We start from the raw sequence: 50,907 nt of genomic DNA, 5'->3' as shown, positions 1-50,907 counted from the left end.
CACCGCTCTCCCTTAGTGTGATCACACTAAAAAAGAGCGGTGTTGGAATTGCAACGTTTTAGGCAGGTTACGATTTAGTGTGAGCTCACACTAACGCAGGCCCTCACACTAACGAATGCGGCGACCGGCGCACCAGACCGAGTCGACCTGCCAGTCGGCGGGATTGAGCAGCAGCACGTCGGCCGCATAGCCGGTGGCGAGCAGGCCGATCGGCGCGCCGGTCACCGGATTGGCGTGATCGAAACCGAGTGCCCTGGCCGGCGTGAGCGTGGCCGCCTCCACCGCCGACACCGGGTCGATGCCCAGTTCGAGTACGGCACGACTGACCGCGCGTTCCAGCACGAGCGTGGATCCCGCGATCGCGCCGTTCGAGACCAGCCGCGCATGACCATGCTCCACGTTCACGTCGAGCGCGCCGAGCAGATAATGTCCGTCAGGACAGTCGGTGGCGGCCATCGCGTCGGTGACGAACGCAGTACGATGCGGCGCAAATCCGAACGACAGCGCGACCATCGGATCCTGCACATGGAAACCGTCGTTGATCAGCTCGATCGTGATGCGCGGGTCCTCCACGGCTGCGGGGATCGGGCCCGGCTTGCGGTGATGCATGCCGTTCATCGCGTTGAACATGTGCGTCATGATCGTCGCGCCTTCGTTGAACGCGCGCTTGGCGGTCTGGTAGTCGGCGGAGCAGTGACCGACCGCGGGCTTGACCCCGGCGGCCGCGAACCGCTTGATTGCGTCGATGCCGTGGGGCAGTTCGGGGGCGATCGTGATCTGGCGCAAGCACCCGTCGGACGCATCGAGCAGCTGGTCGACGAGCTCGGGCACCGGATCTCGCAGGCATTCGGGGTCGTGCGCGCCCTTGCGTTCGAGGGCAAGGAACGGCCCTTCCAGATGCGCGCCGAGGATGTCAGGGCGGCTCGGCATCAGCGATCGGACCGTGCGCAGGTTTTCGCAGATCGTGTCGATGGGGTTGGTGATGAGGCTGAGTACCTGTCGCGTGGTGCCGTGGACCATGTGTCCGGCGCGGGCAGTGACGATGCCGTCCGCCCCGTCGTCGAAGGAGGTCCCCCAAGCCCCGTGCGCGTGGATGTCAACATATCCGGGGGTCATGATCGCGCCGCGCGCATCGATGATGGGCAGATCGTCGGGTGCCGCCGTAGATTGTGATTGCGACGATGTTTGCGACCGTACCCGTTCCACCGCTTTGGCGAACGCGTCGGCCATATCGTCGGTGCCGCCGGCCTCAACGTCGATTTCGGCACCTTCCGCGACGATCACACCGTCGCGCACCACCAGCCAGCAATGATCCTGCACACCGCGCGCATCGATGCGTCGAGCATTGCGGATCGCGAACGATCCAGCCGGCCGCGCGAGCACCTCGCCGATGTGTGCGACCGCCGTCGTGAATAATTCCGTATCTTTCGTAGCGGCTTCCTTTGATTCCATGTCCCGTTTCTTTCCGCCCGATCGTGGATCATCCGTCAGGTTTACGCGCTTGTCCGCCGTCGGCGACGCCGACAACGAGCGCAGACAATGACGACATCCAATCCACATCGGTCCACTGTATTGGGTTTGTATCGGTTCGGCGACACGAACGACGGCTTCCCTGCCGCCAATCAGTCACCAATTTGTCTGACGTCTGACATTATAAAACGCCAACCGAACAACCGCGCGCGGCAGGTGTTCGGCCGCGCAATCGCTCAGATACCTTGCCAAGCCGGCTTGTGCGCATATGCCCAGCGGTAATAGTCCTTATTCCGCAACCGCGATGCCGCCGCCTCATCCACGATCACCGTGGCATGCGGATGCAACTGCAGTGCTGACGCCGGGCACAGTGAGCTGACACCGCCTTCCACGGTCTCTGCCACGGCTTCTGCCTTGCCATCGCCAAACGCCATCAGCACCAGATGCCGCGCCTTCATGATCGTGCCGATGCCCTGCGTAATGCAGTGCGTGGGCACCTTGTCCACATCACCATCGAAGAACCGCGCGTTATCGATTCGGGTCTGCTCGGTGAGTGTCTTGATACGGGTTCCTGAGGCGAGAGAGCTTCCCGGCTCGTTGAATCCGATATGCCCGTCCGTGCCGATACCCAGAATCTGCAGATCTACTCCGCCAGCGGCCTCAATGGCGGCATCATATTCATGCCCTGCCTCGCGGATCGTATCAAGATTACCGTTGGGCACGTGCACAAGATCCGGAGTGAGACCGATCGGCTCCACCACGGTTCGCGTGATCACACTACGGTACGATTCAGGATGCTCCGGGTCCAACCCGGCGTACTCGTCGAGAGCAAATCCGCGGACCGAGGAGACGTCGATGTTCTCGTCATGCACGATCTTGGCAAGATGTCGATATCCAGCCAGCGGGCTGGATCCAGTGGCAAGGCCCAATACGCAATCGGGCTTGTCCTTGATGAGATCAGCCACGCAACGCGCATAGATCTCACCCGCCTCATCCTGATTCTTCACAATGATGACTTCCGCCATGATGCACTTTCCTTTCTAATTGGTGGTTGGATTGTGATTGTTTGACGATTTCGGCTACGCCGACAGCGCCGACAACGCGGCTCCGATCGCGCCGACCGGCTCGGTACCCGGCACCAGAAATAACCTGTCGCACAGGTGCAGCGATTCGATGAAACGGCTGTTTTTTTCACGATGGCGCAGTTCCTCTTGGATCGCAGCCATCAGCGGTTCACCAGTCCGGGCCGTGCCACCGCCGATCATGATCACCCGAGGATCCACGGTCACGGCAAGAATGTCGATGGCGTCGGCAATAGCACCGATCACCGTTCGCTTCACGTCCATGGCCAACTCGTAGTCAGGGGACGAAGGATCGGACGCCTTGGCGAGCACATCGGGCATGGGAGGATTTGCCTGCGGCCACTGGCGGATGATCGCTCCGCCTCCGGCAGCGGTTTCCAGACATCCACACTGTCCGCAGGGACACTGCCATCGGTGTCGCTCCACCGGAATATGGCCGATCTCACCGACCACACCGCTTGAGCCATGGTCGAGCCGACCGTTGCGCAGAATCCCCGCCGCCAAGCCAGTACCCAAATTCAGGAATGCAACCGTGTCGTCGGAAATGTCGACATCATGACCGACATGATCGTCCCCGCCGATCAATGCATAGGCGCCCAAAGCCGCCGCATTGACGTCATTTTCCACACGCACCGGAAGACCGCATGCGGCACCGATTTCGTTCGATAGGTCAAGTCGAGACACATCAAGATTCGCAATATTCTCCACCACGCCGGCGGCACTATCCACACGGCCCGGTGTGCCAATACCGACACCGATGAAACGAGACATCCCACTGTCGTTGTCGTCAGAGACATGCAGCGCCGCCTCAGAATGCATCATCGCATTCACCACCGTGGCAACATCCTCCACCACTTGGCGTTCACCACGTCGCGCCGGCACTCGCACACTGTCAAGCACACGCACACCAACGCCCCCACGCAGAGCGTGCTCGTCTGCATCGACAAGCACGCCTTCTATCTTGGTACCGCCCACATCCACGCCGATGCGCAGTCGGGCAGTTTTGGCGAAAGCGTCAGTCGCCGGACTTACCACTATGTTCGTCTGGGTCATGATGTGATTGTTCTCCTTCCGAGGTGAAGTGCACAACGTCCTCCACCAGGCCACGGCTGTGGATGCTGTCAAGCAGACCACGAATCACGGCTACCGCTTGCCCCCGCAACACCAGATCGTCGCCCTGTTGGCAACGGTGCAACGATGGGGCATTGCGATAGTCCGCAGAAATGCAGGATTCCAGTTCTTCGCGCATGGATCCGATGAACGCCTCACCGACGATCTCGGGAGGGCCGAACACCGAAACGTCGCTCAAATCCAGCAGGCTTACCGTCATGGCTAATGCACGGCCAAGGCGTTGTCCGGCTTCAGAGAGTATGGCAGTACGATCCTCGGGTTCGGCGTCGATCCGCTCACGCAGATACGATACCGACAGCAACGCTTCGAGACAGCCGCGCTTGCCGCACACGCATCGAGGACCCTTGGGGTCCACGACCACGTGTCCGATCTCGCCAGCCGCGTATCCGCATCCTTCCACGATCTCGCCGTTTACGCAGACCGCAGCGCCGACGCCCTGTCCGATTTTGATGAATACGGAGTCCGCGGAGCAGTCGCCAAAGTAGCACTCGCCCAGCAACGCCATATTGGTGTCGTTGGACACTACCGCGGGAACATGGAACCGAGTCTCAATACGCTGCCTGAGAGGCACATTCGTCCATCCAAGATTGACGGAGCGAATTACGGTACCGTCCTGTCCCACCACGCCAGGCACGGACACTCCCATGCCGAGTAGAGGACGGTCAGTCATGGATAGCAGTTTTTCGCAGAGTTCTCCTACGATTTCGAGCGGCACATCGCCCATGTTCTCACAGGGAATCTCCACACGGTCGACAATTCGACCACATAGATCCACCAGCGCCCCGCGAATCACGAACTGCTGGGTGAGGTCGATGGATACGATACGCCAGCCATCCGGGTCAACCGCCAACATAACGGATCGCTTGCCACGGCCAGAGCGGCTGTCCACACCGGTCTCACGTAGCAGCCGATTCTCCGTCATCTCGCCCACCACTTCGCTGATCGCCATACGGGACAACCCCACACGACGGCCAAGTTCGGCGCGGGACATCTGTTCCGCAGGGAACAGCAACTGGAAGACAGCCCTGATGTTACGGGCTCGGACATCGGACGGGTCTGACTTCAACGTTTTGGGCATGGTCTCTCCTTGGAGCTCTCTGTGAACACCGGCTTCAAGATCGCCGGACCATCCCATTGTCCGTTGAGGCGCGCCCAAATCCGCCATCGCTGTCACATTATTCGACCATGAATAGTCATGCGACAACGATATGCGAGGTTCGGAAGCGCATTCGTCACACATCGTCGTCCTTTCCACATGAAAACCATCAGGCGACATCGCCCAACTTCATCTTTTATGTCAACTACATTTACTTTATATCACATAATTGTACATTTTGCCATCCAGTACACATAGATACCGAAGCCAAAAATCCTCAAACGGCCTCACATAGCAAGGATCTTCTGCGAGGGAATTTTTTGTAAAGAAACAATACAATAAGGCAATCGAGCGAGCAGCACCCCAACTCACATGGCCTATACTGATGCTCATGAACGACTGCTTTATCTCGCGCGACTTCGTCAACGATGACGCCAACGCAACCATCTCAGATTACGGCGCACATGTATTGGAATGGGCTCCGAACGGTCAGCCCAGCGTGCTGTGGCACCCCAAGGCCGTGCATCTCTCCGCAGGAACCGCCATCCGTGGCGGCATCCCCGTGATCTTCCCCTGGTTCAACTCCGGCTTCGTCGACGGCCACATCGCCAGCAAGAACCCCAAGCACGGCTTCGGACGCATCTCCTTCTGGCATTACGACAAGGACACAAGCACCGACGCATTCGCCCGATACACACTCGACTCCGCCGACGGGCACCCGGACTGGCTCGCTACGCTCAGCGGATCCGCGGAGCTCCCGGCCGCGTTCAACGCCACGTACGAAGTGCACTGCGGCGCGGAATTCCAAGCTTCACTGACCGTGACGAATACCGGTGACATGCCGTTCATCTACGAATCAGCTCTTCACACGTACTTCGCCATCGGCGACATCGAGCACGTACAGGTAAGCGGACTGGAAGGCACCGAATTTCTCGACACCACACTTGACGACGACCCGAAACGAGTACAGGCCGACGAGCCGATCACCTTCGACGGCAATATGGTCGACCGCATCTACTTCGCCGGCGGCGAGAACAGGCATGATGTGGTTCGCATCCTCGACGAGCGTCTGGGGCGCATGATCACGGTCGGCAAGAGCGGCTCGAAGAACACCGTGGTCTGGAATCCGGGAGAGGACGCCGGCAATGCGATCGGCGACATGGCAGCCGGCGAATGGCGTAGCTTCGTCTGCGTGGAGGCCGCCAACTGTCGGGACAACGCGACGACACTCAACCCCGGTGAGTCCGCCACGTTGAGCCAGACCATCCACGTGGAGTAGGACTGCCGAGACCGATCAACGAAAACATCACAGTCATAACGCCTGCTGGCGGACCTCCCACTCGGTTCGCCAGCAGGCGTTATGCATTCCCACGAAACCATACCAGGACGAAGACTTCACCAAGACTTGCGTACGACGATTGAACCCGCACGCGGCCCCGAGTAAGAGACGACCAAACAGGCATGCGGTGAACGAATCCACCGAATCGCCACCCCCTCATCGCTTCACAACGGAACAAAAACATCAATATCGGTTACAAATAAGAGCCATAGAAGATACCACCCTCCACAATCCCTCGATTACGCATCGGCAATAATGGTGTAATTTCAAAGAAACACAGGCTTTTCTACAGTGAGACTCGTTGACATTTTTCAAATGTCATCTTTCTTTACATTTTCGTGTATACTGGGTTCAACGTTGGGACCGGGAAACCTAACGCACAGCTCAAAGGAGAGATCATGACATCACAGGAAGCCCTACCCGCCAAGGTGCGCAGCGCGGAACGCTACGCCACCACCTTGGCCCTCATCGTCACACTCGGTCCGTTGTTCTACGGTTTCGAAGGCATGGTGCTCAATGGTGCCATCAGCGCCGTCGGCACAGAATTCCAGCTCGGATCATTCGCCAAAGGCGTCGCCGGAGCCGCCGGCATCATCGGCGGTCTGATCGGATCCGTCATCGCCGGCCGTCTGTCTGATCACATCGGACGCAAAACCGTACTCATGTGTGCCGGACCATTGTTGCTGTTCGAAGCCATCTTCGGCGCATTCTCCCCGTGGCTTGGCGGCTACTTCTTCCTGCTGTTTTGCCGCGTGTTAGGCGGTATGGGATTCGGCGCGGCAACCACCGTGGCCCCCGGATATGTAGCCGAGATCTCCCCCGCTCGCATTCGCGGCCGATTGATTTCGTTCCGTCAGCTTGCCATCATTCTCGGCCTGCTGTTCGCCGCTATCGTGAATCTGGTCGTTACCAATATCGCCGGTTCTTCCACCGCTGAAATGGCATTCGGCCTCAAGGCATGGCAGTTCATGTTCCTGTTCCTGCTCATCCCCGCGATTTTCTACATCGTGCTCACTGCGATCATCCCCGAATCTCCGCGATATCTGGTCGCCAAGGGACGCACCGAGGAAGCCGCCAAGGTACTTGCCAAGGTCACCGGCCGCGATGATGTACCGGCACAGGTCGCCGCCATTCACGCCTCGCTGGGCGAGGAAGGCACTGAGCGCATGGGCATGATCGCCGTACTGAAGTCGCAGTGGAAGGGACTCGTGTTCGTGGGCATGGCGCTCGCCGCCTTCCAGCAGCTCACCGGCACCAACGGCATTTTCTTCTATTCCAACACGCTGTTCGAATCCGTGGGCATCCCTGAGTCTGCAGCATTCCAGCAGACTCTTATTCTCAGTGTGTTCAAGATCATCGGCGTAACCACCGGCATCCTGCTTGTGGACAAGGTAGGACGCAAGCGCATGCTGATCTACGGCGGCACGTTGATCTTCATCTCGCTCGCCGTGGTGGCTACCGTATTCACCATCGCCCCCAAGGGGCCCAATGGCCCGGACATCAGCGGCAGCCCGATCCTCGGTTTCGCCGCAGTGGCGGCACTGTGCTGCTTCCTGCTTGGATTCACCTCCTCGTGGGGACCGATCTTCTCCGTGATGATGGGAGAGATGTTCCCCAACCAGATCCGCGGTAGCGCCATGTCGCTCGCCTCGGGAGCAGACTTCTTCGTGAACCTCGTGGTCGTGCTGATGTTCCCGTACCTGGTGGCCTGGTCCCCGTCGTTCACCTACTGGATGTACTGCTTCTTCGGCGTGATGGCCGTGATCTTCGCCAAGAAGTACCTGCACGAGACCAGCGGCAAGTCACTGGAGGATATGGGATGATCCCAGCTGGCTCCCCCCTCTGAAAGTTCTTTCCACCGGATGGAGCCACTATACGACGTGCGTGATGGGGCAAACCCGTGCGGCGTCCCATCACGCACTTCCCTCCCATCAGCCACCAACGCAACTACTGTCAATCACAAGCCAATCATTCCGCCACACCAAGGAGCACCAACCATGTCCGAACCCATAACCGCCACCCAGCGCATCATCCCCACCAACGTACGCAACGTCATCACGTTCATGACGGACCAGCACCGTATCGACACGCTCGGATGCCTCGGCAACGAACACGCGCATACGCCCAACATCGACAGTCTCGCCGCCGACGGATGCCGTTTCACCAAGGGGTTTACCCCGTCCGCCATCTGCACTCCCGCACGCGCATCGATGCTGACCGGGCAACTGCCGTTCAAGCACCAGACACTCGCCAACCCCGAATGGAATATCGCCTACTCCACCGCCATTCCCGAAACCGACTGGACATACACCCAGGAACTCCACGACCACGGCTACAACGTGGGCATGGTAGGCAAATACCATTGCGGTACCAATCTTCCTGATAAGTTCGGCATGGATGACGACACATTCTGGGGCGCTGAAAATCCTGTAGCCAACGAGGAGTATGTCGCTTGGCTTGAGGAGAACGGATTGCCTCCGGTCAAGGCGCATGACATCTGGCGCGGCAAGCTGCCCGGCAACCGCGACGGTCATATCATCGCGGCCCGACTCGATCAGCCCGAAGAGGCCACATTCGAACGCTTCATCGCGGACCGATCGATCGCACGACTGCGCCAGTACGCCAAGGATTACAAGGACAACGGCAAACCATTCAGCCTTGATGTGCATTTCTTCGGCCCGCACCTGCCGTACTTCCTGCCTGACGAATGGTTCGACCTGATCGACCCGAATGACGTGACGTTGCCACAAAGCTTCGGTGATTCATTGATCGGCAAGCCGCCCGTGCAGCAGAACTACGCCACTTATTGGTCCACATCGTCATTCGACAACGACCAGTGGAAAAAGCTCATCGCCGTGTACTGGGGATATGTTGCCATGATCGACTTCGAGATCGGACGCATCCTCGACGTCGCACGAGAACTCGGACTCATGGATGACACCGCCATGTTCTTCTGCGCCGACCACGGCGAATTCACCGGAGCCCACCGCCTCAACGACAAGGGCCCGGCCATGTATGACGATATCTACCGCATTCCGTTCATCGCGCGCATTCCTGGTGTGACGCATGGCAACGTGTGCGATGAATACGTATCACTGATCGACATCCCCGCCACGATCATGGATATCGCTGGCATTGATCCTGCGCTTGTGGAGGATGGCCGTCCGCTCACCGCGCTCGCTCACGGTGATGACGTGCCCGATTGGCGCAAGAACATCGTCTGCGAATTCCATGGTCTGCACTTCCCCATCCAGCAGCGTATGATTCGCACCGATGATTTCAAACTCGTCATCAACCACGAATCGATGGATGAACTCTACGATCTGCGTTGCGATCCGTATGAATTGAACAACGTGTACACCGTGCCCGCGTACGACGAGATCCGCCGGAATCTGGCCGCCGAACTGTACAGGCAGCTACGCGAGCGCGGCGACAGTTCGTTCGCCAAGTGGATGGCAGCGATGACCGATTTCGACATCCCCCTGGAGAACACCGCACGATCCGATTGGGATTCCGTGGCGAAGTAGCGGACTTCGCAAACACCCTGAAACACAGTCCCGCATCATGAACGGAGGACGGCAATGACCACGGCGACGCTTGCTTCCATCAGCAACAGCGAGGTACAAGCGGCAACTGAGGAATTAACGACGAACCAGACGTCAGCGACTCTTCAGCGCACGCCGCTCACCCGCCGACGTCTGCCGTTCTCCGTAGTTGCCAAACCCACCGGTGCCGCTTGCAATCTCGACTGCCAGTATTGCTTCTTCCTGTCAAAGGAGCTGCTGTATAACGCTCAACGACAGCAGATGAGCGAAGCCACTCTGGAACGGTACGTTGCCGAATATCTGGCCGCCAGCCCTGATGGTGAAGTCACCATGCTGTGGCAGGGCGGCGAGCCCACACTGCGTGGACTACCGTTCTACCGTCGTCTGATAGAACTGTGCGAACAATATCGACGCCCCAACCAGCACGTGGTACACGCCATGCAGACCAACGGAACACTCATCGATGAAGAGTGGGCCGAATTCCTGCACAAGCACGACGTGCTGGTCGGAGTGTCGATCGACGGCCCGGCTGAATGCCACGACGCCTACCGACTCAACCGGGCCGGACGCGGGACACACAGCATGGTGATCCGGGGATGGCGGCGACTGCAAGACGCCGGCGTACGCTGCAATATTCTCTGCACCGTACATCATGCGAACGAACGGCACCCTCTGGAGGTGTACCGATACTTCCGCGATGAACTCGGAGCGGACTATCTACAGTTCATTCCGATTGTGGAGCGCGTGGATCCAGAGCAACTCAACCGGGTAGAACATGGCGGATGGCGAGCCACCGGCACACGACGTAATACGAACAACAGCGGCCAAGGCGGCTCCTGCCATCAGGTCGGACTGCTCTATCGCCAGCACGGTGACGCAGTTACATCACGATCTGTGAAACCTGAGGCATACGGCGATTTTCTTAACACGATCTTTGACGAATGGATCACCCACGATGTGGGACGTGTATTCGTGCAGGATTTCGACGCAGCACTTGGCGCACTGTTCGGGCAATATTCGGTCTGCGTGCATGCCCCCGAATGCGGCACCAACATGGCGCTGGAATTCAATGGAGACGTATATGCCTGCGATCACTGGGTCGAACCTGATTGGCTTGTCGGCAACATCAATGACAGCGATTTCGCTTCACTTGCCGGAACACCGCTCATGCAGCAATTCTCGCTGAAGAAGCACGCACAATTACCCGATCGATGCTGCACCTGCCCATTCCTACGCATGTGCAACGGAGGATGTCCAAAAGACCGGTTTGTGAGTCCCGACGCCATGGCAGGTAACGACACTGTTGCGGCAAAGACAGCGGAGACAACAAATGGCGCATCACAGAACTTGCAGAATTACCTCTGCCCCGGATTCGCAAAATTCTACGGTCATATCCGCCCGGACATGATCGGCATGGCCAGACTGCTGCGTGCCGGGCGCGCTCCCTACGAAATCATGAATCCAGACGTACGAGCCAAGGTCCGCGCAAAGACAACACGATAATCCTCATAATGACGCTCACCGTGCTCGCGATGACATTCCAGCCCCACTCCTCAACATCGCAATCAGATCGCAACCCGGAAGGATGACACATGGTTGATTTGGCGCTCGCATTGGTGATCGGTCTTGGCGTAGGCGTGGTGGTCGGCGCATTGGGAGCTGGCGGCGGCATCCTATCGGTTCCTGTGCTTGTATACCTGCTCGGGCAGGAGCCACACGCTGCATCCGCCGGATCTTTGGTGATCGTTGGCCTAACAGCGTTGACCTCATTGGTGCCACACGCCCGTACCGGTCATGTGCGTTGGAGGGACGGATTGATTTTCGGGGTGCTCTCATCTGTAGGCACCGTTCTTGGCTCTCGTCTTTCAGTGATGGTGGATTCACAGGTACTCATGCTGCTGTTCGGCGTGCTTTTGATCGTCGTGGGAATCATGATGATCCGCAAAGCTCGACGTCTCGCTGCGGCCGCGAAGGACCGGATGACAGAGGTTCACGTCGGTGATGGCAGCAACGATGAAAGCAGTGGCAGCGAAACTGGCAGCAATTCGACCAAGGCAACCGCTGTTCCATCCGGGACTCGGCGGAGAGGCGGATCACCTATGCTGATCCTGTGCTCCACTGCCACAGGATTCCTTACAGGATTCTTTGGAGTGGGAGGCGGATTCGCCGTGGTACCGATGTTGGTACTTGCCCTTGGCTTTGGAATGCGAGAGGCGTCCTCCACATCACTGTTGGTCATGACGATCGCATCAGCCACAGGACTGCTCTCCCGTATCGGCACAGATATTCACATCGATTGGCCGATCGTATTGTTGTTTGCTATAGCTTCGATGATCGGTGGTCAGATCGGCGCACCGGCCTCACGCAAGGTCAAGGAATCCACGCTCACGATGCTGTTCGGCATCCTTTTGTTGCTCGTATCCATCGGCACCTTGACCTCCACCATTCTGGAAATGGTGTGAGTGCAGACACACCGCGTTGGACTTCTTTATCTATCTATCTTCAAGTTCTGAAGTAGTTTTGGGCTTTCGCAACCGTCATCTCCAGGTTCTGAAGTCTCCACGCAGGAAGCCCAGAGTATAGAGGCTGGAATTCCAACGTTTATACTCCGGGCTTTGCTATTTCATACTTCAGAACTTGGAGATTGATGGTCGCGGAGTCGCGAAAAAACTTCAGAACTTGGAGATTGCTTTCCTCCAAAGCCAGCCGGAACGTAAGACCATCCGCCGAAGAACTGTCAACCGGACCGCAAGATCAAGGAAGGCATCAAGGCATAGGGTGGACCGAGAACCACTCTCCCGCTCCACGCATACGCAAAGTGGGCGTAACCGTTCAGGAACAGGACCGGGATCGGTCTTGTGTGAACGGGTACGCCCACTTCTAGGTTTCTAGATTGATCTAGATTGATTTTCTAGGTTGATCGCTTACTAGTCGCGCTTGGCGGAGAGACGGACGACTCCGAATCCGGCGCCGGCCAGCAGGACCACCACGGCCGCCACGATCGCCACATCCGCGCCGGTCTTGGCCAGACCGTTACGGGAGGTCTTGGCGGCGGGCTTCGTCGTGTTGTTCGGCGAAGCCGCATTCGGCGAAGCCTGGTTCGGAGCGGCAACCGCCGCATCCTCGCCAACCGTCACCGGCAGCTCGGCCTTCAGTTCCGTGCCATCGATGGTGGAGGTCACGGTGATCGTCACGGTGCCGTCCTTGTGAGCGAGCAGGGTCTGCTCGTTGAAGGCCACGGTGGCGGTGTTGTTCTGCGCCTCGTTCGAGTCGGTCTTCTCGGCGAAGCTCACGATCTGCGGGTCGGAGGACTTCCAGTAGACCGGAGTGCCTTCGAGGTTCTTGCCCTCGCCCACGGCCCACACCTTCTGGGAGGCACCCTTCTTGAGCTTGAGCGACGTGATCTTCTTGCCGTTGGTGTCGGTGAAGTAGAGGGCGGGCTTGACCACCTGGCCGTCGCGCACGGCGACCGGCAGCTCGGCCTTCAGTTCCTTGCCGTTGACGGTGGCGGTCACGGTGATGACCACGTTGCCGTCCTTGTGAGCGAGCAGGGTCTGCTCGTCGTAACCGACGACGGCACGGGCACCGCTCTTGCCAGCCTGGGCATCCTTCGGCTTGAAGCTCACGATGGTGGGGTCGGAGGACTTCCAGTAGACCGGAGTGCCTTCGACGTTCTCGCCCTTGACGTAGGCGCGCACGATCTTTTCGTCGTTCGGCTTCAGCGTCAGGGACTCAAGGGCGTTGCCGTTCTCGTCACCGAGTGCGATGGCAGGCTCGGTCGGCTGCGGCTGCTCGCCAGCGGCAACCACCTTCAGCGGCACGGTCACCGTGGTGCCATCGGTCGCACCGGTCACGGTCAGCGTCGCGTCGCCAGCGGCCAGATCAGCCGGCACGGTCACCTTGAGCGTGGCGGAGTCGCCATCCTTCACGGCAGCCGTTCCGACCGTCGCGTCGCCGATCTTCGCGGTCAGCGCGGTCTCGGCGGGCACACCCAGCGAGGTGAGCGTGAGCTTGGAGAACTTCAGCTCGAACGAATCGCCGGCCTTCACTTCACCGGTCGGCAGTCCGGTCACGGCCACGGCACGACGGTCGTAGCGCGGGGCGAGTGGCGAGTTCTTGCCGATGTACTCGATCCATGCGTCACGATCCACCAGACCGGTGTCCTTGGTGTTCTTGCCCTGGGCGAAGGCACGGAAGTTGTCGCCGCCCTGCAGCAGGAAGCTGAACGAGCCGATGCGGTATTCCTTCGCCGGGTCGAGCGGCTGGCCGTTCACGGTCACCGAGGTGATGTGCTCGCCCTGCTTGGCGTCAGGATCGTAGGTGTAGGACACGTTGTGAGACAGGCCCAGCTGCAGGTACGGGCGAGACGGCGTGGAACCGTCGGTCGTGGTCTGCCACTGCTGCTCCAGGGCCTCCTTGAACTGCGCGCCGGTGAGCGTGGTGGTCCACAGGTTGTTGAGGAACGGCAGCACGGCGTTGGCCTGCGAGTAGGTGATCGAACCGTCGGCCGCCAGCGTGCAGGAGGCGTTGTCGCCGGTCTTGCAGAACTCGGCGCGCAGACCGCCGGGGTTCACCACGCCGATCTCAGCGCCACCACGGTCCGGGGAGGACAGGGAGTCGAGCAAGGAATCGGCCACGAGGTTGCCCATCGTGGATTCGCTGCCACGGTCGTCACGCTTGCCGTCCTTGAACGCGGTGGTGATGTCGGCGGACACCGAACCCACCTTCTTGTTGCCTTCCTCGGCACCCTTGGCCACGGCGGCGTCCACGATCTTCTTGACGTTCGCGGTCACGCCGGACTTGTCGGCGGCGGCGAGCTGGGCATCGAAGTCGGCCTTGCTCACGCCTTCCGGTGCGGTCGGGGCGGCCACATTATCGGACTTCTCGTAGCTCACGGTGTGGTTGGTCTTGTTGTAGTTGAGCACGACCTGACCGACGTTCGCGGCGTAGCTTCCGGTCTGGATGACCGGACGATTGTTGTGTGCGGCGTCAGTGTAGGAGTACTTCATGTGCGTGTGCGCGGTGAAGATGGCGTTGACGGACGGATCGGTGTCGTCGACGATGTGCTTGAACACCGGGCTGGAGGCCTTCTGCTCGTCGATCGTGGGCTTGGCGGTCTTGTCGTCCTCGTTGGCGGGCGCGCCCTCGTGGTATTCGGCCACGAGCACGTCGGCCTCGCCGTTGTCTTCGTTGCCGTCGGTGAGCTGCTTGGCCACGCGGTTCACGGCCTCGACCGGATCACCGAAAGTGATGTTCGCGATGCCGCCGGGCGAGACCAGCGTCGACGTCTCCTCGGTGACGGCACCGATCACGCCGACCTTGACGCCGTTGACGTTCTGGATGCTGTATTCCTTGAGGGCCGGAGTGGTGGTGCCCTTCTTGTAGACGTTGGCGCCGAGGTAGTCCCACTTGGCGTTACGAGCGTTCTCGACACCGATCACACGGTCGGTGAGGTCGGCGTATCCCTGATCGAACTCGTGGTTGCCGACGGACGAAGCCTTGAGATCCAAGGCGTTGAGCACGTCGATGGTCGGCTGGTCCTTCTGGATGGACGAGTTGAACAGCGAGGCGCCGATGAGGTCGCCCGCGCCGAGGAACAGCGACGAATCCGGGTATTCAGCCTTGAGCTGCTGCACGGTCGATGCGAACGGCACGGTCAGACCGGTATCGATGCGGCCGTGGAAGTCGTTGACGTTGAGCAGGTTGATGGTGGCGGTGTCGCCCGCGACCGGTTTGGTCTCGGCGGCCGACGCGGCCTGAGCGGGGACGACCACCGCGGCGAGCAACATCGCGGTCGCCAGCAGTCCTCCCTGCATACGTTTGATGATTCCCATGTGTTCTTCCTCTCTGTAGGTTCGCCACGCATCCGATGATCCGCGCGAAAGTACAAATAGACATACTCACGGTATGTCCATATCGACAACGAGATACGGCAGGAAAATAAAGACCAGAACAATACCTGATGAACAACAGAAGCCGACTACGTAGTCGCAGTCGGCTTCCATCGCGTATCCCGCCAATTCTCATTGGCAAGGTACGTTGTTGATTATTGAGTTATCAGTTGCGACGACGGTGCGCCATGCGCACGGCGGCGAATCCGACGCCGAGGACCACAGCCACCGCGAGCGCGATGCCGCCGATGGCGACGCCGGTCTTGGAGAGGCTGCCCTTCTTCGCGGACTGTGTGGACTGTCCCTTGGCGTTGATGTTCGCGTTGCCGGCGTGGTTGCCGGTGTTCGCGTTGCCGTTGGTGGAACCGTTGCCGTTCTGGTGAGTACCGTTGCCGTTGTTCTGGTTACCGCCAGGCTGGTTGCCCGGCTGCTGACCGGGCTGATCAGGCTGATCGGGGTTCGTCGGACCGGGCTGCTGCTGGGCCGTGGCCTCGATGTAGCCCATGCGCAGGGAGTGACCGTCGGTCACGGAGTCGTCGGCCCAGAACACCGGCTTGTAGGTCTTGCCGTCCTTGCCACCGTCGACCTTGGCCGCTTCGGCGTCGGGTGTGATGGCGAAGCCTTCGGTGTTGCCCGAGGCCACGGCGGCCGGCTCCTCATTCAGCTTGGTGAGCTGGAGCGTGCCGTCCGTGCCGAACTCGTAGGTGGCGAGCATGGCCTTGGTGGGCTTCTCCTCGGCACCGATGGTGTTGTCGCCCTGGGCGAGCAGCTGTCCGTGCTCGGCGTCCCAGGTCAGATCACGGGGTCCGGAGTAGCCGGCGTTGGCGGCGGTCTCCGGCAACGCGATCTGTGCGACCGGGAAGGCGTTGTCCTGACCATCCTTGGTGGTCTGGAGGGCGAACGCGTAGATGGCGTTGGTCTTCTCCAGGGCCACGAAGAACAGGCCGCCGTAGCTGTTGCCGAAACCGTTCGGATCGTAGTCGTGCACGTTCTTCGGGTCCACGTTCACCTTGAACTTCTTGGCGGTGAGCACGGAGTCCGGAATGAACGCCACGCCTTCGACGCCGAGGTTGGCGTCGTCGCCGTCGGCGAGCTGCACGCCGAACTGGCTGAGGCCACCAGTGAGGTTCCACTCGTGCGCGGCGGTGAGATCCTGCGCGCCGTCACCATTGGTGTCGGCGGTCTTGGCGTTCACGTCGTAGCTGAGGATGGACGGGCGAGGCTTGTTCTTGTCGGTGTTGTCGCGTTCGGCACCGATGAACACGCCCTTGTTCGGGTCGCCTTCGATGAGGGTGATGCCCTCGGAGTCGACTCCGCCCTTGCCGTCCTTGAAGTGCAGCTGCTTGCCGCCCTTGGCGGTGCCGTCCTTCGTGAAGCTCCAGCCGTCGTTCGGGTCCTGCTTCCAAGAGCCGGACGCGGCATCGTAGACGAACTTGTTGATGGAACCGGCGCCCTTCGGTCCGGTGATGCCGAGCGTGGGGTTGAGGTCGTTGTCGGCGGCCCACAGCGTGCCGGGCTTGCCGTTGGCACCGGGCTGGTAGGCCAGTCCGGAGAGGTTGCCGTCGGTGTGCTCGCCGGTGGCCTTGCCGGCACCGAACTCGTCGACGCCGTCGATGGTCTTCACCGTGTCGAGACCGGGCCATGCGGCCACGGCCATTTTGTCGCCGGACGGCTGGTCGGTGCCGCCGCCCTGACCCTGCTTGACCATGGCGTCGGCGTCAGTGTTGGCCACGTAGACGACCTTGCCGTCATCGCCCTTCCAGGTGAACTGGAGGATCTGCTTGCCGGACTTGTCGAACACACGCACCTGATCGGACTTGCCGAGACCGATGCCGGCGAGCTTGTCGAGGTTGAACTCGGCCTCGCCGCCCGCCTTGATCACGGTGCCGTCGGGCACGGTGTAGATGTGGTCGGCGGAGTCCTTGTCGTCGCGGAACGACCATCCGGAGATGTCAACGTCCTTGGTGTTCTTGGATCCGAGCGTGACGGTGTCGGTGCCAACGTCGATCTTCTTGAGGTAGACGGCGGTGCCTTCATCCTTGATGGTGTCCTTGAACGTGGGCGGAACCGGGGTTTCGCCGGCCGTGGTCTTGATGCCGACGACCACCGGATCGTGGTCGGAGGCGCGGAACTGGTCGGGCTGGTAGAGGTTCTTCGCGTTGTAGTTGTAGCGCGAGTATTCCAGGGCCACGGATTCCACGGAGTTGATGTTCCAGATGTCGGCGCCGGTGACGTCCTTGAGGGCCGCCTCGTTGGCGAAGATGTGGTCGAGCGAGCCGACGCCGCCGTTCGTGTTGCCCTGGTCGTCGGTCACGGTGTACGAGTACGTGTACTTGCCGGTCTTCTCGCTCACCTGTTCGCTCAGGTCGGTGTACTTGGCGTCTACGATCTTCTGGATGGGCTTCTCGGCGTAGTAGGCGTTGAAGTCGCCGACGAGGAACACCTTCTCAAGACCGAGGTCCTGCTTCACGGAGTCCGTGAACTTCAGGAGCGCGTCGGCCTGGGCCTGGCGCGTGTAGTCGGCGTTGCCGGAACCGTCGCCCGGGTCCTTGTTCAGGTCGTTGCTGGCCGAGCCCTTCGACTTGAAGTGGTTGGCCACCACGAGGAACGCATCCTTGTCGGCGGCGTCCTTGGCCTTGAATGCCTGGGCGTCGGGCTGGCGTCCGTGCTCGTAGCCGTTCTTGCCGTTGAAGGCGTCGGAATCGGTGAGGATGTGTGTCTCGCCCACGGTCGCGATCTTGGCGGGCTTGTAGATGAACGCCGTGCGGATCACGTCCTCGGTGTCGAGGTCGGGCAGCGTCTTCGGGCTGGGCACGTACGCCCAGGTTCCGTCACCGGCTTCGGCGTTCAGCGCGTCCACGAGCGTGGAGAGCGCGTAGTCGCGGCGGTTGCCCTTGAACGAGTCCGGCACCACGCTGGCGGCCTTGGCGGAGTTCTCGATCTCCTCGAGCGACACGACGTCAGCGCCAAGGTTGTTGATGGCCTTGACGATCTTCGTGCGCTGTCGTTCCATGTTCGTCTTGTCCCAGGCGCCGCGCACGTCGCAGTTCTTCGCGGTCACGGGGTTGCCGCCGCGGTCGACGTAGGCGTTGCTTGCGGCGCATCCGGTCTCATCGGCCGTGGTGGAGAAGTAGTTGAGCACGTTGAACGTGCCGAGCTTCACATCGCCGCCGACCGTCTTCAGATCCGGGGTGTCGGTGCGGGTGTTGGAGAACGTCACCGGCTGGGCGTCGGCGTTGTCGCCGGTCAGACGAGTCGTCGGCTGGAACTTCCACGCATTGTTGCGGTAGTCGAACACGACCGGCTTGGTGAACGTCACCTTCTCGCCCACGCGCACGGGCTGCTCGTTGCTCAGGTACGGCAGCGGCGTATCAGCGTTCTCCGGGTACTTCGTGTCGAGGAAGTTGCGGCTGGAGCCGTCGTCAAGCGTTACGCTTTCGGCTTCCAGACGGTCGACTTCAGCCTGGTATGCGGCACCGGTCTTGGCGTCGCCCTTGAGTCCCTTGACCGTCGGGTTGAGGAACGGCTTGTCCGAAGCGGCGAGACCAACCTCACCGTACTTGTTGGTGTTGTATACGTTCGAGACGGTGTAGTCGCCCTGCGGGGCCACCAGCATGCTTTCGAGGCTTTCGCGCTGGGCGTCGGCCTTCGGGAAGGCGACCTTCGCCGGAACGGGGGCGTCGACCTTGTCCGTCAGCTTGGTGGCGGTGGTGGCGTTGAGTTCGGTCAGACCGTTGTATTCGCTGACCTTGCCGCTCACCTGGACGTAGTCGCCGGCCTTGAGGTTCTTGACGTTCTTCGAGTCGTAGACGAAGAGGCCGTCAGATGCCGTGTGCTTGGCGAGGTCGATATCGCCGCCGGTAGCCGGAGTCTGGATGGTGTAGCCGTTGAAGCCGCCGTCCGGGTACGTGGCGGTGACCACGCCCTTGGTGGTGACGGTCTTGTCGACCAGCGGGCTGGCGTCGCCGGTTCCCTGGATCTCGGCGATGGTCTTCTCACCGGCCGGCTGGGTGCCCGGGTCGGGAGTCGGCTGAGAACCGCCGTCCGTCGTGTTGGCCTTGCCCGGTGTGATCGTGGCGCTGAGCGTGAAGTCCTTGCTGTTGTCGTTCGTGTCGACGCCGTTCGTGCGGTCAAGCGACTTGACGTCGCTGTTGGACGTCGGCGCGGTGGCGGCCGCCTTCTCGAACGTGTTCGTGGCACCGTAGCCGAGTGCATCGACGACCTTCGCATCGGCCGTGGTGTCGCCGGCGGCAGGGCTGAGCTTGTCGGCCGTGGCGGCAAGGAACAGCGTGCCCTTGGTGCCGCTGGCGTTCAGTCCAGTCGCCTCGATGTCGGCAGCCGGCAGATCGGCGCCGTTGTCGCCGTTCGATCCGGCCTTGACGAGGTAGTAGCCCTTGGCCTTGATGGTTCCCGTCAGGTCCGCGACGGCGTTCGACGCGCCGGTTCCGGCCGCCGAACGGTACTGCAGCGACGAACCGGCGAGATCGATGTCCTTGTCGGTTGTGTTGTACAGTTCGACGAACTTGTTCTTGTATGCGGCACCCTTGCTGCCGCCCGAAAGATACGCCTCGTTGATGACGACGCCGGCGTACTGCGATGCCGCGGACGGCTGTGCGCCGCCCTCATCGGCGACCGCCGTCTGCATGGGGATGACCGCCGCGGCGAACAGCATCGATGCCGCGAGCACTCCTCCCTGAATACGTTTGGCAAATGTCATGTCTTCCCCTTTCATTGGCATGACGCCGGTCATCCACAGCCATAACAGATGCAACGTCATACTGTTTCCACAGTAGGAAATCGATAACAACGCAGCGCGGATGAAACATGAACCGGCGGCGAACAGCAGGGGAAGTCCACAAATCGGTTACGTAGTCCACCATACGGACTACATCCGTCGACCACGACCGGTTTGACCCAGAATCATGGTCGGTTTGACCCAGAGACCACGTCCGGTTTGACCCAGAAACCACGACTCTGGGTATACCCGGTTCATGAAGAGACCAATATCAGCCTCCTCATGACATGGTTATACCCAGAGCCAGTTGAAAATGGTCCGATATACCCAGAACCGTGTCCGGATATACCCAGACCAGAACCGACCGCAGGAACCGACCGTGAGGATCGGTAGAGATCGGCAGGAACCGATAGTGGTCGGCTAGCGGATGATGTGGAGGGCGGTCCAGGAGACCGGCGGCAGGGTCACGCGAACCGAGGCCGCGGCCCCTGCGGAATCGGACTCCACGCGAACGGTCGGATTCGGTTGCAGCGTCACACGATTCTGATCGTCCAGCACGTTACGGGCGTTGATATCGTCGTCGTGCAGAGTCCGCGCCTCGGCCGTCACTCCGGCGACGCTTCCGGCCGTGTCCTCCCGCAGCCACGACTCGGGAATCGGCACCGACAGTTCCGTCGCCATCTCCAGCGAACGATTCGTCACGAACACGGCGAGCGATCCGTCGGCGCAGCGCACGGTCACGGAGTCGATCGTCGGCACATCACCGTATGCGGCGGTGGCGTACGTGCCGCAATCCGTCCGCGATTCGAGCACCGTACCGCCCTTGGCGAGCGCAGCCACGGCGGCAAACGGGTAGAAGATGGTCTGCCTCCATGCCGGGCCTCCCGGTTCGGTCATGATCGGAGCGATCACGTTGACCAGCTGCGCGAGCGATGCCGCATGCACACGGTCGGCGTTCTTCAGCAGCGTGATGAGCAGATCACCTACCACCACGGCGTCGAGCGCGCTGTACTGGTCCTCAAGCAGACGCGGCGCGACCGGCCAGTTGTCGATGCCCTCCGGCGTGCGGCTTGCATCCCCGCCCGCATACCAGACGTTCCATTCGTCGAACGAGATCGCCACGTCGTGCGTGCTCTTGCGCCGCGCCTTGACCGCGTCGATCGTGGACGCCACGTCGCGGATGAATCCATCCATATCCACGCCGGACGCGAGGAAGCTTGCAATGTCGCCGTTCTCCGGCTTGTAGTAGGCGTGGCAGGACACGAAATCGACCAGATCGTAGGCGTGTTCGAGTACCGTGCGCTCCCACTCGCCGAACGTGGCCATGCCGTGCGAACTCGATCCGCACACCACGAGTTCCACATCCGGGTCGATCTGCCGCATGCCGCGGGCCACTTCGGTGGCGAGCACGCCGTAGTCGTGCGCCGACTTGTGACCGAGCTGCCACGGCCCGTCCATCTCGTTGCCCAGGCACCACATGCGGATGTTGAACGGCTGCTCGTGGCCGTTCGCACGACGGGCGTCGGACAGCGCAGTGCCGCCGGGGATGTTCGCGTATTCGAGCAGGTCGAGGGCCTCCTGCAGTCCGCGCGTACCCAGATTCACGGCCTCCATGAGTTCGTTGCCGCCGGTCTTCTCCAGCCATTCGGCCATCTCGTGCAGGCCGAACGCGTTGGTTTCGGTGGAGTGCCAGGCCAGGTCGAGTCGGCGCGGGCGCAGATCGCGCGGACCGACGCCGTCCTCCCAACGGTATCCGGACACGAAGTTGCCGCCCGGATAGCGCACGGTGGTCACGCCGAGTTCACGGACCAGATCGATCACGTCCTGACGGAATCCGTGCTCGTCGGCCGTGGGATGACCGGGTTCGTAGATACCCGTGTATACGCAACGGCCCAGATGCTCGACGAACGAACCGAACAGTCGGTTGTTGACTGGCGCGACGGCGAACGCCGGATTGATCGCGATCGCGGCCGGAACGGCTGACGTCTGATTTGACTGCTGATCCTGCTGATCTGCTGACGACTGTATTGACGACTGTGTCATGGTGTCCTCGTTCCCCTAACGTACGTAAGTGACCCCCTTACGTATGACAATACGGGCCGAAAAAGACGTTCCCGGTAATTCGTAGTGGCGTACGGACGTTTTTTGTACGCCAAACGTCCTTAAAGCACTACGAATAGCGGATTTCGTCTTGTTCAGCCCGTATTTGCGTCTGTCAGCCCGTATTCGCGCCTGACGACACCGCGCAGGCGGCGGATCAGTACACGCGACGCGGCTGGAATCCGGCGGCACGCAGCGCGGCGAGGATCTTGTCGATATGATCCGGACCGTTCGTCTCCACCGTCACGCCCAGCGACACGGCGTTCGTGTAGTGGCCGGACGCCTTGAACTGATCGTGGTCCAGCGCGATCACGTTCGCGCGCTGTTCGGCCAGCAGCGTGGCCACCTTCACCAGCTGACCCGGCGTATCCGGCAGCTCCACCTCGAAGTTCATGATGCGGCCGCGGGCGATCATACCCTTCTGGATCACCGCGCCCATCGTCACCGTATCGATGTTGCCGCCGGACAGGATCGGCACCACCACATGCGGGCCGGGGGCCGCGGCGAACTTGCGGGAACGCAGATTCAGATGCTCAAGCGCGGCCAGGGACACCGCACCCGCGGCCTCCACCACCAGCTTGTGACGCTCCAGCATCAGCAGGATCATCTCGTTGATGTCACGCTCGGTGACCGTCACCAGATCGTCAAGGAACTCGTTGAGCAGGGCGAACGTCAGATCGCCCGGATGCTTCACCGCCACGCCCTCGGCCGACGTGACCACCTGCTCGGCCTCCACCACACGGCCGGCACGGAACGAATTCAGGAACGCCGGGCTGCCCTCCGGGATCGCGCCAATCACGCGCACCTCGGGCTTGAACGTCTTGATCGCGAGCGCCACGCCGGCACCCAGGCCGCCGCCACCCAGCGGCACCACCACGTCGGTCACGTCCGGCACGTCCTCGAGGATCTCCAGACCGATCGTGCCCTGACCGCAGATCACCTCGTAGTCGTCGAACGGCGGCACGAAGATCATGCCCTGCTCGTCACTCAGACGCTGCGCGTAGGCGGCGGCCTCGTCGAACACGTCACCGTGCAGCACCACGTCGGCACCGTACGCCTTGGTGGCGTCCACCTTGAGCGGCGGGGTGATCTGCGGCATGCAGATCGTGGCCTTGGCGCCGCGCTCGCGAGCCGCATACGCCACACCCTGCGCGTGGTTGCCGGCCGATGCGGTCACGATGCCGCGCGCCAGTTCCTCGTCGCTGAGCGATGCGATCTTGTTGTAGGCGCCACGGATCTTGAACGATCCGGTGACCTGCAGGTTCTCCGGCTTGAGGAGGACCTTGTGTCCGGTCATTTCGGAAAGAATGGGGGATTCGATGATACGGGTGTGGTGAGCGGTGCCTTTGAGTCGCTTCGCCGCGAGCTTCAATTCCTCGGCATGGTCACGCTGCAGATTTTTGATGACGTCTTTCTGATCCATGAGTGTCAATCTTAAGAGACTGTCTCAACAAGTGAGTCTTCTGCCCCCATGCCATTTCGACATGCGGGCAGAAGACTCGGGGGATCGCATGAATCATGTGATCACGCGATCGAACATGCGGTTACGACTGCGCTCAGTCGCGACGCATGGCACGCATGATCAGGCACAGGCCCACGGCCATCATCACCACGAGAGCGCCCGCCATAACGGCCACGTTGACGCCGGTCTTCGACAGCGCCGACGGCGTACCCGCGTTCTTGGTCGTGGTCACGTCGGCGGTGGTCTTCTGCGCACCGGTGGTGCCGTTGTCCTTGCCAGCGCCACCGGCGTTCGGCGAGAACTCGTACGTCCACGAGAACGAACCGTCGGGGCTGGTCACGGTGAACTTCTGCGCACCGTTGGATTCGTCGGTCTTCGCGGCGGTCCACTTGTCCGGCACGCCCTGCAGCTTCACGCTACGGCCGGATTCGATGGCGAACGGACCGTGCTGGCGGTAGTCGAAGCCCTTCACCTGCGCGCCGTTGTCGGCGTAGTTGGCGGTCACGGCGCTGAGGTTGTCCACGCCGTACTGGGAGGGCTTGTTGGCGTCCGGGTTGTTCGGCGTCGGCACGTCGTTCGGGTCGATCTGCGGATCCTCGCCAGTGCTCACGTATCCGGTGGCCTTGAGGCAGCGCTTGAGCTCGCTGAGCTTGTACCAGGTGGAGTTCTTGGCCACCGGCACGCACTGGGCGCCGTCAAGCGCGGTCTCCTTCTCGTTGTAGAGCACGCGGACGAGCAGCGTGTATGCCTTGCCGGTCTTCGGGTCCGTGCCCTTGCGCGCGACGACGTCCCACTGCACGTTCACGGTCATCGGGCCGACGGTGTCGGAACGGTAGATATTGTCGGTGTAGTTGAACACGTCGTGGATGCTCTTGGGCTGGGCCACATCGGGCGCCTGCTGGGTGGAGCCGGGCAGCTTGAGCAGCGCGGCGAACGGCACCACGGTCTCGGCGTGGCCGAAGCGGAAGGTGGCGGCGGTGCTGCCACCGTCCACACGCTGGTCGATCACCTTGAAGAAGTCGTCGAGCAGCACCTGGGCGTTCTTGTAGCTGTCGTCGTGTCCTTCGAAGCCCGGCCCCTTCTCGTAGAAGTCGTCCTTGTCGAGCAGGTAGACGAACCATTCGGCGTCCTGCTCGTGACCTGCGAAGTACTTGGTGAAGTCGAACGTGCCGTTGTTCTCCTCGATCATATCGGCCTGGGTGATGTACAGCTCGTAGACGTATTCGGCGGCGTCGATCTGGGTCTTGATCTTCTTCGACGCCTCACCGCAGGCGTCCGCGTCCTTGGCGGGGTCGGCGCCGGGAGCGCAGTTCTGCTCGCCCTTCTTGGTGCCGTCCTTGGTGTTGTACCAGATGTGGGCGTCGTCGGTGCCGATCTTGCTGATGAAATCATCGGTGAAGATGGTCTTGAGCAGATCGTTGGCCACGGTCTTGCTTTCCGGCAGGCTTTCGATGAAGTCCATGTGCGCGGTGATCTGTCCGTTGTCGGACTCCTGCGCATCAAGCCAGTCCTCGTAGGCCTTCGCCTCGGCGTATCCCTCGTCGCCCGGCTACTTCACGGTACCGTCGGGGTTCTCCAGCTTGTGGAAGTAGAGGGTGCCGGGACGCTTCTCATTGGCCTGCACGTTGTCGGCGAGCGCGTTGCCGGATTCGTTCACCAGACCGTCCTTGAAACGGTCGCCGGATTCGGTGGCGCGGGATTCTCTGGATGATTCGAAGGCGATCTGCTCGCCGTTCGCGTTGGCCTGGTCGAACAGCGTCTTGTTGCGGTCGTACGCGCGCTGGCCGATGCCGCGCAGTTCGCCGCGACCCAGATTGGTGAGCTGTCCGTAGCCGTTCTTCACGTTGGCGGCGGTGATGCCGTCGAGGCTGGCGAGGAACTCGTTCTTGATCTGCTCGCTCTTGAAGCCGTTCTCCTTGACCGCCGTGGTGGCCATGAGCTTCAGCAGGGCGTCGTACTTGTAGCTGGACAGACCGCGCGAACCGTGGCGGTCCACGCTTTCCGTGTAGATCGGCTCATAGCCGGCGGGTGCGGCGGAGTATGAGCTCGTGGTCTCCTGCGAGGGGACGGGATAGGGCTGCTTGCTGCTGTAGTAGTTGGTCTGCGCGTCCGCGGCGAACGTGATGCCGGGGGTCAGTGCCATCGCCGTGGCCAACACTCCGGCACCGGCGGCGACGAGCGCCTTGTGGATCTGCTTCGAGAAGGTCGATGTCCTTCTGCTCCTTGATTTCCTAGCTCTGTGAGGGTTGATCACGGTCGGCGATTGCACCCCGTGGGTTTTCGCCGTGCCAGTCTCTTTCACGCTAGAGGAGCGTTGTGTGCGGAAGTTCGCAATTGGTTGAACGCTTGGTGACGGATGTGGGAATTCTTATCGGATTCGCGTACGCAAAGCGTTAAAGCATAAGCGGAGCCGGGATTATCCGGATTGTTCAGACCAGCGGGTGGCCGCTGCCGGAGGCGTGACCGCGGTGGACGATCACGCAGGCGCCGACGATGACCATGACCACGATCAGTCCGATCACGCTGAGCATGTCCATCGCGGTGAGCGGCGTACGATCGGGGGTGTTGATGCTGGTGGCTTCGGCCGCGAGCGCCAGCGCGGGCGTGAGCAGCGTCATCAGCGCGGCCGCCGCACCGCACAGTACCGCGGCGATCCTGACGCGCATGGCGAGGAACGGGCGCGACGTACGACGACGGGACGGCTTGGCGCCCGGCTTCACGCCGGCGTTCCTGCGATGCTTTGAATAATCGGGGGTGTGATCGTTGTTGTCGTGTTCCACTGCCTGCATTGTCGTTTCCATACCAGCCTCGCTTGATCGATGATGTCGCGTTCGCGCTCGGTTTCGGTCACTGTCCGCCCGCCGATTGCCGCGTTTCCGAATCAGTGTCGGATGGCGTCGACTGGCGTCGATCAATCGTCATATATCTGTTCGTTTATCGTCGGAACACCACATACGTGGTTCCGCACGTGCCGAATATAGGGCAGGAATGTGGATGCTTCCTCTCATGAATCTGAATACCACGTTACGGCCTATCGAATATTGACTGATATCGGCTGATGAGAACGGTCCGACGGCGGATTCTCGAGTGGGGAGGCCGGAAATAACGATGCCGCCCCGCCAACGAACTCGTGCAGCGAACGTTGACGGGACAGCAAGCTTTGTGCATTACTCGTAATTACTCATTAATGAATGGGATCGATCGACGTTGATGAATCCTCGTCGCCGCTGCTGTCCAACGGCATGGTGACGGTCACGCGAACGGTATGATCCGAGGACCCCGCGCCGAAGAACTCATCGGAGATGAATCGCAGAATATCGATCCTGCTCATGGCGAATTCCATCGTGCGCCTCCTTCCGATTTCCGCGGCACCGGTGTTTCCGATTCCGGCCGATGATCAATCGATCATCGTGACGCTAACGCTAGGCGACACGGACACGGTTTCGATTGCCGCATGATTTCGCGGGCGTTACCCATGTAACGCGGTCATGACGAGGTATAGCGAAGGGCAATGGCGCGTCGATTGGGCGTTGGATGTCATCGACGCCGAGTGAAGAAATCGGTGAGCAGCGCACGGCATTCGGGTTCGCGCACATCACCCACCACCTCGGGGGTTGAACCCACGTGAGGATCGCGGGGAATGTCCCACACCGACCCGCATGCGCCGAGCTTCGCATCCCAGGCGCCGAACACGATACGACCGATATGCGTGGTGAGGCATGCGCCCGCGCACATCGGACACGGTTCGAGCGTAACCACGAGCGTGCAATCCTCCAGATTCCAACGGCCGCAACGTTCGGCGGCCTCGCGCATGGCCTGCACTTCGGCGTGGGCGAGCGGATCGCCGTCCTCCTCGCGACGATTGCGGCCACGACCGATGATCACACCGTTCGCGTCGACCACCACCGCTCCCACGGGCACATCGCCATGCGAGGCCGCCTGTCGTGCAAGGGACAGGGCCTCATCCATCATTCGCAGATCCACGTCACTCATACGGACACTCTACCGACTTCCCGCATCACACTCTCCGCACGCTCGTCCGCCAGACTCCTGTCCCCCCTTGCAGACACTTGAACCATACAGCCTCCAGCCCATCTTTCTTAGTGTGATCACACTACCGTGTAGGGGTGCAGTGGCCTCCCGGCAATGGCCCATTCCCCCGAGGCGAACAAGACGAACCGAGGAATGAGCGAACGACCATCAGCAGACGGTCGCGGCACGGAAACGTCGGGGGCATACGCCCGATTAGACTTGGAAACCATGAGTATGGAATTGCATGTCGTATCCCACCCTCTGGTGGAACATAAGCTCACCGTTCTGCGCGACAAGAACACCCCATCCAACACCTTCCGCGAGCTCATCAGCGAAATCGTGATGCTCGAAGCCTACGAGGCCACGCGCGACCTGCTGCTGGAAGACAAGCCGATCGAGACGCCGGTCGCACCGATGGTCGGCAAGCAGATCGCCCCGCCCCGCCCGATGATCGTGCCGATCCTGCGCGCCGGACTCGGCATGCTCGACGGCATGATGAAGCTGCTGCCCACCGCCGAAGTCGGCTTCCTCGGCATGAAGCGCGACGAGCGGACCCTTGACATCATCACCTACGCCAACCGTCTGCCCGACGATCTGACCGGCCGTCACGTGTTCCTCGTGGACCCGATGCTCGCCACCGGCGGCACGCTGGTGGCCGCGATCCACTACCTGGCCGAACGTGGCGCGCGCGAAATCACCTGCATCGACGTGCTTGCAGCCCCGGAGGGACTCAAGCGCCTTGAGCAGGAGGTCAACCCGGACGTCAACTTCAAGGTCGTGGTGGCCGCCGTGGACGATCACCTCAACGAGCAGGCGTACATCGTGCCGGGCCTCGGAGATGCGGGAGACCGCCTGTACGGCGTCGTCGACTGATCGGCAATCACGCTTTTCGTAGGTGCTTTGGCATGGGGAGGCGTGTATGTTTCGCGATACACTCAAGGCCGTTTGGCCTCGCTCCGGGGTTTGCTGGGCAAGCCTAGCAAACCCCTGCGCTGCTTACAATCGCGAAACATACACGCCTCCCCTCACTCGTGTCTGGCCTAATGGGCGGGTACTTTCCCAAGGGTCAAGGCTTTCAGGGGAGACGCCGTGGAGGGAGGGGCATGTGTTTCCCGATCGTAAGCAGCGGAGGGATTTGTTATGCTATGCAAACAAATCCCGGAGCGAGGCCGAACGGCCTTGAGTGTATCGGGAAATGCATGCCCCTCCCTCCACCCACACCTATATCTGCCAACAGAACCAAAAGCACAAAGCAGAGCGGCTAGAGTGTAGGGCATGAGGATTACGGTTATTGGGGTTGGCAAGATCAAGGAACGGTATCTGCGGGATGGCATCGAGGAATATGCCAAGCGTCTTGGACGCTACTGCAAGCTCGACATCGTTGAGGTGGCCGACGAGAAGACGCCGGAGCATGCGAGCGATGGCGTGGAGCGGCTGATCAAGGCCAAGGAGGGCGAGCGCATCGCCAAGCATCTCCGGGACGACGCCTATGTGATCGCGCTGGCGATCAATGGCAAGCAGTCGACGTCGGAGCAGTTCGCGCAGCAGATCAACGATCTCGGACTGCACGGCACCAGTCATATCCAGTTCGTGATCGGTGGGTCGATCGGTCTGGACGATGCGATCCTCAAGCGTGCGGACTATCATCTGAGTTTTTCCAAGATGACGTTCCCGCATCAGCTCATGCGCATGGTTCTGCTCGAGCAGATCTACCGCGCCTACAAGATCAACGCGGGCGAGCCGTATCACAAATAGCTATCACAAATAGCAGGAACAAGAATCACCGCGCACTCTTCGTGACATTCGCAACGCTCACAATGTTCAGCGAAGAGTGCGCGGCAACGGCTATCGGGCCGGGGAATCGGGCACGAACGCCTCGAAGATCATGTGGTCGAAGTAGGGCGCGGACCGCTGGAACTCCACGGAACTGCGAACCGTCCACGACACCATGGTCGCGCCGAGCTTGCGGGCGAATCGAGCCTGGGCGCTGTCGCCGCCATGCCAGTCATAGGCGACGAAATCCGGGCGGCCAAGCCAGTTGAACACCAGCAGACCGCACAGCCAGTCCTTCCAGTTCTTGGTGGGATCGCCCTCTTCGGCCAGCTGGCCGCGGTTCACCTCGGGGCAGTTCTCCCGATACCAGCGCACGGCGCTCGGATGGAACGACTCGATCACATACGGGCCGTCATACGCGGCCAGCAGCTCGGAGCCCTTCTTCATGAGCTCCTCGCAGGAGTCATCCCAGCCGTAGTCGTTGAACTTGTACTCCACGATGATCGGCACACGCCCACCGACCACAGCAAGCACGTCGGAGAACAGCGGCACATGCTGGTAGTAGCCGGCCGGCTTCTCATCCCACTTGCCGTCGGCGCGCGTGGCGGCCACGGCGTCACCCGGCTTGGCGGGATCGGGGAACAGCGGAATGCGGGTCAGTTCCTCATAGGTGAGATCCTTGATGCGACGCGGATCGCCGGCGACACGCTTGAGATCGGCATCATGCACGACCACCACCTGACCGTCGCGCGTCAGCTGCAGATCAAGCTCAATGCCATATCCGGCCTCGCGCGCAGCGGCGAACGAGGCGAGCGAGTTCTCCGGCGCGATCGGACCATCAAAATCGGCGCTGCCGTAGCCGGCCTTCAGCGCACTGCGTCGAGCAAGATCCACATATGCGCAGCGCTCGCTCACCGTGCCGACGGACAGGCCCGATCCTGCGTCGTGCAATCCGCGATGCGCGTAGTGCACATACGGAACGGACGGCACGCGGTAGCGACGCGCATCGATACGCGAACGCGGGGCAAGCGCCCACGCCCCCAGACCGGCGGCCACGCCTCCGGTGATCACCGCGTTGCGAATCATCGCACCGAAACCGAATCCGCCCAACCCTTTACCATGCTTGGCGATATTTGCACGTCGTCCCGCAACCGCCTTCGTCTTACGCGACATCAGTACCTCCTGACTGGCCGACTCCATCATGATCGATCGCCATATCCTGCGGCGTTGGCGACAAATGACAGACGGTTCGACGCCGTTCGACGCCGCGGCCGCCACGCGAGGGTCTGACGATGCTCTTCCCCGTCATTATCACCCAAACCACGGGCAATCCGGCAACACCAACGACAATTCCGCAACACAGCAACCGAAACGGATGTAACGGTCAGCGCCGCGGAGATCATTTATGCTGGTGCTGGCAATGGCCGATCACAGTGACCGGCCATCACAACGACCATCACAATCGTTCCAGTTACCAGAAACAAGGAGTCATGATGCTGAGCGTGACGGATATGTTTTCGATTGGCATCGGGCCATCGTCGTCCCATACCGTGGGACCGATGCGTGCCGCGTGCGCATTCGTCACGTCACTGCGCGATCGCGGATTGCTGGACACCACGGCCCGCGTGCGCGTGGTGCTGCTGGGATCGTTGGCGCAGACCGGATTGGGGCATGGCACCGATCGCGCGGTGCTGGCCGGGCTTGAGGGCAAGCATCCGGAAAGCGTCGACCCCTACGATGTGCTGCACGATCTCGACGACTGCGACCGGCGGGGAACGGTGACGCTTGCCGGTGTGCACGACGTGCCGTTCACGAAAGACGATATCGAATTCAACACCTGGCATACGCCGCGACTGCACCCGAACTGCATGGAGTTTCACGCGCTGGACCAGCATGATCATACGGTGGATTCGGCGGTGATCTATTCGATCGGCGGCGGATTCATCGCCTACGAGGACGAGCTGCTGCGATCGCGAGACGCCGATGATAGCGGACATGGCAACGGCCGAGGAACCGACGACGACGTTCCATTCCCATTCGCGTCGGCCGCGCAGATGCTGGAGATGTGCGACCGGGAACAGTGCACGATCGCCGATCTGGTGCGCCATAACGAATTGTCGTTCCGCCCGGCCGACGACACCCGCGCGATGATGACGACGATCTGGCGAACGATGCGCGACTGCGTACGCAACGGATGCACCAGCGACGAGGCGACGCTGCCGGGTGGCCTGAATGTTCCACGCCGCGCCCCCGCACTGTATCGGCGGCTCGGCAATGGCGACGTCGATATGTTCCACGGCAGCGTTTCACGTGAAACATCGCGTGAAACATTCCATGCGCACGCATCCGACAGCGAATGGGTGGATCTGTTCGCTCTTGCCGTCAGCGAGGAGAACGCCGGCGGCGGGCGGATCGTCACCGCGCCGACGAACGGATCGGCCGGCATCATTCCCGCGGTACTGCACTACTACTGGTGGCTCACCGCCGACGCGACCATGGATGGTGTATACGACTTTCTGCTCACCGCCACGGCGATCGGCTATCTGTTCAAACGTAACGCGTCGATCTCCGGAGCGGAGGTCGGATGTCAGGGCGAGGTCGGATCGGCCTGTTCCATGGCGGCGGCGGGACTGTGCGCCGCACTCGGCGGCACACCGCATCAGATCGAGAACGCGGCGGAGATCGGCATCGAACACAATCTTGGACTCACCTGCGACCCGATCGGCGGACTGGTGCAGATCCCCTGCATCGAACGCAACGCCATGGCTGCGAACACCGCCATCAACGCGGCACGCATGGCACTGCTCGGAGACGGATCGCACATCGTCTCACTCGACTCGGCCATACGCACCATGAAGGAGACCGGCCGCGACATGATGAGCAAATACAAGGAGACCTCCAAGGGCGGCCTCGCCGTCAACGTCACCGAATGCTGACGCACGCCGCCCGTCACACCACTCACCACTCAAACACCCGACCAAGCTCGACCAAACGCAACAAGGCACCCCGCGTGCGTGCGCGGGGCGCCAGGTGAAACAACGATCATACGGTGTAGTCTCGTACAGGCGGCTCCTTACTGGACCGGCTGGCACCGATCCTTGATTTCGGTTTTTCAGCGGTCGGATTTGTCGGGCACCTGACCTCATGACACTCAACGAATCCGACGATATTCACGATGGTCAGTCAGTCTGGCCCAGGGCCGGAGACCAGGACCAGACGACCGGAATCAGGCCTCGGTCTCAGCGGAGACGGCGGCGGCGAAGCGGGCGACGAGCAGAATCGTACCCGCGCCGAGCGCGCCTGCCGGCGGAATGTGGAACACGTCGGTGTAGAAGTACATGATGTATGACGAGATCGTCACGTAGAGCAGATTGCCTGCCATATCAGTGCAGGAGTAGGCGATCTTCTCCTTGAGCGACAGCTTCACCGCGGAAGCGTCCTTGGTTACGGCACTCATGATGTTTCCTTCTTCGTTGAATGAGTTGGCATAACAGCAGTGATGGTGATTGCGGATCGGTTACGAACCAGATCGTGAAATACACAAGCAACAGCATGTTTCACGTGGAACATTGGATGAGCGCATGAGCGACATCGCGATGTCTCATCGCAACCGATCCGGCAATCCTAGAAATCGGAATCGAACCACACCTGCATCTGGCCGATCTCACGATTGGCCCAGGCGTAGTACGGAATGAGCTTCAGCGTGGCCGGGCGAGGAGCGGCCAGACCGTCGGCGACGTCGGCGTACAGCGGAGCGTCCGCGGGGTCGTCCACACGCTTGGCAGCGGGAACGGTCAGCACGGTCACGCCGTCGAGCTCGTCCGAATGGTATTCGGCGCTGGCTCCGGACACGGCGGCTGCCGACAGTCGGTAGTTCCACAGCGGTCCTTCGTTATCCGCCTCTTCGGCGCAATACACGACCGGTCCGCGCATCACGGCCACCTTGCCGGCGTCCTGACGCACGGCGTTCTTGGAACGCATGAACTTCACCCGCATGTCGAGACCCAGCGCGATCACAGTGTCACCAGCCGGCGCATCAATGGTCACGAATCCGTTGACGACCGGCAGGTCGGCGGCATTGCGCCCATTCACCGTCAACGTGTACTGGCCGGCGGACCACGACGGGATGCGAACCAGGAAGCGTACGGCGTCGGCGCCTTCCGGCACGGTCACCGTGAACTTCACGTTGCCGTCCCACGGGAAGTTGGACTCCTGCTTCACCTCCACGCCATCGAAGAACTCAGCCTCATTGGCGATGAACTGGTGGGCGATGATCGTGCGGTCGGATTCGCGTACGTTGTACAGGTACCGATCGATCGACGCGATGAAGCGGGCGATGTTCGCCGGGCAGCAGGCGCATCCGAACCATTCGGCGCGGTGCATGAGCACGTGTGCCTGATCGGGGTTGTGCGCGCTGGCCTGCGGATCGGCCTCGAGTGGGTTCACGTAGTAGAAGTGCTTGCCGTCCAGTGCGATGCCGGAGATTCCGCCGTTGAAGATCTCCTTCTCCAGTACGTCGGCATATTCGCCACGCGGTGCGATGTCCAGCATCTGACGGGCCACGAAGCTGAGACCCACGGAAGCGCAGGACTCGCCGTACATGGTCTCGTTCGGCAGATCGTAGTCGTAGGTAAATGCCTCGCCATCGTGCGTGGAGCCGATGCCGCCGGTGATGTACATGCGACGGCGAACGATGTCCTCCCACAGACGCTGAGCGGTTTCAACAAGCTCGGCGTCCTGGGTCAGGCGCGCCACGTGCGCCACGGCGGTGAGCATATACACCACGCGCACGGAATGTCCCTCGGCGGTCTGCTGCTGGCGAATGGGTCGGGCGGACTGGGTGTATTCGTGGGTCCGGCCGCGCATCTGGAAGATATCGGTGGAGCCGTTGCCGATCTTCGCGTTCTGCTTGTCGTAGAACTCGGGATCGCGACCGCGCACGTCGATGAAGAACTTGGACAGGTCGAGGTAACGCTGCTCGCCGGTGACCTCGTACAGGCGGGCGAGGGCCAGCTCGATCTCCGGATGGCCGTCGGCACCGTGGATCTTGCCATCCTCCGGACCGAAGTTCTCATCCAGACAATCGGCCATCTTCTTGGCCACGTCGAGCGCCTGCTCGTTGCCCGTCACCTCGTAGTAGGCCACGGCGGCCTCGATGTAGTGGCCCATCACATACATCTCGTGCGACTGCTGGATCTGCGTGAAACGTTCACGCGTCTTGAACGCGCCGGACTTGATGATGTACGGGGTGTCGAGATAGCCGTCCTCGCGCTGTGCACGGGCGATCAGATCGACGAGCTTGTCGCACAAGTCGCGCAGGTCGGCGTCGTCGGTGTAGGCGAGCGCGTAGGCGGCCTCTTCAAGCCACTTGTACACGTCGGAATCCTGGAAGACGAATCCCTTGAAGGGGCCTTCCTCGTCGCCGGCGGCGATGCGCAGGTTACGTACGGCGCGGCTGTAATGGTTGTCGATGTCCTGGTTGTTGACGCCGGACGGATCCTCGGGGATGTCGATCTCACGTTCGTCGTTGATGACCGACCACTGGTAGGGGATGACCTCGTTGGCCACATTGTCGCGGTACCGCACCCAGAAAGGCGACGTTACCTTCACTGTTGTCGCGCTCATTCGCTGCCCTTTCGCGTTTATCTATCAGTTCTTTCGCATTTTTCGCAGAGTTCTCCCCATGGATGGCCATTGCTTATCGGCGGAAACACTTCTCCATCGAGTTCACCCACGGATTGACAATCGTTGGAATTCCAACTGTGGAATGCCACCGATCAGCCCTTCGTTGCTGTTGATTGTGATATTAGGAAACCGTATGACGCAATATCAGCGAATGCCGCGAATGCGAAAAATTTCGCAGAGTGTGGGTAGACTGCATATCAATACGGCAATGAGGACAGGAGCGATCAAGCATGGCGAAACGAGTGACACTGCAGGATGTGGCACGCGAGGCGCATGTATCGGTGGCCACGGTATCGAAATCGCTGAACGGCACCGAACGTGTATCGGCCGCCACACGACGACATGTGATCTCGACCGCGCAACGACTTGGATATCGCAAATCGACAGCAGAAGGCATACGGATGCGTTCCGGTCTGGTGGGACTCATCACGTCGGATTACAACGGACGATTCTCGCTGCCGCTGCTCACCGGAGCGGAAGGAACGCTCGGCGCATCGAATCATGCGGCGCTGCTGATGAGCTCACACGGACGGCCCGATCTGGAACGCAATCATATCGATCAGCTGGCCGCGCGAGGCGTCGACGGCCTGATCGTGGTTGGCGACACTACGAATCCCCGACCGCCACTCAAGCCGTCCACCACCATGGGTCTTCCGGTGGTGTATACGTATGATCCGTCGACCGATCCGAATGATTGCAGCATCATCTGCGACAACGTGGGAGCGGGAGCGCAGGCCATTGAATATCTGCTGTCGTTAGGGCGGCGATACATTGCGGTCATTGGCGGATCCGAGGATTTTCAAGCCGCACGAGACCGCGCGCAGGGGGCGCAGCGCACGTTTATGCTTTACGATTTCCGACCCGTGGAAGTGCTGTTCGACATGTGGAGCGAGGAATGGGGCGAACGGGCTGCGAGGTTGCTGCTCGACCGGCACCCGCATCTGGATGCCGTGTATTGCCTGAGTGACGAGATCGCACGCGGAGCAATCCGCGCACTGCTGGCCGCCGGCAAGCGTGTGCCGCAGGACGTGGCGGTGATCGGCCACGACAACTGGTTCGTGTTCTGCTCGAACTCGCATCCCACGCTCACCACGTTCGACAACAACATTTCGTTGATCGGCAGGATGGCGGCCACATATTTAATCGACGCGATCAACGGGCATCCCCATCGCGGCACCTTTGCCGTCGAATGTCCGATGATCGTACGGGAATCCACCGATCCGACACGTCGAACCGCGCTGAACAACACCGATCGCATCTTCCGCAGACGGTGATGTTTGCACGGAACGATCGTGATGATCAGCGCGCGGTGATCAACTCGCGGTGATCTGGAGGATGGCGCGCCGGTACGGATTGGCGGGAGCGGTGCGGCGAATGCGCTGCACTTCGATCACCTCGCCATCGGCGGCGGCTTCAAATACCACGTTGCCTTCCATGCGGCGACGCAGCTGTCGATTCTGCCGCTTGAGCTGACGATTCTCCTCCATCAGCTGCAGGATGCGCGTGATACCGGCGAGGTTGATCGACTCCTCCTGACTCATGCGCTGCGCCTGAACCAGACGATCGATGTCACGCAGACAGTAGCGACGGGCACCGCCCGGCGTGCGCTGCGGCACGATCAGGCCAAGCCGATCGTACTGACGCAGGGTCTGCGGATGGATGTCGGCGAGCTCGGCGGCCCGACCGACGCTGAAAATCGGAAAGTCGGCGTTGAGACCGATCTGGTCGACAACGTCAAGGTTCACGCGGCCAAGCACCAGCGCCTGCGCACACATCGTGTACGCCTGACGAATCTTCGGTGTGATCTTAGCCATGGTTCACCTTCTTTCCGATTTTCCTGTCTGGCTATCGTTTCATCATGCTCCGCGGATCATTCGCCCATGCGCTGGGATGCGACGCGGGCGTTGAAGTCCTCGCTCAGGTTGTCGAAGTCCTTCAGGGACTTCCTCTGGCGCAAACCCAGCGAGTCGGGCACCTGGACCATGATCCGGCCGATCAGGTCGCCGTTGCCCTTGGGGCTCTGCACACCCTTGCCCTTGATGCGCACCTCGGCACCGCTCGACGAGCCGGCGGGCACCTTGAACGTGACCACCTCACCATCGATGTCGCGCGCGGAGACCTTGCCGCCGCATGCGGCCTCGACGATCGTGACCGGCAGATCCATCACCACGTCACGTCCCCGCATGGAGAACGTGTCGTCGGACTTCACGTGCACGGTGAGATACAGGTCGCCGTGAGAGCCGCCGTTCAGACCGGCATGGCCCTTGCCTGCCAGACGGATCTTCTGCCCGTCCTTGACTCCGGCGGGGATATGCGTCTTGAACTTGCTGCCGTCCATGCTCAGGGACACCGTGGCCCCCTTCACCGCCTGGCGCGTGGTGAGCGTGATCTTGGAGTTACGGTCCTTGCCGCGTTCCGGACGCGGCGGCTCCTCGTAGGAGTATCCGCCGGCACCGTAGCCGCCCGGCCGAGCGCCTGCCGCTCCGCCGAACGCGGAGAAGATGTCGTTGAGGTCGGGGCCTCCCTGACCGCCGGTGGAGAAACGGATGCGCGAGCCACCGGGGGCACCGGCACCCGCACCGAACATCGAGCCGAAGATGTCGGAGAAGCCGCTGGCATCAAAGCCGCCCTGCCCCGAACCTCCGGCGAAACGAGCGCCACCCATGCCGAACTGGCGGATCGCATCGTACTTCTGACGCTGATCCTTGTTGCTGAGCACGTCGTATGCCTCGGAGATGTCCTTGAACTTCTCCTCGGCCTCCTTGGTCTTGTTCAGATCGGGGTGGTATTTACGCGCGAGCTTACGGTAGGCCTTGGTGATCTCGTCGGCCGAAGCGTCCTTGGAGACACCGAGGACTTTGTAGAAATCTTTGTTCAGCCATTCATTCTCAGCCATTCAGGTCTCCTTTCACAAGTCTGTTGATTATTTGGTATCCATTCCTGTGTGGTGCCCCTCCATGGAGGAGGGACACCGGGGATATCGTGCCGGTACTGGCCGATTCTGGCCGGTACCGGCTGGTGTGAGTGTGTTAGTTCTGCGGAGAAACGACGACCACACGGGCGGCGCGGATCACGCGATCGCCGATGCGGTATCCGGCCTCGACCACGGCGTCGACGGTCTCCTTTTCGGCCGTCGGATCGGGACGATGCAGGATTGCGTCGTGCTTGGTCGGGTCGAAGTCCTCGCCCTTCACGCCGAACTTCTCCACGCCGAACTTCTCGAACGCTTTGTCGATCTTCGTGGCCACGGCCTTGAAGGAATCGTCCATCTCGCTGTGTTCGCGAATGCGGTCGATGTCGTCGAGTGCGGGAAGCAGGGCGGTCAGCACGTCGATGATGCCGTGCTGGCGGAACACGTCCTTCTCCTTGGCGGTGCGGTTGCGGTAGTTGATGAACTCCGCACGTTCGCGCTGCAGGGCCTCGAGATAATCGGCGGCCTCCTTCTTGGCCTTGCCAAGCGGGGTGAGCTCGTCGGTATCGGAGGCGTCGGAGCCGGCGTCGGCGGGCTTGTCAGCGTTGTCCGCGGTATCCGCATCCGTAGCGGCCTGAGCCGAAGCATCGGCATCGGCGGGCTTGGCGGAGCCGGAATCGGCGGCCTTCGCATCGTCGGCGGGGGCAGAGCCGGCGGATGCCGGGTCGTTCTTCAGCGACTCGGCATCCTCCATGTCGTTCAGGTAATCGTCCTTGTTGAAGTCAGACATGATTACTTGTTGTCCTTGTCGTCATCGTCGTCCACGACCTCGGCGTCCACCACGTCGTCGTCGCCACCGTTGGAGGCGGAACCGGCGTTCGCGGTACCGGCACCAGCGCCTGCGGCACCAGCGGCACCGGCAGCGCCAGCGGCGGCCTGCTGCGAGTACAGGGCCTCGCCGATCTTCTGGGCGGAGGTCATCAGCTCGGACTGGGCGGTCTTGATCTTCTCGATGTCGTCACCCTTCAGGGCTTCCTTCAGAGCGTTCACCTTGTCGGTGACCTCCTTGGCGACCTCGTCGGAGACCTTGTCCTTGTTGTCGTTGACGAGCTTCTCGGTCTGGTAGGCGAAAGCTTCGGCCTGGTTACGCACCTCAGCATCCTCCTTGCGCTTCTTGTCCTCGGCCTCGTGCTCTTCGGCTTCCTTGACCATGCGGTCGATCTCATCCTTGGGCAGGCCGGAACCACCGGTGATGGTCATCGACTGCTCCTTGCCAGTGCCCTTGTCCTTGGCGGACACGTGCACGATGCCATTGGCGTCGATGTCGAAGGTGACCTCGATCTGCGGGACGCCACGCGGAGCCGGAGCGATGCCGGTCAGCTCGAAGGTGCCCAGCGGCTTGTTGTCGCGAGCGAACTCACGCTCGCCCTGGTAAACCTGAATCAGCACGGACGGCTGGTTGTCCTCGGCGGTGGAGAACACCTCGGAGCGCTTGGTCGGAATGGCGGTGTTGCGGTCGATCAGCTTGGTCATGATGCCGCCCTTGGTCTCGATGCCCAGCGACAGCGGGGTCACATCGATCAGCAGCACGTCCTTGCGGTCGCCCTTGATGACGCCGGACTGCACGGCGGCACCGACGGCCACGACCTCATCCGGGTTCACGGACTGGTTGGCTTCCTTACCACCGGTGAGCTCCTTGACGAGCTCCTTGACGGCGGGCATACGGGTGGAGCCACCGACGAGCACCACGTGGTCGATCTGGCTCACGGAGATGCCGGCGTCGGACAGCACGTTGTTGAACGGGGTACGGCAGCGACCCAGCAGGTCGGAGGTCATTTCCTCGAAGTGCGCACGGGTCAGGGTCTCGTCCAGGTGCACCGGGGTGCCGTCGGGCGTCATGGCCAGGTACTGCATGGAGATGCTGGTGGAGGTCGAGGAGCTCAGCTCCTTCTTGGCCTGCTCGGAGGCTTCCTTCAGACGCTGCAGAGCGATCTTGTCCTTGCTCAGATCAACGCCATACTTGTTCTTGACTTCGCTGACCAGCCAGTCGATGATCTTCTGATCCCAGTCGTCGCCGCCCAGGTGGTTGTCGCCGTTCGTGGCCTGCACCTGAATGGTGGAGAAGCCGTCGTCGTCCTTGCCGATCTCCAGCAGGGAGACATCGAAGGTGCCGCCACCGAGGTCGAAGACCAGGATGCGCTCATCTTCCTTGCCCTTTTCCAGACCGTAGGCCAGTGCGGCTGCGGTCGGCTCGTTGATGATACGAAGCACGTTCAGGCCGGCGATCTTACCGGCGTCCTTGGTGGCCTGACGCTGAGCGTCGTTGAAGTATGCCGGGCAGGTGATGACGGCGTCGGTGACCGGCTCACCCAAGTAGGACTCCGCGTCCCTCTTCAGCTTCATCAGCACCTGAGCGGAGATCTCCTGCGGAGTCCACTTCTTGCCGTCGATCTCGACGGTCCAGTCGGTGCCCATGTGACGCTTCACGGAGCTGATGGTGCGGTCGACGTTCGTCACGGCCTGGCGCTTGGCGACTTCGCCGACCAGGATCTCACCGGACTTGCTGAATGCGACCACGGACGGCGTGGTGCGAGCGCCTTCGGCGTTCACGATAACGGTGGGCTGGCCACCTTCAAGAGTGGCGATGCAGGAATTCGTGGTTCCCAGATCAATACCAACTGCGCGTCCCATAATTTCCTCCTATGGTTAGGTTTCGTTCTACGTGTATCGCTCAAGCTTCCGGCCTCGGCGATCTCCACGACCGACTGCGTCGATCAACCGAAGCCCGGTAGGCTTTTCGCTTTCCAAAACTTGAGCCTACACCACTCAACTTTAGAAGTCCAGTTTTTATTCCGTCTTTACAGAAAAACTTTTTCGGAGTTTCCGAATCACTCGAAGACCCGGCTCGAAGACCCGGACAGCATTGGATCGCTCTCGACGATGAGAGACGTCAACCTACGAGAAAGGGGTTCTTCGGAACCGGTGTCACCCGGTTTCGAAGAACCCCTATGGTGTTTGCTTGATTGTTTGATGCCTGCCGCCCGTTACCGCACGCCGCCGTAGCGGCTTGCGGTCTCAGGCTTGGTCAGGCTCAGTCTCAGGCGTTGCGGGACTTGGCGAACTTGATGGCCAGACCGCCGGCAACCAGGGCCATGGCGAGCAGAGCCACACCGAGCACGGTGGCGCCGGTCTTGCCGAGCACGCCGTTCTGCTTCGGAGCGTTCACCTTGCCGGAGGCCACAGGCTTGTCGTTGGAGGCGTTCGGGCCAACCTGGGCGGCGCCGTTACCTTCGGTGCCGTTCGGGCCGGCGAAGTCCTTGATCTCAACGGTCTTGCCGGACTGCTGACCGGTGACGGTCAGGCTGTACTTGGCGTCGGAGTTGATGAACTTGCTCAGATCGAGGGTGGTCACACCGGCGGTCTTCACGCGCAGACCGGACAGCGGGGTGGTCGCGTCGGAGGCGGAGACGACCTTGCCGTCCTTGTCCTTGAGCTCGTAGCGCAGCACGGCGTCGCCGTTGAAGCCGGCGATGTCGAACACCTGGTTCTTGTTGTCCTTGGCGGTCACGGAAGCGCCGTCGGACAGCTTGTCCTGATCGGCCTTCTCGGTGGCGAGGCCAAGGGCGTGGGCGATGGTGTAGAAGTTGTCGGTCTGATCGGTCAGGCCGTCAACACGGGAGGCACCGGGGCCGGAGGCCGCGATGCGCAGCTGGGTGCCGGTGTGCTCCATGCCACCGTCGTTGTAGCCGACTTCCGGGTTCTCGGCATCGGGGTCGTTGGCCGTGGCGGTGCCGTAGGAGATCACGGTCTGGGAGCCGTCGCGGTTCTTCAGAATGGTGCTCAGTGCGTATGCCGGGGGCTCGCTGACGATCTGGCTGGTGTGGGCGTGATCGGCGGTCACGATGACGAGGGTGTTGCTCAGATCCACCTTGTTCAGTGCGGCGGAGATGGCCTTGTCGAGGTCGTCGGTCTCGCCGATCTGGCCGCAGGCGTTGGCGGCGTGGTCCTGCTTGTCGATGGAAGCACCCTCAACCTGCAGGAAGAAGCCGTTCTTGGACTTCGGGTTGGCCTTGAGCAGGTCGATGGCCTTGTCGGTGAAGTCGGCGAGCGAAGCGCCCTTGTTGCCGAGCCAGTCGGGGCTGACCTTGCAATCCACCGGGCCACGAGCCTCGGTTTCCTTCTGGGCCAGAGCCGGGGTGTTCTGGAACTGGGTGGGCAGGTTGCCGTCGCCGAGCAGGGCGAGAACCGGCTTGTTCTCCTGGTAGCTCAGGGCCTTGAAGCCATCCACGTCACCGGACTTCACGGTCTGGAAGCCTTCGTTGGCGGCCTGCTGCCACAGGGTCTCACCGGACTGGTTGAGCTGGTTGAAGTACTTGGCGCCACCACCGATGGTCACATCGGCGCGGGTGTCGATCAGCTGCTCGGAGATGGATCCGATGCCGCCGTTGGCCTTGAGCTGCGGGGCGAGGCAGCTGCCGATGCCGGCAGCCTCGGCGTCCTTGAGGTCGACCACGCCGTCACCGTTCTTGTCGGAGCCGTCCCACTTGCCCTGCGGGCCGTAGCAGGCGCGCTCAGAGGAGTGGGATTCCAGCACGGCCGGGGTGGCGTCCTGGATCTCGGCGGTGGTCACGTTACCGGTGGCCTTGCCGGCCGCCTTGGCGAGCTCGATGAGGTTGAGCTGCGGGTTGCCCTCGACGTCCACGTCGACGGCGTTGTTGTAGGTCTTGGTGCCGGTGGCCCAGCTGGAGCCGGAGGCGGAGGAGTCGGTCACGGGGGTGATCACGCCGGCGGTCTTGCTGCCGGTGAGCTGACCGTTCTTGTCCTTGGCCATCAGCGAGTCGTTGGAGCTGTTGCCCAGCGAGAAGGTGGTGTACTGACCGGTGCCGGTCTCCACGCCCTTGTTCAGGTTCGGCTGACCGATCTTGTCGAGTCCGTCGAAGCTGCCGTTCACGCCGTGCAGGTAGTTGCGGGCCACGGTGATCTCGGAGTCGCCCATGCCGTCACCGATGAACAGGATGACGTTATCGGCCTTGGTGTTGCCGTAGACTCCGGCGATGCGCTGTGCGGCACCGTGTTCCTTGAGCTGTTCGACGCCCTGACCGTCGGCCGCGTTGGCCAGACCAGCGAAGCCGAACAGCGTGGCGGACGCGATGATCGCGGCCACTGTTCCCTTCAAAGCCTTGCGAGTGTTCACTTCCATACCTCAATTCCATCTTCGAGCAACGGCATGTCGATCGCACGTCATGTCGACGCTGACCGATGTATTATGCCGGCTGGTCCAAGGGCATGATCCACGATCACGCCAACAGGCCAGCCGGCATCCTTACCGCTGAGGGAATGCTCCCTAACTGGGAACGCTATGCCCGTCAATCGTCCGGGGGGCATCCCCCGGGCAACCGCTACATGAATTTCGGCAACGGACGGTTAACAGCCGTCGAACACTCCGCTAAGTCCGCACCGGACACGGCTACGGACGGGACACCTTGTACTGGTATCCGCGGTGGTTCGGATTGAGATGATCGCCCTTGCCGAACAGTTTGTTGCGCAGCGTACCGGGCGCGTACTCGGTCTGATAGACCCCACGCTCCTGCAGAATCGGCACCACATAGTCGATGATGTCCTCGAACGTGCCGGGATTGGTCACATAGGCGAGATTGAATCCGTCCACGTCGGTCAGTTCGACGATGCGCTGCAGCTCGTCGGCCACCTGCTCGCCTGAACCGACGATCACCGGGCTGTTGCCGCCGATCGCGCGACGCACGGCGATGTCGCGCACCGTCCAGCGCTTGCCGTCGTCGCCCTTGACCTTCTGCATGTTGGCGGCCGTGGACTGGATGGCGTTGGAGTCGATGTCGTCGAGCGGCTGGTCGAGATCGTACTTCGACAGGTCGGTGCCGATCCATCCGGAATACAGTGTGAGCGCGCCCTCGGTGGACGCATACCGCTCGTAGTCGTGGTACTTGTCCCACGCCTCCTGCTCGGTGTTGCCGGTGATCACGGTGAGCATCATGAGCACACGGGCATCGTAGCGGCCACGGCCGGCGGCCTCGAGTGAGTCACGCACCTTCTTCACCTGCGGCGCGACCAGCTCCGGCGTGGGTCCGGTCACGAAGATGGCCTCGGCGTTCTCGGCGGCGAACTTGATGCCGCGCGGCGAGGTTCCGGCCTGGAAAATCACCGGCGTGCGCTGCGGCGACGGCTCGCACAGATGGATGCCGGGCACATCGAAGAATTCGCCGTGATGGTTGATCTCGTGCACCTTGGTCGGGTCGGCGTACACGTCGTGCGCCTTGTCCTTCACCACGGCGTCGTCCTCCCACGAGCCCTCCCACAGCTTGTACAGCACCTCGAGGTATTCGTCGGCGTAGTCGTAGCGCTTGTCGTGCGGAATGTCGTCCTGACCCATGTTGCGCAGCGCGGACGGCAGATAGCCGGTCACCACGTTCCAGCCCACACGGCCGTTGGTGATGTGGTCGAGCGAGCTCATGCGGCGCGCGAACGTGTACGGATGCTCATAGAAGACGCCGGCGGTCACGCCGAATCCGAGGTTTTCGGTGGCCACGGACATGGCCGAGATCAGCGTGGTCGGATCGTTGATCGGCAGCTGCGAGGCGGTGCGCAACGCGGAGTCCACATTGCCGCCGTACACGTCGAAGTAGCCGACCAGATCGGCGATGAACATGGCATCGAAACGACCGCGCTCGAACAGTTTCGCCAGTTCGATCCAATGATTGATGTCGGTGTATTCCGCCGACCGGTCGCCGGGGTATCGCCACATGCCCGACGACTGATGGCCCACGCAGTCCTTGACGAATCCATTGAAGTGAATCTGGCGTTTGGCCGGGCTGCTGGCCTGATGGTCATTGCTGTTGGCGGCGTTGTTCCCCACTGAAGCGTCCTTTCATGACGACGGCCCGAACGCTCGCCCCGCGGACGGCGTTCGGCGAAATCGGCGCACGCCTCCCCAGACGTGCACCACGGATATCGCCATTATGCCGCCCGAAATCCCGCGGAATCCCCGAAATCGCGGAACGCCGTATAGACGTTGGTTATCAACGATTATCAATCAGCGCGATTCCGCGACAGACTTCCGTGACGACGTAGCGCAGACAGCAGTCTGCCGCCAGCCCCACCGTCAGCCGTTGCGCCACACGCAGAAGGTGCGCGGCGGGATAGCGATCTGTCGCTCATGCCCCTGCGCATAACTCTCCCAATTCGCCTCGCCGCACGCCTTGGGGCCGCGCGAACTAAACACGCACTCCCATGCGGAATCGTCGAGCGGCGCGAACTGGCCGTAGTCGTGCACGGCACGCAACGCCGACACATGCTGCCATGCCGTCTGCCGCGTCGGGTTGACGGTCACGCAGTCGTTGCCCACGCGGAACACCACGACGGAATCATCGCGGGAGGGGACGATGCGGGGGCCGCCGAAATATGCGGGATTGTCGCGGCGAATGCGGATCAGCGTCGCATAGTAATCCACCAGATCGTGCAGCCGGCGGGCGCGACGCCAGTCCAGTCGGTTGAGTTCGGCGGATCGGTCGTACGAGTTGTCGCAGCCGTACTTGGTACGCGCGAACTCCTCGCCGGAAAGCATGAACGGGATTCCCGCGCACGTGGCGATGATGCCGGCCGCCATGCGATTCGCATCCATGATGTCCTCGCTCAGGCTGGGATCGGCGTCGTATTCGGCGTGCGTGGGATCGGATTCCGCGGGCCAGACGCCGGTGAATCCGGTTGCGGCGGTCGATGTGTCTGCATGGCCGAACGCGACCGATCGCATGGCCATGCAGAGCTTGTCCCACAACGTCAGGTCGTCGTGCGCGGAGATGTATTGCACGAACTGGCCGACGCTGGCGGCCTCCACCTGGGTGCCGCGCCACCCGTCGACCGCGTGACGGATGGCCGGTGCGAACTCGAGTGCCGCGCCGGAGACGTAACCGGGCTTGCGATGGTGGAAGATGTTGCCGCGTATGGCGTCTCGCGTGTCGTCGCTGAAGAATCCGATACGCGGATCGAGTCGCGAAAGGCCGCGCTTGCCGGCCAATATCACGTCGGGCGACACCGCGGTCATGTCCGCGGCCCACGGTTCGCCGTACAGGATCTTCTCGGCGCCGCCGGGCAGCGAATCCAGCCGGGCACGCACCGCGTTCATGGTGTCGACGTCCATCAGGCCCATAAGGTCGAATCGGAATCCGTCGATGTGGTATTCGCGCGCCCAGTATTCCACGGAATCGACGATGTACTTGCGCATCATCGGCCGCTCGGACGCCATGTCGCTGCCGCAGCCGGAGCCGTTGGACAGCGCTCCCCCGGCGTAGCGGCGGCAGAAGTATCCCGGCACCATGCGTTCCAGCCAGTTGTCGGCGGAATACATGTGGTTGTAGACCACGTCCATGATGACCTTGAAACCGGCCGTATGCAGCGCCTGGATCATCTGCTTGCATTCGCGGATGCGTACCGCGCCGTCGAACGGATTGGTGCTGTATGAGCCTTCGGGAACGTTGTAGTTGACCGGGTCATAGCCCCAGTTGTAGGCGCGGTCGAGCGGGTCGGCGTCCCGCGCGGCGGCCTCGTCCACCGATCCGAAGTCGAAGATCGGCATGAGCTGCACCGCGGTGACGCCGAGTCGACGCAGGTAGGCCGTGCATGTGGGGAAATCGCCTTCACCATCCACGCTGGTGTTGTTGTGGGTGAAGGCCAGATATGTGCCCCGATGCTCGTCAGGAATGCCGCTGTGGGAGTCGTTGCTGAAGTCGCCGACGTGGGTTTCCCAGACCACGAGCTCGTGGAGGGGGATGTGTGGGGCCTGATCGGCGGCCCAGCCGTCGGGGTCGGTTTTGCGCAGATCGACGACCATGCTGCGGCGGCCGTTCGCGCCGGCGGCCCGCGCCCATGGGTCGGCGGTTCTGGATACGTGGCCGTCCGGGAAATGCACCACATAGTCGTAGTAGGCGCCGTGGCCTACACCGTCGACGTGTACCAGCCAGGTGCCGTCGAATTCCTTGGCGTTGCGCGGACCGGAGCCATGACGGGGCATCACGGCCACCGCGGTCATCGCATAGGTGGCGTACGGCTGCTGCATCACATCGGCATCGACGCCTTCGACATGCACGCCCGGTGCGCAGACGCCACCCTCGTAGAACAGTCGCAGTTCGACACGGCTTGCGGTCGGCGCCCATACGCGGAATGTGGTGCCATGACCGGTCTTGTCGGGAATCGCACCCAGATCATCGCCCGCGTAGATAGGAAGCTCGTCAATTGGCAGAACACTCATCCGGCACCCCCCATCGGCCCATCGGTCATCTACCCAGCAATCTACCAGCGGCACCGAACGCATGGAATTCGGCTATTCGATCGGATGGACGGGAATGCGACGGGAGTGCAGGGCCTCGACGATGTCGTGGTGATGCGTGGAGACGAGGATGGACTTGCCGGCGGCGACGAACTGGTTGAGCACACGCACGACCAGGGCCGTATTCCGTTCGTCAAGCCCATCGGTGGGCTCATCGAGCACGAGGAGCTCGGGGTTCAACGACATGCAGCAGGCGATGGCGACGCGTTTCTTCTCGCCGCCGCTGAGGCGATAGGGTGCCCGTTCGGCGAATCGTTCAAGCTCGAACAGTCGCAGAATGTCGTTGGTGCGACGATGGATCTCCTCGTCCGGCAACCCCATCTGTGCCGGACCGAACGCGATCTCCTCGGCCACCGACGGGCAGAACAGCTGGGTTTCGGAGTTCTGGAACACGAAACCGATGCGCTGATGCAGCCGCTTGGCGAAGCGCTTGTCGGCGAGCGCCTCTCTGGTAATGAGATTCCCGTCGAACCGGTATTCTCCGGCGGAGAGGAACTCCAGGCCATTGAGAATGCGCATGATGGTGGTCTTGCCGCTGCCGTTCGGGCCGAGCAGGGCCACGGATTCGCCGCGATCGAGCACCATGTCGAATCCGCGCAGCACCTCGTGGGGCGGGTCCCCCTCCACACCAGGGTACGAGAAGCATGCGCCACGCAACTCGGCAAGGGGCGTTCCGTCATCATGTCCGCTGTTCATCATCTCTCCTCGTTCATTGTGCTAGGTCATTGTGTGAATCCGCCGCTCGCGCGCCCGGCCAAGGCCAAAAACTGAGCAATCTGCGAGTTCTGTGCGGATTCCGGGCCATTGCAGACATCAATCTGCGAGTTCTGTGCGGATATAACGTCATATGCCAAGTATGAGGCTTGGAATTCCAACAGTCCTACTATGGCACTGAGGCATATGACCGCGCAGAACTCGAAGATTGGTGTCTGCACTTCGGCAAATCCGCACAGAACTCGAAGATTGTCCGACCTGATGGCCGATTCGCGCCTGGAATCATCCGAAATACACCGCCGCGGCGATCATCAGGGCGATCACGCATGTGTACACCGAGTTCGCCGCGGTCAGCATGCGCTCCTTCGCAATGCGATACTCACCTTCGAAGCCGCGGCAGAGCATGGCCTCCCCCATTTCCTTGGCACGACGGTTCGCCAGCAGGAACACCATGCCGATGATATGCCCGGCAGAGGTGATTTTACGGGAGTCACGGCCAACGCTTCGCAGCCGTAGGGCATCAAGAAGCAGCAGCATGGATCGTCCCAGAATGTCGATGAACTGGATGGTCACATCGCAGACGTACACCACCGCGTTCGGCACATGCAATCCGCGCAGACCGGCGATCAGCCGGTTCCACGGCACCGTTCTCGCAAGCCCTATGGTCAGCGACACGGTGATGAATGCGCGGATGAACAACCGCGCCGGAGCCTCATATTGTCCGATCAGTATCGATGGCAGGGCGATCACCGCGCTCAGCCCGGCGATGCCGAGCCCACCGAACAGCACGGTTTTCATCAATCGTGCCGGACGTATGGCGAGCGCCACCAGCACCACGGCCAGCATGATATAGCCGAAGGTCATGTTGCGCGTCGCATTGACGCAGATGATGACCGAGATCAACCCCAATAGTCGCATAGCCGGGGAGACTCGGCAGAGCAAACGATCGACCGGGCTGGAAACGAGCTCCGGCTGTCCTCCGTCAGCGACTTCAGCGAGCGCGGTACCGATGGACCCCAGATTCTTCTCGATGAACGTCGAACGGTCGCCAAGCGGTTCGTATGACTCCGATTCGGCAAGCCAATCCGGCAGCGCGGAACCGGCAGAGGCCGATCCCGACGCGACCGCCGCCGTCATGGTTGTTGTCGTGGATGACGTTGATGCCATTGCCCTCCCCAGTCAGAACCCAGTCAGAAACCCAATCGGCACTCGGTCAGGGCAGCATCATGCGGTAGTCGCCTTGGTGCCCTTGGATGCAGAGGCATCCTTGACGCCCGACGCCAGCAGTCGGAACACGATGGTCATCACGGCGATGCCGATCACTGCGGAAAGAATGTACCCGGCCCAGTCGGGCAGACCCTGCAGGGAATAGTCGGGAAGCAACGCGTTCCAAGAGAATCCGTGCGCGATCTGATCAGGCACGTAGCTCAGGCCGGTGGCCTCCTTGAATTCCTCGGCTCCCCACTCACCGTAGGCGCTGCCCGTGGCGAGCAGACCGATCGGAGAGATGACGGCGAGCAGTCCAAGACCGATCCAGACCGGGGTCCTCAGTCCCTTGGCAGCCTTGCCATCGGCGGCAGGCTTGGCCGCGCCCGCCACGATTTCAGGGGCGGTACGACGGACGAATTCCACGACCACCACGGTGACCAATCCCTCGATGATCGAGGCCATCAGCAGGTGCGGAATCAGCATGGCCGGCACCGAAACGGTCACCGGATACGGGAAGTACAGCGCCTGACCGGCGGCATCGCGGAACAGCATCGGCTGCACGCCAAGCTCCAAGGCCACGCAGAGCGCGGCAAGCGTGATACCCACGTAGGCTCCGATGAACGAGGCCACACGCTCCTTCCATCCGGACGCGAGCGCCTTCTTCAGCAACGTATACAGTCCGTACGCCACGAACGGCAGCACGAATGCCATGTTGAAGCAGTTCGCACCGTACGTGATCAGGCCGCCATCGCCAAACAGCAACGCCTGCAGCAGCAACGCCACCGAAACCGCGACCGTGGCGTACTGCGGCCCAAGCAGAATGGCGATCAGCGAGCCGCCCACCGCGTGCGCCGTCGTGCCGCCGGGGCACGGCACGTTGAACATCATGATGAGGAACGAGAACGCCGCGCCCGCGCCAAGATACGCCATCCGCTCATGGTTGGCGTGGGTCATCACGTATTTGAGGCACAGTCCCCAGATCGGAATCATGATGACGGTGAACATCAGACCGGTGGACGGCGACAGATAGTTGTCGGGAATGTGCATTGACAGCGTAACAACGTCGTTGGTGACCATGACGATCGCACTTCCTTTCCTTCCGCCCACTCGCGGCTTGCGGCTGCGCACGAATTGCCAGATTGCCGCATTTTTCGCATATGTAGCGAGCGGGCACTGCACACGGGACCGAGAAGGACGCGGCCGGTCACGGATCGGGATCAGTCGGGCCCAAAGCCCCGAGAAATATGGTAGGAAGTCCGATTTCATCCATGTAAACATGGGATATCGAATACGTTGTTTCGTTGAGATTCCAACGAAAACAGCACACGACAAACCACACGACACGCCGACGATACGGTCGTATGAAACCGGTGATTT

Annotated in this window: 36 protein-coding genes; 10 read left to right on the top strand and 26 right to left on the bottom strand. The window is 61.5% G+C overall.

Annotated features, from left to right (window positions below):
• Positions 1 to 108 precede the first annotated feature (108 nt).
• The 4 genes from EP30_RS09400 to EP30_RS09385 all read right to left on the bottom strand — a co-directional run bounded on the left by EP30_RS09400 (position 109) and on the right by EP30_RS09385 (position 4,761).
• Positions 109 to 1,452, bottom strand: a complete 1,344-nt coding sequence (locus EP30_RS09400) for an N-acetylglucosamine-6-phosphate deacetylase (RefSeq protein ID WP_140558177.1) — start codon at positions 1,450 to 1,452, stop codon at positions 109 to 111.
• Between the two features lie 254 nt (positions 1,453 to 1,706).
• Complete coding sequence (gene nagB / locus EP30_RS09395) at positions 1,707 to 2,495, bottom strand: glucosamine-6-phosphate deaminase (RefSeq protein WP_140558175.1); 789 nt, start codon at positions 2,493 to 2,495, stop codon at positions 1,707 to 1,709.
• Positions 2,496 to 2,549: 54 nt separating this feature from the next.
• Complete coding sequence (locus tag EP30_RS09390; RefSeq protein ID WP_140558172.1) at positions 2,550 to 3,605, bottom strand: ROK family protein; 1,056 nt, start codon at positions 3,603 to 3,605, stop codon at positions 2,550 to 2,552.
• Complete coding sequence (locus tag EP30_RS09385) at positions 3,568 to 4,761, bottom strand: ROK family transcriptional regulator (RefSeq protein ID WP_140558170.1); 1,194 nt, start codon at positions 4,759 to 4,761, stop codon at positions 3,568 to 3,570. The genes EP30_RS09390 and EP30_RS09385 overlap by 38 nt, the downstream gene beginning before the upstream one ends.
• A 409-nt stretch (positions 4,762 to 5,170) precedes the next feature.
• Here EP30_RS09385 and EP30_RS09380 point away from each other — a divergent pair, with 409 nt between their 5' ends.
• The 5 genes from EP30_RS09380 (at position 5,171) to EP30_RS09360 (ending at position 12,125) form a co-directional block, all read left to right on the top strand.
• A complete protein-coding gene (locus EP30_RS09380; RefSeq protein WP_140558168.1) occupies positions 5,171 to 6,058 on the top strand; it encodes a D-hexose-6-phosphate mutarotase in 888 nt (295 codons plus the stop codon).
• A 458-nt stretch (positions 6,059 to 6,516) separates the two neighbouring features.
• Positions 6,517 to 7,941 (top strand): sugar porter family MFS transporter, encoded by a 1,425-nt coding sequence (locus tag EP30_RS09375; protein ID WP_140558164.1) that lies wholly within the window; start codon positions 6,517 to 6,519, stop codon positions 7,939 to 7,941.
• A gap of 174 nt (positions 7,942 to 8,115) precedes the next feature.
• Positions 8,116 to 9,645: a sulfatase-like hydrolase/transferase gene (locus EP30_RS09370; protein ID WP_140558161.1), complete on the top strand. Its 1,530-nt coding sequence runs from the start codon at positions 8,116 to 8,118 to the stop codon at positions 9,643 to 9,645.
• Between the two features lie 54 nt (positions 9,646 to 9,699).
• Positions 9,700 to 11,166, top strand: coding sequence for an anaerobic sulfatase maturase (locus EP30_RS09365; protein WP_140558158.1), 1,467 nt, complete (start codon positions 9,700 to 9,702; stop codon positions 11,164 to 11,166).
• An 89-nt stretch (positions 11,167 to 11,255) separates the two neighbouring features.
• On the top strand, positions 11,256 to 12,125 hold the full coding sequence (locus EP30_RS09360) for a sulfite exporter TauE/SafE family protein (protein WP_140558155.1): 870 nt from the start codon (positions 11,256 to 11,258) through the stop codon (positions 12,123 to 12,125).
• A 465-nt stretch (positions 12,126 to 12,590) separates the two neighbouring features.
• Here EP30_RS09360 and EP30_RS09355 read toward each other — a convergent pair whose 3' ends face one another.
• The 8 genes from EP30_RS09355 to EP30_RS10945 all read right to left on the bottom strand — a co-directional run bounded on the left by EP30_RS09355 (position 12,591) and on the right by EP30_RS10945 (position 27,182).
• Positions 12,591 to 15,497, bottom strand: a complete 2,907-nt coding sequence (locus EP30_RS09355) for a 5'-nucleotidase C-terminal domain-containing protein (RefSeq protein ID WP_258185458.1) — start codon at positions 15,495 to 15,497, stop codon at positions 12,591 to 12,593.
• Between the two features lie 223 nt (positions 15,498 to 15,720).
• Positions 15,721 to 20,271, bottom strand: a complete 4,551-nt coding sequence (locus EP30_RS11200) for an ExeM/NucH family extracellular endonuclease (protein WP_258185457.1) — start codon at positions 20,269 to 20,271, stop codon at positions 15,721 to 15,723.
• A gap of 438 nt (positions 20,272 to 20,709) precedes the next feature.
• The gene (locus EP30_RS09345; protein WP_140558153.1) at positions 20,710 to 22,332 is read right to left on the bottom strand and encodes an alpha-N-arabinofuranosidase; all 1,623 of its coding nucleotides are present in this window, start codon (positions 22,330 to 22,332) and stop codon (positions 20,710 to 20,712) included.
• Positions 22,333 to 22,546: 214 nt separating this feature from the next.
• Positions 22,547 to 23,812 carry a threonine ammonia-lyase gene (gene ilvA / locus EP30_RS09340; RefSeq protein WP_094663896.1) on the bottom strand — a complete coding sequence of 422 codons (1,266 nt, stop codon included), beginning with the start codon at positions 23,810 to 23,812 and terminating at the stop codon, positions 22,547 to 22,549.
• Positions 23,813 to 23,945: 133 nt separating this feature from the next.
• Positions 23,946 to 25,313, bottom strand: a complete 1,368-nt coding sequence (locus EP30_RS09335; RefSeq protein ID WP_140558151.1) for a hypothetical protein — start codon at positions 25,311 to 25,313, stop codon at positions 23,946 to 23,948.
• Positions 25,314 to 25,400: 87 nt separating this feature from the next.
• A complete protein-coding gene (locus tag EP30_RS09330) occupies positions 25,401 to 26,153 on the bottom strand; it encodes a histidine-type phosphatase (RefSeq protein WP_140558148.1) in 753 nt (250 codons plus the stop codon).
• A 127-nt stretch (positions 26,154 to 26,280) separates the two neighbouring features.
• A complete protein-coding gene (locus tag EP30_RS09325) occupies positions 26,281 to 26,640 on the bottom strand; it encodes a hypothetical protein (RefSeq protein ID WP_140558145.1) in 360 nt (119 codons plus the stop codon).
• A 395-nt stretch (positions 26,641 to 27,035) separates the two neighbouring features.
• A complete protein-coding gene (locus EP30_RS10945; RefSeq protein WP_181160861.1) occupies positions 27,036 to 27,182 on the bottom strand; it encodes a hypothetical protein in 147 nt (48 codons plus the stop codon).
• On the opposite strand from EP30_RS10945, the gene EP30_RS11195 reads away from it, so the two are divergent.
• On the top strand, positions 27,181 to 27,309 hold the full coding sequence (locus EP30_RS11195; protein WP_258185456.1) for a hypothetical protein: 129 nt from the start codon (positions 27,181 to 27,183) through the stop codon (positions 27,307 to 27,309). The genes EP30_RS10945 and EP30_RS11195 overlap by 2 nt on opposite strands.
• Before the next feature lie 79 nt (positions 27,310 to 27,388).
• On the opposite strand, the gene EP30_RS09320 is transcribed toward EP30_RS11195, so the two are convergent.
• Positions 27,389 to 27,844, bottom strand: coding sequence for a nucleoside deaminase (locus EP30_RS09320; protein WP_140558142.1), 456 nt, complete (start codon positions 27,842 to 27,844; stop codon positions 27,389 to 27,391).
• Positions 27,845 to 28,117: 273 nt separating this feature from the next.
• Here EP30_RS09320 and upp point away from each other — a divergent pair, with 273 nt between their 5' ends.
• Complete coding sequence (upp, locus tag EP30_RS09315) at positions 28,118 to 28,756, top strand: uracil phosphoribosyltransferase (RefSeq protein ID WP_094663888.1); 639 nt, start codon at positions 28,118 to 28,120, stop codon at positions 28,754 to 28,756.
• Positions 28,757 to 29,158: 402 nt separating this feature from the next.
• A complete protein-coding gene (rlmH, locus tag EP30_RS09310) occupies positions 29,159 to 29,638 on the top strand; it encodes a 23S rRNA (pseudouridine(1915)-N(3))-methyltransferase RlmH (protein WP_140558140.1) in 480 nt (159 codons plus the stop codon).
• 90 nt (positions 29,639 to 29,728) lie between these two features.
• Here rlmH and EP30_RS09305 read toward each other — a convergent pair whose 3' ends face one another.
• On the bottom strand, positions 29,729 to 30,742 hold the full coding sequence (locus tag EP30_RS09305) for a glycerophosphodiester phosphodiesterase family protein (RefSeq protein ID WP_140558190.1): 1,014 nt from the start codon (positions 30,740 to 30,742) through the stop codon (positions 29,729 to 29,731).
• A 407-nt stretch (positions 30,743 to 31,149) separates the two neighbouring features.
• Here EP30_RS09305 and EP30_RS09300 point away from each other — a divergent pair, with 407 nt between their 5' ends.
• Entirely contained in the window at positions 31,150 to 32,592 is a 1,443-nt protein-coding gene (locus EP30_RS09300; RefSeq protein ID WP_140558188.1) for an L-serine ammonia-lyase, read from the top strand.
• Positions 32,593 to 32,882: 290 nt separating this feature from the next.
• On the opposite strand, the gene EP30_RS09295 is transcribed toward EP30_RS09300, so the two are convergent.
• A complete protein-coding gene (locus EP30_RS09295; protein WP_245819348.1) occupies positions 32,883 to 33,113 on the bottom strand; it encodes a hypothetical protein in 231 nt (76 codons plus the stop codon).
• 167 nt (positions 33,114 to 33,280) lie between these two features.
• Positions 33,281 to 35,281 (bottom strand): glycoside hydrolase family 127 protein, encoded by a 2,001-nt coding sequence (locus tag EP30_RS09290; RefSeq protein WP_140558137.1) that lies wholly within the window; start codon positions 35,279 to 35,281, stop codon positions 33,281 to 33,283.
• 290 nt (positions 35,282 to 35,571) lie between these two features.
• On the opposite strand from EP30_RS09290, the gene EP30_RS09285 reads away from it, so the two are divergent.
• Complete coding sequence (locus tag EP30_RS09285) at positions 35,572 to 36,615, top strand: LacI family DNA-binding transcriptional regulator (RefSeq protein WP_094663883.1); 1,044 nt, start codon at positions 35,572 to 35,574, stop codon at positions 36,613 to 36,615.
• Positions 36,616 to 36,654: 39 nt separating this feature from the next.
• Here the strand turns inward: EP30_RS09285 and EP30_RS09280 are convergent, their stop codons facing one another.
• The 10 genes from EP30_RS09280 to cbiM all read right to left on the bottom strand — a co-directional run bounded on the left by EP30_RS09280 (position 36,655) and on the right by cbiM (position 50,607).
• Positions 36,655 to 37,155, bottom strand: coding sequence for a heat shock protein transcriptional repressor HspR (locus EP30_RS09280; protein ID WP_094663881.1), 501 nt, complete (start codon positions 37,153 to 37,155; stop codon positions 36,655 to 36,657).
• Between the two features lie 56 nt (positions 37,156 to 37,211).
• Complete coding sequence (locus tag EP30_RS09275; RefSeq protein WP_140558134.1) at positions 37,212 to 38,237, bottom strand: DnaJ C-terminal domain-containing protein; 1,026 nt, start codon at positions 38,235 to 38,237, stop codon at positions 37,212 to 37,214.
• Positions 38,238 to 38,370: 133 nt separating this feature from the next.
• Positions 38,371 to 39,042, bottom strand: coding sequence for a nucleotide exchange factor GrpE (grpE, locus tag EP30_RS09270; protein WP_140558131.1), 672 nt, complete (start codon positions 39,040 to 39,042; stop codon positions 38,371 to 38,373).
• A 2-nt stretch (positions 39,043 to 39,044) separates the two neighbouring features.
• Entirely contained in the window at positions 39,045 to 40,943 is a 1,899-nt protein-coding gene (dnaK, locus tag EP30_RS09265) for a molecular chaperone DnaK (RefSeq protein WP_140558129.1), read from the bottom strand.
• 406 nt (positions 40,944 to 41,349) lie between these two features.
• The gene (gene phoA / locus EP30_RS09260) at positions 41,350 to 43,446 is read right to left on the bottom strand and encodes an alkaline phosphatase (protein WP_181160862.1); all 2,097 of its coding nucleotides are present in this window, start codon (positions 43,444 to 43,446) and stop codon (positions 41,350 to 41,352) included.
• 273 nt (positions 43,447 to 43,719) lie between these two features.
• A complete protein-coding gene (locus EP30_RS09255; RefSeq protein ID WP_219846818.1) occupies positions 43,720 to 45,141 on the bottom strand; it encodes an LLM class flavin-dependent oxidoreductase in 1,422 nt (473 codons plus the stop codon).
• 246 nt (positions 45,142 to 45,387) lie between these two features.
• Positions 45,388 to 47,529 (bottom strand): alpha-amylase family glycosyl hydrolase, encoded by a 2,142-nt coding sequence (locus EP30_RS09250; protein WP_140558123.1) that lies wholly within the window; start codon positions 47,527 to 47,529, stop codon positions 45,388 to 45,390.
• Positions 47,530 to 47,601: 72 nt separating this feature from the next.
• Complete coding sequence (locus tag EP30_RS09245; RefSeq protein WP_219846816.1) at positions 47,602 to 48,306, bottom strand: energy-coupling factor ABC transporter ATP-binding protein; 705 nt, start codon at positions 48,304 to 48,306, stop codon at positions 47,602 to 47,604.
• Positions 48,307 to 48,603: 297 nt separating this feature from the next.
• Positions 48,604 to 49,488, bottom strand: coding sequence for an energy-coupling factor transporter transmembrane protein EcfT (locus EP30_RS09240; RefSeq protein ID WP_140558120.1), 885 nt, complete (start codon positions 49,486 to 49,488; stop codon positions 48,604 to 48,606).
• A gap of 57 nt (positions 49,489 to 49,545) precedes the next feature.
• On the bottom strand, positions 49,546 to 50,607 hold the full coding sequence (cbiM, locus tag EP30_RS09235; RefSeq protein WP_219846815.1) for a cobalt transporter CbiM: 1,062 nt from the start codon (positions 50,605 to 50,607) through the stop codon (positions 49,546 to 49,548).
• Positions 50,608 to 50,907: the final 300 nt, after the last annotated feature.

Source organism: Bifidobacterium sp. UTCIF-39 (assembly GCF_006408715.1).
Classification (GTDB): Bacteria; Actinomycetota; Actinomycetes; order Actinomycetales; family Bifidobacteriaceae; genus Galliscardovia; species Galliscardovia tissieri.
This window is presented reverse-complemented; position numbering and strand designations above follow the sequence as displayed.

Coding starts and splice junctions, on each gene's coding strand:
- EP30_RS09400 (WP_140558177.1), bottom strand. CDS start 1,452: ATGGAATCAAAGGAAGCCGCTACGAAAGATACGGAATTATTCACGACG.
- nagB (WP_140558175.1), bottom strand. CDS start 2,495: ATGGCGGAAGTCATCATTGTGAAGAATCAGGATGAGGCGGGTGAGATC.
- EP30_RS09390 (WP_140558172.1), bottom strand. CDS start 3,605: ATGACCCAGACGAACATAGTGGTAAGTCCGGCGACTGACGCTTTCGCC.
- EP30_RS09385 (WP_140558170.1), bottom strand. CDS start 4,761: ATGCCCAAAACGTTGAAGTCAGACCCGTCCGATGTCCGAGCCCGTAAC.
- EP30_RS09380 (WP_140558168.1), top strand. CDS start 5,171: ATGAACGACTGCTTTATCTCGCGCGACTTCGTCAACGATGACGCCAAC.
- EP30_RS09375 (WP_140558164.1), top strand. CDS start 6,517: ATGACATCACAGGAAGCCCTACCCGCCAAGGTGCGCAGCGCGGAACGC.
- EP30_RS09370 (WP_140558161.1), top strand. CDS start 8,116: ATGTCCGAACCCATAACCGCCACCCAGCGCATCATCCCCACCAACGTA.
- EP30_RS09365 (WP_140558158.1), top strand. CDS start 9,700: ATGACCACGGCGACGCTTGCTTCCATCAGCAACAGCGAGGTACAAGCG.
- EP30_RS09360 (WP_140558155.1), top strand. CDS start 11,256: ATGGTTGATTTGGCGCTCGCATTGGTGATCGGTCTTGGCGTAGGCGTG.
- EP30_RS09355 (WP_258185458.1), bottom strand. CDS start 15,497: ATGGGAATCATCAAACGTATGCAGGGAGGACTGCTGGCGACCGCGATG.
- EP30_RS11200 (WP_258185457.1), bottom strand. CDS start 20,271: ATGACATTTGCCAAACGTATTCAGGGAGGAGTGCTCGCGGCATCGATG.
- EP30_RS09345 (WP_140558153.1), bottom strand. CDS start 22,332: ATGACACAGTCGTCAATACAGTCGTCAGCAGATCAGCAGGATCAGCAG.
- ilvA (WP_094663896.1), bottom strand. CDS start 23,812: ATGGATCAGAAAGACGTCATCAAAAATCTGCAGCGTGACCATGCCGAG.
- EP30_RS09335 (WP_140558151.1), bottom strand. CDS start 25,313: ATGGACTTCATCGAAAGCCTGCCGGAAAGCAAGACCGTGGCCAACGAT.
- EP30_RS09325 (WP_140558145.1), bottom strand. CDS start 26,640: ATGCAGGCAGTGGAACACGACAACAACGATCACACCCCCGATTATTCA.
- EP30_RS11195 (WP_258185456.1), top strand. CDS start 27,181: ATGGCGAATTCCATCGTGCGCCTCCTTCCGATTTCCGCGGCACCGGTG.
- EP30_RS10945 (WP_181160861.1), bottom strand. CDS start 27,182: ATGAGCAGGATCGATATTCTGCGATTCATCTCCGATGAGTTCTTCGGC.
- EP30_RS09320 (WP_140558142.1), bottom strand. CDS start 27,844: ATGAGTGACGTGGATCTGCGAATGATGGATGAGGCCCTGTCCCTTGCA.
- upp (WP_094663888.1), top strand. CDS start 28,118: ATGGAATTGCATGTCGTATCCCACCCTCTGGTGGAACATAAGCTCACC.
- rlmH (WP_140558140.1), top strand. CDS start 29,159: ATGAGGATTACGGTTATTGGGGTTGGCAAGATCAAGGAACGGTATCTG.
- EP30_RS09305 (WP_140558190.1), bottom strand. CDS start 30,742: ATGATTCGCAACGCGGTGATCACCGGAGGCGTGGCCGCCGGTCTGGGG.
- EP30_RS09300 (WP_140558188.1), top strand. CDS start 31,150: ATGCTGAGCGTGACGGATATGTTTTCGATTGGCATCGGGCCATCGTCG.
- EP30_RS09295 (WP_245819348.1), bottom strand. CDS start 33,113: ATGAGTGCCGTAACCAAGGACGCTTCCGCGGTGAAGCTGTCGCTCAAG.
- EP30_RS09290 (WP_140558137.1), bottom strand. CDS start 35,281: ATGAGCGCGACAACAGTGAAGGTAACGTCGCCTTTCTGGGTGCGGTAC.
- EP30_RS09285 (WP_094663883.1), top strand. CDS start 35,572: ATGGCGAAACGAGTGACACTGCAGGATGTGGCACGCGAGGCGCATGTA.
- EP30_RS09280 (WP_094663881.1), bottom strand. CDS start 37,155: ATGGCTAAGATCACACCGAAGATTCGTCAGGCGTACACGATGTGTGCG.
- EP30_RS09275 (WP_140558134.1), bottom strand. CDS start 38,237: ATGGCTGAGAATGAATGGCTGAACAAAGATTTCTACAAAGTCCTCGGT.
- grpE (WP_140558131.1), bottom strand. CDS start 39,042: ATGTCTGACTTCAACAAGGACGATTACCTGAACGACATGGAGGATGCC.
- dnaK (WP_140558129.1), bottom strand. CDS start 40,943: ATGGGACGCGCAGTTGGTATTGATCTGGGAACCACGAATTCCTGCATC.
- EP30_RS09250 (WP_140558123.1), bottom strand. CDS start 47,529: ATGAGTGTTCTGCCAATTGACGAGCTTCCTATCTACGCGGGCGATGAT.
- EP30_RS09245 (WP_219846816.1), bottom strand. CDS start 48,306: ATGATGAACAGCGGACATGATGACGGAACGCCCCTTGCCGAGTTGCGT.
- EP30_RS09240 (WP_140558120.1), bottom strand. CDS start 49,488: ATGGCATCAACGTCATCCACGACAACAACCATGACGGCGGCGGTCGCG.
- cbiM (WP_219846815.1), bottom strand. CDS start 50,607: ATGGTCACCAACGACGTTGTTACGCTGTCAATGCACATTCCCGACAAC.